This window comes from Bacillus sp. CPT56D-587-MTF (assembly GCF_058792335.1).
Window position 1 is genome coordinate 5035001 of the sequence record NZ_JBYTEF010000001.1, and the last position, 57058, is coordinate 5092058.

Annotated in this window: 72 protein-coding genes, 1 rRNA gene and 2 other annotated features (2 of these 75 cut by a window edge); of the genes, 2 read left to right on the plus strand and 71 right to left on the minus strand. The window is 39.1% G+C overall.

The annotated features are described in order from the left end of the window. Nucleotides 1–489 (minus strand): 16S ribosomal RNA (locus AC3WVZ_RS26120); it reaches 1063 nt to the left of the window's first position. 223 nt (nt 490–712) lie between these two features. Then, nucleotides 713–931: a hypothetical protein gene (locus AC3WVZ_RS26125; protein ID WP_000901147.1), complete on the minus strand. Its 219-nt coding sequence runs from the start codon at nt 929–931 to the stop codon at nt 713–715. Between the two features lie 170 nt (nt 932–1101). Between AC3WVZ_RS26125 and pdaB the strand changes: the two genes are divergently transcribed. Next, nucleotides 1102–1866, plus strand: a complete 765-nt coding sequence (gene pdaB, locus AC3WVZ_RS26130) for a polysaccharide deacetylase family sporulation protein PdaB (protein WP_000464703.1) — start codon at nt 1102–1104, stop codon at nt 1864–1866. 117 nt (nt 1867–1983) lie between these two features. Here pdaB and kbaA read toward each other — a convergent pair whose 3' ends face one another. Further along, nucleotides 1984–2595 (minus strand): KinB signaling pathway activation protein KbaA, encoded by a 612-nt coding sequence (gene kbaA / locus AC3WVZ_RS26135; RefSeq protein ID WP_001088527.1) that lies wholly within the window; start codon nt 2593–2595, stop codon nt 1984–1986. A 139-nt stretch (nt 2596–2734) separates the two neighbouring features. Between kbaA and gerD the strand changes: the two genes are divergently transcribed. After that, nucleotides 2735–3352 (plus strand): spore germination lipoprotein GerD, encoded by a 618-nt coding sequence (gene gerD / locus AC3WVZ_RS26140; RefSeq protein WP_000827295.1) that lies wholly within the window; start codon nt 2735–2737, stop codon nt 3350–3352. A gap of 171 nt (nt 3353–3523) precedes the next feature. Here the strand turns inward: gerD and AC3WVZ_RS26145 are convergent, their stop codons facing one another. The 68 genes from AC3WVZ_RS26145 to mcsB form a co-directional block, all read right to left on the minus strand. Continuing rightward, nucleotides 3524–4591, minus strand: a complete 1068-nt coding sequence (locus AC3WVZ_RS26145; protein ID WP_000256628.1) for an Mrp/NBP35 family ATP-binding protein — start codon at nt 4589–4591, stop codon at nt 3524–3526. 144 nt (nt 4592–4735) lie between these two features. Further along, nucleotides 4736–5449 carry an N-acetylmuramoyl-L-alanine amidase CwlD gene (cwlD, locus tag AC3WVZ_RS26150; RefSeq protein WP_000822439.1) on the minus strand — a complete coding sequence of 238 codons (714 nt, stop codon included), beginning with the start codon at nt 5447–5449 and terminating at the stop codon, nt 4736–4738. A 66-nt stretch (nt 5450–5515) separates the two neighbouring features. Beyond that, the gene (locus AC3WVZ_RS26155) at nt 5516–5944 is read right to left on the minus strand and encodes a DUF2521 family protein (RefSeq protein ID WP_001101005.1); all 429 of its coding nucleotides are present in this window, start codon (nt 5942–5944) and stop codon (nt 5516–5518) included. Nucleotides 5945–6106: 162 nt separating this feature from the next. Further along, entirely contained in the window at nt 6107–6499 is a 393-nt protein-coding gene (gene rpsI / locus AC3WVZ_RS26160; RefSeq protein ID WP_000079986.1) for a 30S ribosomal protein S9, read from the minus strand. Between the two features lie 21 nt (nt 6500–6520). Continuing rightward, a complete protein-coding gene (gene rplM, locus AC3WVZ_RS26165) occupies nt 6521–6958 on the minus strand; it encodes a 50S ribosomal protein L13 (protein WP_001260793.1) in 438 nt (145 codons plus the stop codon). A 152-nt stretch (nt 6959–7110) separates the two neighbouring features. Beyond that, nucleotides 7111–7854: a tRNA pseudouridine(38-40) synthase TruA gene (truA, locus tag AC3WVZ_RS26170; protein ID WP_002164804.1), complete on the minus strand. Its 744-nt coding sequence runs from the start codon at nt 7852–7854 to the stop codon at nt 7111–7113. Nucleotides 7855–7868: 14 nt separating this feature from the next. After that, a complete protein-coding gene (locus AC3WVZ_RS26175) occupies nt 7869–8663 on the minus strand; it encodes an energy-coupling factor transporter transmembrane component T family protein (RefSeq protein ID WP_001186526.1) in 795 nt (264 codons plus the stop codon). Next, nucleotides 8651–9532, minus strand: coding sequence for an energy-coupling factor ABC transporter ATP-binding protein (locus AC3WVZ_RS26180; protein WP_000406535.1), 882 nt, complete (start codon nt 9530–9532; stop codon nt 8651–8653). The genes AC3WVZ_RS26175 and AC3WVZ_RS26180 overlap by 13 nt, the downstream gene beginning before the upstream one ends. Continuing rightward, entirely contained in the window at nt 9508–10350 is an 843-nt protein-coding gene (locus AC3WVZ_RS26185; RefSeq protein ID WP_000711757.1) for an energy-coupling factor ABC transporter ATP-binding protein, read from the minus strand. The genes AC3WVZ_RS26180 and AC3WVZ_RS26185 overlap by 25 nt, the downstream gene beginning before the upstream one ends. A gap of 103 nt (nt 10351–10453) precedes the next feature. Next, the gene (gene rplQ / locus AC3WVZ_RS26190; protein ID WP_000331490.1) at nt 10454–10816 is read right to left on the minus strand and encodes a 50S ribosomal protein L17; all 363 of its coding nucleotides are present in this window, start codon (nt 10814–10816) and stop codon (nt 10454–10456) included. Between the two features lie 35 nt (nt 10817–10851). Continuing rightward, nucleotides 10852–11796 carry a DNA-directed RNA polymerase subunit alpha gene (locus tag AC3WVZ_RS26195; RefSeq protein WP_000569643.1) on the minus strand — a complete coding sequence of 315 codons (945 nt, stop codon included), beginning with the start codon at nt 11794–11796 and terminating at the stop codon, nt 10852–10854. Nucleotides 11797–11976: 180 nt separating this feature from the next. Then, a complete protein-coding gene (gene rpsK / locus AC3WVZ_RS26200; protein ID WP_000101798.1) occupies nt 11977–12366 on the minus strand; it encodes a 30S ribosomal protein S11 in 390 nt (129 codons plus the stop codon). Between the two features lie 24 nt (nt 12367–12390). Further along, nucleotides 12391–12756 carry a 30S ribosomal protein S13 gene (rpsM, locus tag AC3WVZ_RS26205; RefSeq protein WP_000090788.1) on the minus strand — a complete coding sequence of 122 codons (366 nt, stop codon included), beginning with the start codon at nt 12754–12756 and terminating at the stop codon, nt 12391–12393. Nucleotides 12757–12777: 21 nt separating this feature from the next. Then, a complete protein-coding gene (gene rpmJ, locus AC3WVZ_RS26210; RefSeq protein WP_000868344.1) occupies nt 12778–12891 on the minus strand; it encodes a 50S ribosomal protein L36 in 114 nt (37 codons plus the stop codon). Between the two features lie 35 nt (nt 12892–12926). Further along, on the minus strand, nt 12927–13145 hold the full coding sequence (gene infA, locus AC3WVZ_RS26215; RefSeq protein WP_001029884.1) for a translation initiation factor IF-1: 219 nt from the start codon (nt 13143–13145) through the stop codon (nt 12927–12929). A 68-nt stretch (nt 13146–13213) separates the two neighbouring features. After that, a complete protein-coding gene (gene map, locus AC3WVZ_RS26220; RefSeq protein WP_233935643.1) occupies nt 13214–13960 on the minus strand; it encodes a type I methionyl aminopeptidase in 747 nt (248 codons plus the stop codon). Further along, complete coding sequence (locus tag AC3WVZ_RS26225; protein WP_001048989.1) at nt 13960–14610, minus strand: adenylate kinase; 651 nt, start codon at nt 14608–14610, stop codon at nt 13960–13962. Before AC3WVZ_RS26225 ends, map begins: the two co-directional genes overlap by 1 nt. Before the next feature lie 56 nt (nt 14611–14666). Further along, on the minus strand, nt 14667–15968 hold the full coding sequence (secY, locus tag AC3WVZ_RS26230) for a preprotein translocase subunit SecY (RefSeq protein ID WP_233935644.1): 1302 nt from the start codon (nt 15966–15968) through the stop codon (nt 14667–14669). Next, entirely contained in the window at nt 15968–16408 is a 441-nt protein-coding gene (gene rplO / locus AC3WVZ_RS26235) for a 50S ribosomal protein L15 (RefSeq protein ID WP_000766081.1), read from the minus strand. Before rplO ends, secY begins: the two co-directional genes overlap by 1 nt. A 33-nt stretch (nt 16409–16441) precedes the next feature. Further along, entirely contained in the window at nt 16442–16624 is a 183-nt protein-coding gene (gene rpmD, locus AC3WVZ_RS26240; protein WP_001085234.1) for a 50S ribosomal protein L30, read from the minus strand. Nucleotides 16625–16637: 13 nt separating this feature from the next. Next, entirely contained in the window at nt 16638–17138 is a 501-nt protein-coding gene (gene rpsE / locus AC3WVZ_RS26245; RefSeq protein ID WP_000554646.1) for a 30S ribosomal protein S5, read from the minus strand. 21 nt (nt 17139–17159) lie between these two features. Next, nucleotides 17160–17522: a 50S ribosomal protein L18 gene (gene rplR, locus AC3WVZ_RS26250; protein ID WP_000628816.1), complete on the minus strand. Its 363-nt coding sequence runs from the start codon at nt 17520–17522 to the stop codon at nt 17160–17162. A 31-nt stretch (nt 17523–17553) separates the two neighbouring features. Then, on the minus strand, nt 17554–18093 hold the full coding sequence (rplF, locus tag AC3WVZ_RS26255) for a 50S ribosomal protein L6 (RefSeq protein ID WP_000086558.1): 540 nt from the start codon (nt 18091–18093) through the stop codon (nt 17554–17556). Between the two features lie 32 nt (nt 18094–18125). Beyond that, nucleotides 18126–18524 (minus strand): 30S ribosomal protein S8, encoded by a 399-nt coding sequence (rpsH, locus tag AC3WVZ_RS26260; RefSeq protein WP_000245511.1) that lies wholly within the window; start codon nt 18522–18524, stop codon nt 18126–18128. 29 nt (nt 18525–18553) lie between these two features. Then, nucleotides 18554–18739 (minus strand): 30S ribosomal protein S14, encoded by a 186-nt coding sequence (rpsN, locus tag AC3WVZ_RS26265; protein ID WP_001085700.1) that lies wholly within the window; start codon nt 18737–18739, stop codon nt 18554–18556. 33 nt (nt 18740–18772) lie between these two features. Then, nucleotides 18773–19312, minus strand: coding sequence for a 50S ribosomal protein L5 (rplE, locus tag AC3WVZ_RS26270; protein WP_233935646.1), 540 nt, complete (start codon nt 19310–19312; stop codon nt 18773–18775). Between the two features lie 26 nt (nt 19313–19338). After that, a complete protein-coding gene (gene rplX, locus AC3WVZ_RS26275) occupies nt 19339–19650 on the minus strand; it encodes a 50S ribosomal protein L24 (RefSeq protein WP_000558200.1) in 312 nt (103 codons plus the stop codon). Between the two features lie 38 nt (nt 19651–19688). Next, nucleotides 19689–20057 carry a 50S ribosomal protein L14 gene (gene rplN, locus AC3WVZ_RS26280; protein WP_000615912.1) on the minus strand — a complete coding sequence of 123 codons (369 nt, stop codon included), beginning with the start codon at nt 20055–20057 and terminating at the stop codon, nt 19689–19691. A 43-nt stretch (nt 20058–20100) separates the two neighbouring features. Then, on the minus strand, nt 20101–20364 hold the full coding sequence (gene rpsQ / locus AC3WVZ_RS26285) for a 30S ribosomal protein S17 (RefSeq protein ID WP_000004106.1): 264 nt from the start codon (nt 20362–20364) through the stop codon (nt 20101–20103). Nucleotides 20365–20384: 20 nt separating this feature from the next. Then, complete coding sequence (rpmC, locus tag AC3WVZ_RS26290; protein WP_000855718.1) at nt 20385–20585, minus strand: 50S ribosomal protein L29; 201 nt, start codon at nt 20583–20585, stop codon at nt 20385–20387. Next, the gene (gene rplP / locus AC3WVZ_RS26295; RefSeq protein ID WP_000928969.1) at nt 20575–21009 is read right to left on the minus strand and encodes a 50S ribosomal protein L16; all 435 of its coding nucleotides are present in this window, start codon (nt 21007–21009) and stop codon (nt 20575–20577) included. Before rplP ends, rpmC begins: the two co-directional genes overlap by 11 nt. Nucleotide 21010: 1 nt before the next feature. Beyond that, entirely contained in the window at nt 21011–21670 is a 660-nt protein-coding gene (gene rpsC, locus AC3WVZ_RS26300; RefSeq protein WP_000529956.1) for a 30S ribosomal protein S3, read from the minus strand. Nucleotides 21671–21673: 3 nt separating this feature from the next. Next, a complete protein-coding gene (gene rplV, locus AC3WVZ_RS26305) occupies nt 21674–22015 on the minus strand; it encodes a 50S ribosomal protein L22 (protein ID WP_001148024.1) in 342 nt (113 codons plus the stop codon). A gap of 17 nt (nt 22016–22032) precedes the next feature. Next, nucleotides 22033–22311 (minus strand): 30S ribosomal protein S19, encoded by a 279-nt coding sequence (gene rpsS, locus AC3WVZ_RS26310; protein ID WP_000124454.1) that lies wholly within the window; start codon nt 22309–22311, stop codon nt 22033–22035. A gap of 60 nt (nt 22312–22371) precedes the next feature. Continuing rightward, nucleotides 22372–23202, minus strand: a complete 831-nt coding sequence (gene rplB / locus AC3WVZ_RS26315; protein ID WP_000511583.1) for a 50S ribosomal protein L2 — start codon at nt 23200–23202, stop codon at nt 22372–22374. Nucleotides 23203–23230: 28 nt separating this feature from the next. After that, entirely contained in the window at nt 23231–23521 is a 291-nt protein-coding gene (gene rplW, locus AC3WVZ_RS26320; RefSeq protein ID WP_001205558.1) for a 50S ribosomal protein L23, read from the minus strand. After that, nucleotides 23521–24144 (minus strand): 50S ribosomal protein L4, encoded by a 624-nt coding sequence (rplD, locus tag AC3WVZ_RS26325; RefSeq protein WP_233935648.1) that lies wholly within the window; start codon nt 24142–24144, stop codon nt 23521–23523. Before rplD ends, rplW begins: the two co-directional genes overlap by 1 nt. A 25-nt stretch (nt 24145–24169) precedes the next feature. Continuing rightward, entirely contained in the window at nt 24170–24802 is a 633-nt protein-coding gene (gene rplC, locus AC3WVZ_RS26330; protein WP_000160207.1) for a 50S ribosomal protein L3, read from the minus strand. Between the two features lie 34 nt (nt 24803–24836). Then, complete coding sequence (gene rpsJ / locus AC3WVZ_RS26335) at nt 24837–25145, minus strand: 30S ribosomal protein S10 (protein ID WP_001040596.1); 309 nt, start codon at nt 25143–25145, stop codon at nt 24837–24839. A gap of 398 nt (nt 25146–25543) precedes the next feature. After that, a complete protein-coding gene (gene tuf / locus AC3WVZ_RS26340) occupies nt 25544–26731 on the minus strand; it encodes an elongation factor Tu (RefSeq protein WP_001029614.1) in 1188 nt (395 codons plus the stop codon). 117 nt (nt 26732–26848) lie between these two features. Next, on the minus strand, nt 26849–28927 hold the full coding sequence (gene fusA, locus AC3WVZ_RS26345) for an elongation factor G (protein WP_000090370.1): 2079 nt from the start codon (nt 28925–28927) through the stop codon (nt 26849–26851). A gap of 208 nt (nt 28928–29135) precedes the next feature. Next, nucleotides 29136–29606 carry a 30S ribosomal protein S7 gene (gene rpsG / locus AC3WVZ_RS26350; RefSeq protein WP_001137491.1) on the minus strand — a complete coding sequence of 157 codons (471 nt, stop codon included), beginning with the start codon at nt 29604–29606 and terminating at the stop codon, nt 29136–29138. A gap of 29 nt (nt 29607–29635) precedes the next feature. Further along, nucleotides 29636–30058: a 30S ribosomal protein S12 gene (rpsL, locus tag AC3WVZ_RS26355; RefSeq protein ID WP_001142341.1), complete on the minus strand. Its 423-nt coding sequence runs from the start codon at nt 30056–30058 to the stop codon at nt 29636–29638. A 114-nt stretch (nt 30059–30172) separates the two neighbouring features. Further along, nucleotides 30173–30421 (minus strand): 50S ribosomal protein L7ae-like protein, encoded by a 249-nt coding sequence (locus AC3WVZ_RS26360; RefSeq protein ID WP_000121836.1) that lies wholly within the window; start codon nt 30419–30421, stop codon nt 30173–30175. Between the two features lie 113 nt (nt 30422–30534). After that, nucleotides 30535–34146, minus strand: coding sequence for a DNA-directed RNA polymerase subunit beta' (rpoC, locus tag AC3WVZ_RS26365; RefSeq protein WP_233935650.1), 3612 nt, complete (start codon nt 34144–34146; stop codon nt 30535–30537). Between the two features lie 37 nt (nt 34147–34183). Continuing rightward, nucleotides 34184–37717: a DNA-directed RNA polymerase subunit beta gene (gene rpoB / locus AC3WVZ_RS26370; RefSeq protein WP_000147553.1), complete on the minus strand. Its 3534-nt coding sequence runs from the start codon at nt 37715–37717 to the stop codon at nt 34184–34186. 291 nt (nt 37718–38008) lie between these two features. Further along, nucleotides 38009–38608, minus strand: a complete 600-nt coding sequence (locus tag AC3WVZ_RS26375) for a class I SAM-dependent methyltransferase (protein ID WP_000763266.1) — start codon at nt 38606–38608, stop codon at nt 38009–38011. A 76-nt stretch (nt 38609–38684) separates the two neighbouring features. Further along, nucleotides 38685–39044 (minus strand): 50S ribosomal protein L7/L12, encoded by a 360-nt coding sequence (rplL, locus tag AC3WVZ_RS26380; protein ID WP_233935652.1) that lies wholly within the window; start codon nt 39042–39044, stop codon nt 38685–38687. A gap of 67 nt (nt 39045–39111) precedes the next feature. Continuing rightward, a complete protein-coding gene (gene rplJ / locus AC3WVZ_RS26385; RefSeq protein WP_000048716.1) occupies nt 39112–39612 on the minus strand; it encodes a 50S ribosomal protein L10 in 501 nt (166 codons plus the stop codon). A gap of 39 nt (nt 39613–39651) precedes the next feature. Beyond that, nucleotides 39652–39796: a sequence feature (ribosomal protein L10 leader region), on the minus strand. Between the two features lie 49 nt (nt 39797–39845). After that, nucleotides 39846–40538 (minus strand): 50S ribosomal protein L1, encoded by a 693-nt coding sequence (rplA, locus tag AC3WVZ_RS26390; RefSeq protein ID WP_001987630.1) that lies wholly within the window; start codon nt 40536–40538, stop codon nt 39846–39848. A 175-nt stretch (nt 40539–40713) separates the two neighbouring features. Next, nucleotides 40714–41139 carry a 50S ribosomal protein L11 gene (gene rplK, locus AC3WVZ_RS26395; protein WP_001085872.1) on the minus strand — a complete coding sequence of 142 codons (426 nt, stop codon included), beginning with the start codon at nt 41137–41139 and terminating at the stop codon, nt 40714–40716. A gap of 167 nt (nt 41140–41306) precedes the next feature. Then, nucleotides 41307–41840, minus strand: coding sequence for a transcription termination/antitermination protein NusG (gene nusG / locus AC3WVZ_RS26400; protein ID WP_000415794.1), 534 nt, complete (start codon nt 41838–41840; stop codon nt 41307–41309). Between the two features lie 131 nt (nt 41841–41971). Next, complete coding sequence (secE, locus tag AC3WVZ_RS26405) at nt 41972–42151, minus strand: preprotein translocase subunit SecE (RefSeq protein WP_001241323.1); 180 nt, start codon at nt 42149–42151, stop codon at nt 41972–41974. A 32-nt stretch (nt 42152–42183) separates the two neighbouring features. Continuing rightward, nucleotides 42184–42330, minus strand: coding sequence for a 50S ribosomal protein L33 (gene rpmG / locus AC3WVZ_RS26410; protein WP_014481927.1), 147 nt, complete (start codon nt 42328–42330; stop codon nt 42184–42186). A gap of 136 nt (nt 42331–42466) precedes the next feature. Next, nucleotides 42467–43126 (minus strand): RNA polymerase factor sigma-70, encoded by a 660-nt coding sequence (locus AC3WVZ_RS26415; protein ID WP_000387193.1) that lies wholly within the window; start codon nt 43124–43126, stop codon nt 42467–42469. A 67-nt stretch (nt 43127–43193) separates the two neighbouring features. Continuing rightward, complete coding sequence (locus AC3WVZ_RS26420) at nt 43194–43706, minus strand: NYN domain-containing protein (RefSeq protein WP_000997886.1); 513 nt, start codon at nt 43704–43706, stop codon at nt 43194–43196. A 3-nt stretch (nt 43707–43709) separates the two neighbouring features. Continuing rightward, a complete protein-coding gene (gene rlmB / locus AC3WVZ_RS26425; RefSeq protein ID WP_000200237.1) occupies nt 43710–44453 on the minus strand; it encodes a 23S rRNA (guanosine(2251)-2'-O)-methyltransferase RlmB in 744 nt (247 codons plus the stop codon). Beyond that, nucleotides 44450–44857, minus strand: a complete 408-nt coding sequence (locus tag AC3WVZ_RS26430) for a Mini-ribonuclease 3 (protein WP_000564261.1) — start codon at nt 44855–44857, stop codon at nt 44450–44452. Before AC3WVZ_RS26430 ends, rlmB begins: the two co-directional genes overlap by 4 nt. Nucleotides 44858–44859: 2 nt before the next feature. After that, nucleotides 44860–46257, minus strand: a complete 1398-nt coding sequence (cysS, locus tag AC3WVZ_RS26435) for a cysteine--tRNA ligase (RefSeq protein ID WP_000152276.1) — start codon at nt 46255–46257, stop codon at nt 44860–44862. Next, nucleotides 46238–46903 (minus strand): serine O-acetyltransferase, encoded by a 666-nt coding sequence (gene cysE, locus AC3WVZ_RS26440; RefSeq protein WP_000476497.1) that lies wholly within the window; start codon nt 46901–46903, stop codon nt 46238–46240. The genes cysS and cysE overlap by 20 nt, the downstream gene beginning before the upstream one ends. Before the next feature lie 150 nt (nt 46904–47053). Then, nucleotides 47054–47300, minus strand: a binding site (T-box leader). Nucleotides 47301–47347: 47 nt separating this feature from the next. Beyond that, nucleotides 47348–48805 carry a glutamate--tRNA ligase gene (gltX, locus tag AC3WVZ_RS26445; protein WP_000415143.1) on the minus strand — a complete coding sequence of 486 codons (1458 nt, stop codon included), beginning with the start codon at nt 48803–48805 and terminating at the stop codon, nt 47348–47350. A gap of 89 nt (nt 48806–48894) precedes the next feature. Further along, the gene (gene ispF, locus AC3WVZ_RS26450) at nt 48895–49371 is read right to left on the minus strand and encodes a 2-C-methyl-D-erythritol 2,4-cyclodiphosphate synthase (RefSeq protein ID WP_000488386.1); all 477 of its coding nucleotides are present in this window, start codon (nt 49369–49371) and stop codon (nt 48895–48897) included. Between the two features lie 116 nt (nt 49372–49487). Beyond that, a complete protein-coding gene (gene ispD / locus AC3WVZ_RS26455; RefSeq protein ID WP_000288284.1) occupies nt 49488–50168 on the minus strand; it encodes a 2-C-methyl-D-erythritol 4-phosphate cytidylyltransferase in 681 nt (226 codons plus the stop codon). Nucleotides 50169–50184: 16 nt separating this feature from the next. Then, nucleotides 50185–51294: a PIN/TRAM domain-containing protein gene (locus tag AC3WVZ_RS26460; RefSeq protein WP_000919677.1), complete on the minus strand. Its 1110-nt coding sequence runs from the start codon at nt 51292–51294 to the stop codon at nt 50185–50187. Between the two features lie 160 nt (nt 51295–51454). Then, a complete protein-coding gene (disA, locus tag AC3WVZ_RS26465) occupies nt 51455–52528 on the minus strand; it encodes a DNA integrity scanning diadenylate cyclase DisA (RefSeq protein ID WP_000392163.1) in 1074 nt (357 codons plus the stop codon). A gap of 3 nt (nt 52529–52531) precedes the next feature. After that, nucleotides 52532–53908 (minus strand): DNA repair protein RadA, encoded by a 1377-nt coding sequence (gene radA / locus AC3WVZ_RS26470; protein WP_001085202.1) that lies wholly within the window; start codon nt 53906–53908, stop codon nt 52532–52534. A 95-nt stretch (nt 53909–54003) separates the two neighbouring features. Beyond that, nucleotides 54004–56439 (minus strand): ATP-dependent protease ATP-binding subunit ClpC, encoded by a 2436-nt coding sequence (gene clpC, locus AC3WVZ_RS26475; RefSeq protein WP_000971183.1) that lies wholly within the window; start codon nt 56437–56439, stop codon nt 54004–54006. Nucleotides 56440–56461: 22 nt separating this feature from the next. Then, nucleotides 56462–57058 carry the 3' portion of a protein-arginine kinase McsB gene (mcsB, locus tag AC3WVZ_RS26480; RefSeq protein WP_000050842.1) on the minus strand. 468 nt of this gene lie beyond the right edge of the window, so the window shows 597 of its 1065 coding nt (coding positions 469–1065); its start codon lies off the right edge, out of view; it ends in the stop codon at nt 56462–56464.

Here is a 57058-nt window from a genome sequence, read left to right on the forward strand (position 1 = left end):
AAGGTGCCAGCTTATTCAACTAGCACTTGTTCTTCCCTAACAACAGAGTTTTACGACCCGAAAGCCTTCATCACTCACGCGGCGTTGCTCCGTCAGACTTTCGTCCATTGCGGAAGATTCCCTACTGCTGCCTCCCGTAGGAGTCTGGGCCGTGTCTCAGTCCCAGTGTGGCCGATCACCCTCTCAGGTCGGCTACGCATCGTTGCCTTGGTGAGCCGTTACCTCACCAACTAGCTAATGCGACGCGGGTCCATCCATAAGTGACAGCCGAAGCCGCCTTTCAATTTCGAACCATGCGGTTCAAAATGTTATCCGGTATTAGCCCCGGTTTCCCGGAGTTATCCCAGTCTTATGGGCAGGTTACCCACGTGTTACTCACCCGTCCGCCGCTAACTTCATAAGAGCAAGCTCTCAATCCATTCGCTCGACTTGCATGTATTAGGCACGCCGCCAGCGTTCATCCTGAGCCAGGATCAAACTCTCCAATAAAGTTAGTTTGTCTAGCATCTAAAATAAAAATTGACGTTTCACGTTGTTTGTTTCGTTCAGTTTTCAAAGAACTACTTGGTCGCTCATTTGCGACTTCCTTATGTTAACATTTTCGTTTTTCGATGTCAACTAAGTTTTTTAATTTATTTTTGTCGTTTTCTGCGTTTCCACATCAGCGACGGTTATTAATTTAACATATACAAACTATTAACGTCAACACTTTTTAATAAAAAATTCTTTTTCTTACATAACGAATACATTCTTCTGTGTTAGCTACTCTCCGGAATAAACAGAAAATGATTTTATATCTTTCTTCCATAGCTTTTTTTACAACTTCATGAATACGCTCATCTTCAAAATCAAATAAAAGTTCCTCTAATTCTCTCTTCAATATGTATTCCATTTCTTTTCTCTCTTCTTTTGTCAACATCAGCCCAAGCAAACAATCACCTCAATAATTCCTTACGCAACAATAAACGTTCCGCTCATTTTCAATTATCACAATCCTATCATCCATTATATCCACTACTTACGATATTAATCCTTTGTTCTCTTTTTTATATTTCCAGCATATATGTAACTGAAAAGGATTGGACAAAGGGGCGTAATATTATGTTTTTCTTTTTTATTACGAGTAAGAGAAATTTTAAACACATTAGCTTAATAGTGATACTGTCCTTATTTACAGCATGGCTACTCTTTTTAAAAACATATTCACATGAATCTGCTTTTTCAACTGCTACAGGCCCTAAAGTAATTTACAAAGGAGACACCGCTAAAAAGCAAGTTGCATTTACGTTTGATATTAGTTGGGGAGACAAAAAAGCAATTCCAATCCTAGATACTCTTAAAGAAAAAGAAATTAAGAATGCAACCTTCTTCCTTTCTGCTGCATGGGCCGAAAGACACCCCGATATTGTAGAGCGAATCATGAAAGATGGACACGAAATCGGTAGTATGGGGTACAATTACACATCCTATACTTCTCTAGAGACAAATGAAATAAGACGAGACCTTTTACGAGCACAAGATGTTTTTACGAAACTTGGTGTAAAACAAGTCAAGCTGTTACGTCCACCTAGTGGCGAATTTAACAAAGCAACCCTTAAAATCGCAGAATCACTTGGATACACCGTCGTGCATTGGAGTAATAATTCAAACGATTGGAAAAACCCAGGTGTAAATAACATCGTTTCCACTGTCTCTAATAATTTGAAAGGTGGAGATATCGTGTTATTACACGCATCCGATTCTGCCCTTCAAACAAATAGAGCTTTACCGCTGCTCCTGCAAAAAATAAAAAGTGATGGATATGAGCAAATATCCGTTTCACAACTTATTTCCAACACAAGTACGAAAAGTGAAGATGTGAAGTAGCTTCTTCCCTACTACTCTTCACGCATAAAAAGCTCTACTACCTTTCAAGAAGGTAGTAGAGCTTTTTTAATCATACCATTTACAACATTATAACTGATGTTGTATAAAACCTCTCTATTAAGCTGATTTACTTGTTTTTCCGATTAAACGATGTAATACAAGTAATTGATATGCATTACATAACAATAGCGGTATAACCATTAAATATAACCAATCTGTATCATTAATCCGAAGCGCCGGTACCCATTCAAGGATCGTTACAACAACCATAAAGAACAGAGCTGGCACAAATGCTTTTTTATTTGTTTCTTTACTTTTTACATAAGCAACAATTGCTCCAAACACAAATAACATTCCAGCAACAAGTATATTATTCCCTAACGAGACTTCCCCATTTGCAATAAGTACAGATCTTAAATACACAAAATCAAATAATACGAATGCAATAAAGAAGAGCTGGACTGCATTCCATAAAGAAGATGAGCGAAACATCCCTAGTCCAAAACGGTGGATTGTTAAATATGCAAAGAATCCCATTTGACTTATAACACTAAAAATAAATCCTACACCCATCAGCCAGAAAGATACTGCTAAAATCTCCTTACCGTCGAAATTTTGAAAAAATTTATTGTACTTGTCCCACTCCAAAACAAAACCAATAATAACTGTGCTAATCCCACCAAGAAACAACGTCGTTAAAAATAGTCGTACCCACTTGCGGCTATTCACAACACATCCCCCATTATCCTTATATTTCTAATTAAATTGTATCAATGACAATTTCAAAAAGCTAGCCATGTTCATGTATAAATTCCTTAAAGATATTTATATTAAAAAGAGAGAACTGTGCTGAAAGGAGTTCCAACTTATGAAACGGATGCTATTCATTTTCGTTTCTTCTTTTCTACTTATCGCACTTGCAGCATGCGCACAAGGAAAAGAAACGAAATCCGAACTAGATTACGATCAAACAAAGAAAATGATTGTTGATATTTTAAAAACAGATCAAGGTAAGAAAGCTATTCAAGATGTATTAACTGATGAAAAAATGAAACAAGCACTCATACTAGATGAAACAGTAGTAAAGAAAACGATTGAAGATGCCATGGTATCCGATAAAGGGCAACAATTCTGGGAAAAGCTCTTTAAAGATCCTGAGTTCTCATCAAAATTTGCTAAAAGTATGGGGAAAGAACAAACTCAATTAATGAAAACCTTATTAAAAGACCCTGAATACCAAGCAGGCGTTATAGAAATTATGAAAAATCCTGAAGTAGAAAAAATGATGTTACAAACAATGAAGAGTAAAGAATACCGTCAATATCTACAACAAGTACTAACAGAAACTGCTGAAAGTCCACTCTTCCAAGCCAAGATGATTGATATCATTAGTAAAGGTGTGCAAAAAGCTGAAAAAGGCGGATCTGGTAAGAAAGAAGCAGGCGGTGACGGTGGTTCTCAAGGCGAGAAGAAGGAAGAACAGTAAAAAATAATAACTATAATAACGAGTGGACAATTTATATATTGTCCACTCGTTATTACTTTATCTTGCTATTAACAGACAAAATGGACCCCTCTAATTAAACGAAAGGTTTACTAGCAACAAAAGCCTTATTGTTGTCAGTAACAGGTGAACCCCACTGATTAAAGTTTCACTTTATTTTTGTGTAACAGCTGTTTTATCAATTACTGTTTCAGCTATTTTACTATAAATAATGCCCGTTGTATGTGTATCTTCATATACTGAAGGAGCAAAGTCTTCTTTATTCCAATCGGGTTGTTGCAGTGGAATACGACCAAGAACATTCGTTTGTAATTCGGTAGCTAACTTATCTCCCCCGCCTTTTCCAAATACATATTCTTTCTCACCAGTTACCTTACTTTCAAAATATGCCATATTCTCAACAACACCAAGAATACTATGTTCAGTGCGCAATGCCATCGCTCCAGCACGCGCTGCTACAAACGCAGCTGTTGGATGAGGCGTCGTTACAATAATCTCTTTGCAAGATGGCAACATTGAGTGCACATCTAACGCAACATCACCTGTGCCTGGTGGCAAATCTAGTACTAAATAATCTAAATCGCCCCATTCTACTTCTGTGAAGAAGTGGTTTAACATTTTCCCAAGCATAGGTCCTCTCCAAATAACTGGTGCATTATCCTCTACAAAGAAGCCCATTGAGATTACCTTTACACCTAAACGTTCCACCGGAATTATCTTGTCACCTCTTACGATAGGACGTTTTTCTATCCCCATCATGTCTGGCACACTAAAACCGTAAATGTCCGCATCAATAATACCAACTTTTTTTCCTAAACGAGCTAAAGCAACTGCAAGGTTAACGGAAACAGTTGATTTTCCCACGCCACCTTTTCCACTCGCTACTGCTAAGAATGTTGTTTTTGAATTAGGTGACAATAAAGATTCACTTTGCTCTTCTTCTTGTTCCGGTGCAAACTGAGCCAATTCCTCTTCTGTAAATTCTGCAAAACGAAGTCCAACTGTTGCTGCCCCAAGTTCTTTTACTAACTTTACAATTCCAGACTGCAACTGCATTTGTTCCGCTGTACCGGTTTTTACGATTGCAATTTTAACACTCACATGTTCCTTCTCTGGCTTGACTGTTACCTCTTTAATTGCACTTGTTTCTTTTAATGTTTTATGTAAAAACGGATCTACAATCCCTTCTAACGCTTCAACCACTTGCTCTTTCGTTACCATAATTAGCCCAGCCCCCTGTATGAAAAATAACGTAATGTTAATTGAATTTATCTCTGCGTATTCTTGAAATAAATGCGTTTACATTTCCAGTATAACATATTTTCCGAAAACTTCGTTAACGAGAGAAGCTCAAAAAAATCCTCCTTATTCTGGAGGATTTCCTTTTTCCGTGAAATAACGTAATATACCACGGTATATTGCAGCTGCTACCTTTTGCTGATATTTCTCCGAATTTAACATATACCTTTCGTTCACATTCGATAAAAAGCCGGCTTCAATTAAAGCACCTGGTGTTTTAGAATACTTTAATAAATACACATGCGAAATTGTCTTAGCAGAACGATTCGTGTTCTCTAAACTTGTTCTCAATTCAGCCTGTATAAATTTTGCAGCACGTTCATTTTCAATCGAAGAGCGGTAATAGAACGTTTGTGCGCCTTTCGATCCACTACTAGTTAAAGCATTTAAATGAATACTTGCAAAAAAGTCTACATCAGGTTTATTGATGATTTCTACACGTTTTTTTAAATCCTCTGCTTTACGTCTACTATATGACTTTGTATCTTTGTTAGCTAAATCATAATCTCCCTCACGCGTTAAAATAACTAGTGCACCTTGTTCTTGTAAATAGTCTTGTACCTTTTTTGTAATTTCAAGCGTAATATCCTTTTCTATAATATCCTTTCCACCAACAGCCCCTCCATCTGGTCCACCATGCCCAGCATCTAATACAATTACTTTCCCTGATAAGGGTAAATTCCAAGCTCGCCACGATTTTGTAATTTGAAATTCTTGCTTGACTAAAAAAAACAATACAACCGCAGCGAGTGCAAAAGAGATAATTCGAATTCTCTTCATACCTTTCCTCCTCCAGCTAGTCCCTCTAATTACTTATATGGGACAAGAGGAAAGTTTATGCTTGTCTTAATGAAGCTTTAATCGATATCTTCTTTCACCTTTTTCATACCCTTCTTGCCACCACAATCCTATAAACTGCTGACAAGATTCAAAAAGTAATTCCTCATCTTTCAACTTTATTTCTCGCATAGTCATACTCGTTAAAAATTGAAATAGCGTTTCAGTTAATTGTTGTTCTTCTTCTAAAGCTCTATATTTCACATCAAAAAACGATTCACCATAATAACCAAATTTACTGTATCTCGCTCCTAATAAATAAGATTCTATCCCTAATTCAATACAGTAATCTTCATACTGACGATGAAGCTCTTGCATTTGAAAGGCATCACGAATATTTGAACGCAATGTTTTTAATGATAATTCCCGCAACATCTTCCGCTCGTATTTTAACTGCTTTTCTTTTTGTTTTTCTTGTAAGCTGACAATGACATTCATAGTACTTATAAACCTCCCTAATACGTATTAGTCTAAACTTCTAAAGAAGAAGCATACGCGCGGCGGTAGCACTAAAATATTCCAAGCTATAAAAATTGCAAAAGAGGAATGAAACATAAAAAAACCCCAACCAAAATGGTTGGGGTTTGTAGTTCGCAAAAATTAACGTTTTGAGAACTGAGGTGCACGACGTGCGCCTTTAAGACCGTATTTTTTACGCTCTTTCATACGTGCGTCACGAGTTAATAGACCTGCACGTTTTAGTGTTAGACGGTATTCTGGATCAGCTTTTAATAAAGCGCGAGAAATACCGTGACGAATAGCACCAGCTTGACCAGTGTATCCACCACCATTTACGTTTACAAGTACATCGTAGTTACCTAAAGTTTCTGTTGCAACTAGAGGTTGTTTCACTACTTCACGTAATGCAGCAAATGGGATATAGTTTTCAAAATCACGACCGTTAATGATAACGCGTCCTTCGCCTGGAACTAGGCGTACGCGCGCTACTGAACTCTTACGACGTCCAGTGCCATAGTATTGAACCTGTGCCAAAGTAAGCCCTCCTTTAATTAATTATCCGCGAAGTTCGTAAACTTCTGGTTTTTGTGCTTGGTGTGGATGCTCTGCTCCAGCATACACGTTAAGTTTCTTAGAAACTTGACGGCCTAAGCGTCCTTTTGGAAGCATGCCTTTAATTGCAAGCTCTAACATTTGTACAGGGTAGTTTGTACGCATTTCAAGAGCTGTTCTTTGCTTAAGTCCACCTGGGTGGTTAGTGTGACGGTAGTAAATTTTATCGTTTAATTTATTACCTGTTAAATGAATTTTCTCAGCGTTAATAATAATTACATGATCACCCGTGTCAACGTGTGGTGTAAATGTAGGTTTGTTTTTACCACGTAAAATGGATGCTACTTCACTAGCAAGGCGACCTAAAGTTTGACCTTCAGCATCAACCACATACCATTTACGCTCAACTTCGTTAGCTTTTGCCATAAAAGTCGTACGCATGTGTTTCCCTCCTCGTTATCTTTTCCATAGAAAAAATCTATTGTTTATCTTAAACACGATTTCCTTCCGGGGCTAATCGTGGTTTTAGAAACAATACCATATGTTATGATATACTTTTGAGTTTCTAATGTCAAGCAAATGTTACACCAGGATTAGTTGTTATAGTTTACCTCCCATAAGTAAAGCCCATGACCTGGAGCCATCTTTCCAGCAAACTGACGATTTTGTTTCGCTAAAATCTCTGGAATGCTATCAGGATCAAGCTTTCCTTGCCCTACGCTAAGTAACGTACCAACAATAATTCTGACCATATTATATAAAAATCCATTACCTACAAAACGAAAAATTATTTCATCATCTTGTTCAATTAACTCGATTTCATAAATTGTTCGCACTTTATCTTTTTTGTCAGTTTTTGCCGAACAAAAAGAAGTAAAATCATGCGTTCCAATAAAATAAGGAATTGCTTTTCTTATAGAGTTGATTTCGAGCGGGTATGGATATTGATATACGTAATTTCTACGGAATACATCCGCAGTCTTTGATAATAATACACGATAACGATATTCTTTTTTCTCAACACCGTAACGTGCATGAAATTCTTCTGTTTTTTTCTCTACTTGCCTAATAACAATATCATCTGGCAACATTGTGTTTAAAGCATTACTCCATTGCCACTCTTCAAGAGACAAAGGAGTATCAAAGTGTATTACTTGTCCTTTTGCATGAACTGTAGAATCTGTTCTACCAGATGCCTGAACACGAACAAGTTCTCCCTTATGCAATTTCTGCAATGCTTTTTCTATCTCCTGTTGAACAGTACGATGGTTCGGCTGAATTTGATAACCACAAAAATGCATGCCATCATATGCAACCGTACATTTTATTCTATCCATTTCTCTATTCTCCATTACGATCGCACCCATGCCAAAATACAAGCTAAACAAAATAAGCTGACAATCGTTACTGTATCGCTTGTTTTCCAGCGTAGTTGCCTAAATTTAGTACGTCCTTCACCACTTTGATATCCACGAGCTTCCATCGCAATGGCTAAGTCCTCTGCACGCTTAAAAGCACTGATAAACAGAGGAACGAGCAGTGAAATAATAGCTTTCATTCTATCTTTTATCGGTCCCCCGGCAAAATCAATACCACGTGACGCTTGTGCTTTCATTATTTTACTCGTTTCATCCATTAATGTCGGGATAAAACGAAGAGAAATTGACATCATTAATGCGATTTCATGAACAGGAACCTTTATACGCTTCAACGGCTTTAATAACGTCTCCAAACCATCTGTAATTTCAATAGGTGTCGTCGTTAACGTTAATAATGTCGTCATTAAAATAATAACGAAGAATCGTACAGAAATGTATATCCCTTGCTCTAATCCTTTTTCATATATCGAAAACCAACCAAGCTGGAATAGTACATCCCCCTCTTTATTTGTAAAAATATGCAGGAAAAATGTAAAAAGAAAAATCCATAAAATTGGTTTTAAGCCCGAAAGTACATAACGAATCGGCACTTTTGCAAAAAATAAAGCAATGAGTGCATATAAAAATAAAAATCCATATGAAATCGCATTATTTGCTAAGAAAACAACAAATACATATAAAAAGACAATCAGCAGCTTCGTACGTGGATCAAGTTGATGAATAAGTGAATTCCCCGGGATATATCTCCCAATAATCAACTGCTGCATGATTCATGACCACCTTTTCGTAACACCTGCACAACTTCATGAGTAAGATCCTCTAAAGATAAGGTAGCCTTTGGAATTGAAATACCAAACTTCTCTTCAATTGCACGTTTATACTTTAATGACATAGGAAGATCCACACCAATTTTCTCTAGTTCATCAGCATGTGAAAATACTTCCTCTGCACTTCCTTGCAAAAAGACCGTTCCTTTATGCATAACTACAATCTGCTCCGCATACTGAGCAGCATCCTCCATATTATGCGTTACAAGGATGACTGTAAGACCCTTCTCCTTGTGCAGCTTATAAAACATCTCCATAAGTTCGTTCTGCCCTTTTGGATCTAGTCCTGCTGTAGGTTCATCTAATACAAGCACTTCAGGTTCCATTGCCAGTACACCCGCTATAGCAACACGTCTCATTTGTCCACCACTTAATTCGAACGGAGAACGTGTTAACAGTTCTGGTTCTAGCCCTACAAGTTCAATTGCCTTTCTAGCCTTTTGCCTTGCTTCGTCTACAGATACTCCAAAATTAGTAGGGCCGAAACAAATATCTTTCTCCACAGTCTCTTCAAACAACTGATGTTCTGGAAATTGAAAGACAACCCCTACTTTTTTACGTAGTGGCTTTAGCTTTTTTTCTTTCTTTCCTGCCGAAATCAAATGTTCACCAATTTGAACTGTACCATTTGTCGGCTGCAATAAACCATTTAAATGTTGAATCATCGTCGACTTTCCTGAACCAGTATGACCGATAATGGCATAATAGCCCCCACTTGGAAACGACACGTCTACATCATAAAGTGCGCGTCTTTCAAATGGAGTTTTATATTGATAACGATGTTCTACTTTTTGGAATGTAATCTCCAAAGTTCGTTCACCAAGCTTTCCATTGTAAGATGCGTATTTTGCAAGAGAATTTCATTTCTTTTTAATAATTCTGCTATTTTCACCGAAAACGGTACATCTAAGCCAATTTCTTGGAGCATATGAGAGGATTTGAAAATTTTTTCTGGAGTCCCTTCCTCTAATATTTCTCCCTTATTTAAAATAATGACACGATCTGACTGTGCCGCTTCTTCTAAATCGTGCGTAATTGATAACACGGTAATACCTTTTTGAGTAACAAGTTGTCTAACCGTTTCTACTACTTCACGTCTCCCTTGAGGGTCTAACATTGACGTTGCTTCATCTAATATTAAAATAGATGGTTGAAGTGCTAAAACGCCTGCTATTGCCACTCGCTGCTTTTGCCCACCAGATAAGGAATGAGGCTCATCATTAAGAAAATCTTCCATACGGACAAGTTGCAAGGCCTGTTCTAATCTTTCAATCATTTGTTCTCTTGGCATTCCGATATTCTCCAAGCCAAATACAACATCATCTTGCACTGTCGTTCCAACAAATTGATTATCTGGATTTTGAAATACCATTCCAATTTGTTTTCGAACATCCCATACCGTTTCCTCTGATAAAACCATTGTATCATTTACTGTAATAGTCCCTGCTTCTGGCAAAAACAAACCATTCAATAATTTTGCAAGTGTAGACTTTCCTGAACCGTTTTGTCCAATAATAGATACCCATTCTCCCTCATATAAGGAAAATGAAACATCTTTTAATGCATAAGTGGCTGCCCCAGGATATTGAAATGATATATTTTCTATCCGAAGTTTCTCTTTTTTCAATAGAAGGCACCCTTTCCTTCGCCAAGTTAGCCTATTTTTATATTTAAAAAAAAGGGCCATGACCAGTTTCTTGAAAAGAACTGTCCTGCCCTTTTAATTATCATTATACTAACTCGATAATTACCATTGGTGCTGCGTCTCCGCGACGTGGACCAATTTTTGCAATACGAGTGTATCCGCCTTGGCGCTCAGCATAGCGTGGAGCTACATCAGCGAATAGTTTTTGAAGTGCATCTTGACCAGTCTCAGCGTTAGCTACTTCATTGCGAATGAAAGCTGCTGCTTGACGACGAGCATGAAGATCTCCGCGTTTACCTAAAGTGATCATTTTTTCCACTACAGAACGAAGTTCTTTTGCACGAGTTTCTGTCGTTTGGATGCGCTCGTTGATAATTAAATCAGTAGCTAAATCACGTAACATAGCTTTACGTTGCGCACTTGTACGGCCTAATTTTCTGTATGCCATTCGTAGTTCCCTCCTTTGTTGATGGGTTTAAATCCTCAGTCGTCTTTACGTAAACCTAAACCTAATTCCTCAAGTTTATGTTTAACTTCTTCTAAGGATTTACGTCCTAAGTTACGAACTTTCATCATATCTTCTTCTGTTTTGTTCGCAAGCTCTTGTACAGTATTAATTCCTGCACGTTTTAGGCAATTATAAGAACGAACAGAAAGGTCTAGTTCTTCGATAGTCATCTCAAGAACTTTCTCTTTTTGATCTTCTTCCTTCTCGACCATAATCTCAGCATTTTGTGCTTCATCAGTTAAACCAACAAAGATATTTAAATGCTCAGTTAAGATTTTGGCACCTAAAGAGATAGCTTCTTTTGGCCCGATGCTTCCATCCGTCCATACATCAAGCGTAAGCTTATCATAATTAGCCACTTGTCCGACACGTGTCTTTTCCACTTGGTAAGTCACACGTGATACTGGAGTATAAATAGAATCAATAGGAATTACTCCTATTGGTTGATCTTCGCTTTTATTTGCATCAGCTGGCGTATACCCACGGCCACGCTTTGCAGTTAAACGCACGCGGAAATGCGCATCTTTTGCTAACGTTGCAATGTGTAAATCTGGATTTAAGATTTCTACATCACTATCGTGAGTAATATCAGCAGCTGTGACAATACCTTCGCCCTGTACATCAATTTCCAACGTCTTCTCTTCTTCAGAGTAGATTTTAAGAGCTAACTTTTTCAAGTTTAAGATGATCGTCGTAACGTCTTCTACTACGCCCTCAACTGTTGAAAATTCATGTAATACGCCATCGATTTGGATAGCAGTAACAGCGGCACCAGGGAGTGAGGATAAAAGAATACGACGTAAGGAGTTACCCAAAGTAGTACCATATCCACGCTCAAGCGGTTCAATTACGAATTTACCATATTTAGCATCTTCGTTAAGTTCAACCGTTTCGATTTTCGGCTTTTCGATTTCAATCATTAACTAAACCCTCCTTCAAAACGTCGAAACCCCGGTTAAACAAAGGTATAACCCCTGTCTAACCGAAAGTCCCCCTTAGGCAGTTCCCGATTGTGCACAACAAGCGATGTTTCTGTACGAAATTTCTCGATAATGCATCATATCCATTATAGACAAAAGGGAAAATTCTATACAGAAAAATTACACACGACGACGTTTTGGTGGACGACATCCATTATGAGGAACTGGAGTAACATCTCTAATTGCTGTTACTTCTAGACCTGCAGCTTGAAGAGCACGAATTGCAGCTTCACGACCAGCACCAGGACCTTTAACAGTAACCTCTAAAGTTTTTAAACCGTGTTCCATTGCAGCTTTAGCAGCAGTTTCAGCAGCCATTTGCGCAGCGAATGGAGTAGATTTACGAGATCCACGGAAACCAAGTGCACCAGCACTAGACCAAGAAAGTGCGTTACCGTGAGTATCTGTAAGTGTTACGATTGTGTTGTTGAAAGTAGAACGAATATGAGCTATACCAGCTTCAATATTCTTTTTCACACGTTTTTTACGAGTGTTTGTTTTACGTGCCATTGTTAGTTCAACCTCCTTTACTTATTATTTCTTTTTATTTGCTACTGTACGACGTGGACCTTTACGTGTACGAGCATTGTTTTTAGAGTTTTGACCACGAACTGGTAAACCACGACGGTGACGAAGACCACGGTAAGAACCGATCTCCATTAGACGTTTGATGTTAAGAGATACTTCACGACGAAGGTCTCCCTCAACTTTAATACGATCGATGATATCACGGATACGTCCTAATTCGTCTTCCGTTAAATCACGAACTCGTGTTTCTTCAGAAATACCTGCTTCAGCAAGAATTTTTTCAGCAGTTGTGCGACCAATGCCGAATACGTAAGTTAAAGAAATAACAACGCGTTTGTCTCGAGGAATATCTACACCTGCGATACGTGCCATTACGAATGCACCTCCTTCTGATTAACCTTGTTTTTGTTTATGTTTAGGGTTTTCACAAATAACCATTACTTTTCCACGTCTACGAATAACTTTACATTTTTCGCAGATTGGTTTAACTGACGGTCTTACTTTCATGTCTCGAACCTCCTTAAAGATTACGGAGTGCTATATTATTTAAAACGGTACGTAATACGACCACGATTTAAATCGTACGGAGATAATTCTACCGTAACTTTGTCTCCTGGTAAAATACGAATGAAGTTCATACGGATTTTACCAGAAACGTGAGCCAATACGACATGCCCATTCTCTAATTCTACTTTGAACATAGCATTTGGCAACGTTTCAAGAACGGTACCTTCGACTTCAATTACATCATCTTTAGCCATTCAATAGTTCTCCCTTCTTCAAATCAGTAACATTTTACACTGCTCTGAAATCCCGGAGAGCCAGCTACTTATAAAGTGGTAAGGATTTCGTATCCTGCTTCTGTAAGAGCAATCGTGTGCTCAAAATGGGCACACCATTTACCATCTACCGTTACCACTGTCCAGTCATCAGATAGTGTTTTTACATATCGTCTTCCTTGATTCACCATCGGCTCAACACAGATGACCATTCCCGGCTTTAATCTAGGGCCTCTATTTGGTGGACCATAGTGCGGGATTTGAGGGTCCTCATGTAAGTCTTGCCCGATTCCGTGACCAACATACTCCCTAACGATCGAGAATCCATTCTCTTCAGCATGGGTTTGAACCGCATGTGAGATATTTGATAATCTCTCGCCTGGTTTTACTTGTTCTAGACCAAGATACAACGATTTTTCTGTGACATCAAGTAGCTTTTGAACAGATTCAGAAATGTTTCCAACTGGATACGTCCATGCAGAATCTCCATGGTACCCATTGTATTTCGCACTAATATCGATACTGATGATATCGCCCTCTTTGAGCTTGCGCTTCCCTGGAATTCCGTGTACAAGCTCTTCATTTACAGAAGCACATATGCTCCCCGGAAATCCGTTGTATCCTTTAAAAGATGGCGTAGCACCATATTTTTGAATCGTCTTTTCCGCTATTTGATCGAGCTCTTTCGTTGTAATTCCTGGAGTAATGTGCTGTTTCAACTCTTGATGAGTCAAAGCAACGATCCTGCCAGCTTCTCGCATGATTTCTATCTCGCGAGGAGTTTTGCAGATTATCATTACGCTAAGCCTCCGATGAGAACATCGATATCAGCAAATACTTTATTGATATCTTGCTCACCATTAATGCTTTGTAAGTAACCAAGCTCTTCGTAGAAATCAAGCAAAGGTTTTGTTTGCTTAATATTTACATCTAAACGATTTGCTACAGTTTCTTCATTGTCATCAGAGCGTTGATATAATTCGCCACCACATTTATCGCACACATCAGCTTTTGCTGGTGGATTGAATTCTAAGTGGTAAGTCGCACCGCACTCTTTACAAATGCGACGGCCTGTAAGGCGTTTTAATAACAACCCTGAATCCACATTAATGTTTAAAACATAGTCGATTTTTTTGCCAAGATCTTTCATAATTTCTTCAAGAGCTGATGCTTGTGCAACAGTTCGTGGGAAACCGTCTAGTAAGAAACCTCTTACGCAGTCGTCTTGACTTAAACGTTCACGAACGATTCCGATTGTAACTTCATCTGGAACAAGTGCACCTTTATCAATAAAAGATTTTGCTTGTAGACCCATTTCAGTTTCAGCCTTCATAGCTGCACGGAACATGTCTCCTGTTGAAATGTGAGGGATGTTATACTTGGCAACAATCTGTTCGGCTTGTGTACCTTTACCAGCACCAGGAAGCCCCATTAAAATTAAGTTCATCCTTGTTCCCCCTCAGAGTACATGAGCATGTAGGGAAGACAATTCTTCCCACTTACTCACTGCTTGATAAACCCTTTGTAATGGCGTTTTACCAGTTGGCTTTCTAGCTGCTTCATTGTTTCTAAAGCAACGCCGACAACGATTAACATACTCGTTCCACCGATCTGTGCAGATGGAGGAAGATTTCCCAATTTCGTAAAGATAACTGGTAAGATTGCAATCGCTGCTAGGAAAATTGATCCTACAAAGGTCAAACGATACAAGATTTTTGTTAGATATTGTTCCGTATTCTTACCCGGACGAATACCTGGAACATATCCACCTTGCTTGTTTAGATTCTCTGACATTTGCTCTGGATTAACCTGAACAAATGCATAGAAATATGTGAAGGCTACAATGAGCGCAACATATATGATCATTCCCACTGGGTGAGAATAGTTAAAGTTTGCAATAATCCACTGCGATACATCATGTTTCGGGAAGAACTGTGCAATAGTCGGAGGCGTAATTAAGAATGAAACAGCAAAAATTACTGGAATAACACCAGCACTATTTACCTTAAGCGGTAAATGTGTGTTTTGTGCTCCAGCATAACCACCATTTCCTCCTGTTACACGCTTCGCATATTGAATTGGGATCTTTCTAACAGCCTGTTGAATGAAAATAACACCCACAATAACTGCTAGCACAGCTAGTAAAATCAATGCAACTTTAACGATACTCATGAACAATTGATCTCCGATATTTTGAAACTGTTGCTGATACACTTGAGATATAACACTTGGGATCGCTGCGGCAATACCGCCAAAGATAAGGATGGAAATACCATTACCTACACCTTTAGCTGTAATCTGTTCACCTAACCACATTAAAAATGCAGTACCAGCAGTCAGTACCGTAGCAATGTATAAATAAGTGCTCCAACCTGGATTCAAAATTAATTGTCCACCTACCATACCGTTAAAACCGATTGACATACCAAACCCCTGAATAAACGCAAGAACAATTGTAAAGTAACGCGTGAATTGCGTTACTTTACGACGGCCCATTTCACCTTGCTTCGACCATTCCGAAAATTTAGGAACAACATCCATCTGCAATAATTGCACGATGATGGATGCTGTAATATACGGCATGATTCCCATCGCAAAGATGGAGAAGTTTTTCAAGGCTCCACCGCCAAATGTATTTAGAATACCTAAAGCATTTAATTGATCTTGTGCCTTCAGTACGTCTCCATTTGTAAATGGCACGGGGATAAACGTGCCAATCCTGAATACGATTAACATCGCTAAAGTGAATAATATTTTACGTCTTATCTCAGCAACGCGCATAAAGTTGGAGATTGTACGAAACATTAGATCACCTCAACTGATCCGCCAGCTGCTTCAATTGCTTCTTTAGCACTTGAAGAGAACTTGTGCGCTTTAACAGTTAGTTTTTTCTCTACTGCTCCGCTTGCAAGAACTTTAACACCGTCGTTTAACTTGCTGATAACGCCAGTTTCCAGCAATAATTCAGGTGTTACTTCTGTACCATCTTCAAAACGATTTAACGTTGATAAGTTTACAATAGCAAACTCTTTACGGTTAATGTTTGTGAAGCCGCGTTTTGGTAAACGACGGAATAATGGAGTTTGACCACCTTCGAAGCCAAGACGAACACCGCCGCCAGAACGTGCGTTTTGTCCTTTATGACCTTTACCAGCAGTTTTACCGTTACCAGAACCGATACCACGACCGACACGGTTACGTACTTTACGAGAACCTTCTGCAGGTTTTAATTCATGAAGTTTCATTCCCAGGCACCTCCTTATATTAATGAGTTATCCTTAAGCTTCTTTTACAGTTACAAGGTGAGAAACTTTGTTGATCATACCAAGAATAGCAGGAGTTTCTTCCTTAACTACAGTTGAATTCAACTTTTTAAGACCTAAAGCTTCTACCGTCGCACGTTGATCTTGTGGACGACCAATTACACTACGAGTGAGGGTAATTTCTAACTTTTTCGCCATTTGTTTTCCCTCCTTAACCTAGTAGCTCTTCTACAGATTTACCGCGTAATTTTGCAACATCTTCAGCGCGCTTAAGTTCGCTTAATCCGTTCACAGTAGCGCGAATCATGTTGATTGGTGTGTTAGAACCAAGAGATTTCGAAAGAATATCTTGTACACCAGCTAATTCAAGGACCGCACGAACAGGTCCACCAGCAATAACACCAGTACCCTCAGCAGCAGGTTTTAAGAATACTTCACCAGCGCCAAAATGACCGTTGATTGTGTGTGGAATTGTTGTACCAACTAATGGTACAGCGATTAAGTTTTTCTTAGCGTCTTCGATAGCTTTACGGATTGCGTCTGGTACCTCTTGTGCTTTACCAGTACCGAATCCAACATGACCGTTTTTATCGCCAACTACAACTAGTGCAGCAAAGCGGAAACGACGACCACCCTTAACAACTTTCGCGACACGATTTATCGTAACTACACGTTCTTCAAGTTCTAATTTACTTGGGTCAATGCGATGCATCAATTTTCCCTCCTTTGACCATTAAAATTGTAATCCAGCCTCACGAGCAGCTTCAGCTAGAGCTTTAACACGGCCATGGTATAAGTAACCACCGCGATCAAATACTACTTCTTTAACGCCTTTCTCTACAGCACGCTTAGCAACTGATTCTCCAACTTTCGTAGCAGCTTCAATATTGCTAGTACCGTTAAGAGCAAGGTCTTTATCAAGAGTAGATGCACTTACTAACGTTACACCATTCACATCATCAATAACTTGAGCGTAAATATGTTGGTTAGAACGGAACACGTTTAAACGTGGACGCTCTGCAGTACCAGTAAGTTTAGCACGTACACGTGCATGTCTTTTCTTACGAGTCGCATTTTTATCAGCTTTAGTGATCATTCTTGTCACTCCTTTCTCTCACCTAACGGGTTTACTTAGCAGTTTTACCTTCTTTACGACGAACAACTTCGCCTTCGTAACGAATACCTTTACCTTTGTAAGGCTCAGGAGCACGTACAGCACGGATGTTAGCAGCGAATTCGCCAACACGTTGCTTGTCGATACCTTTAATTACGATCTTAGTTGGTGCAGGTACTTCAACTTCAAGACCTGCTTCCGGAGTCATTTCTACTGGATGAGAATAACCTACGCTTAATACAAGTTTATCACCTTGTTTTTGAGCACGGTAACCAACACCGACTAATTCAAGTCCGCGTGCGAAACCTTCAGTTACACCTTCAACCATGTTTCCGATTAAAGCACGAGTTGTACCGTGTAATGCACGGTGTTCCTTCTGTTCAGATGGACGCTCAACTGTTAATGTATTCTCTTCAATTTTGATAAGCATATCAGCATTGAAAGTACGAGTTAATTCACCTTTAGGGCCTTTTACTGTTACAGTATTGTCTTCTGCAACTGTAATAGTAACACCTGCAGGGATTTCAAGAATCTTTTTACCAATACGAGACATGTGGTCACACCTCCGTTCGTTTTAAATATATATTACCAAACGTATGCTACTACTTCTCCACCAGTTTGTAATTGACGAGCGTCTTTGTCTGTCATTACTCCCTTAGATGTAGAAACAAGAGCGATACCTAATCCGTTAAGTACACGTGGTACTTCGTCAGCTTTAGCGTAAACGCGTAAGCCAGGTTTACTGATACGTTTTAATCCAGTGATTACACGTTCATTGTTTGCACCATATTTCAGGAAAATACGAAGGATACCTTGTTTGTTATCCTCGATGTATTCTACATCACGAATGAAACCTTCACGTTTTAAAAGTTCAGCGATCTCTTTTTTGATTTTAGAAGCAGGAACCTCTAATTTCTCATGACGTACCATGTTCGCATTACGGATGCGAGTAAGCATGTCTGCAATTGGATCTGTCATCACCATGTGTTTTACCTCCTTCCCATTTGTGGGTTTTACCAACTAGCTTTTTTAACACCAGGAATTTGACCTTTATATGCAAGTTCACGGAAACAAATACGGCAAAGTTTAAATTTGCGGTATACAGAATGCGGACGACCGCAGCGTTCGCAACGTGTATACTCTTGTACTTTAAACTTAGGAGTACGCTTTTGTTTCGCTATCATAGATTTTTTAGCCACGTTTTCGCCTCCTCTACTTAGCGTTGGCTTCCATTATTTTTGGAATGGCATACCGAATTGTGTTAAAAGTTCACGAGCTTCTTCATCAGTTTTCGCTGTAGTAACGATTATGATGTCCATACCGCGGACTTTGCTTACTTTATCATAATCAATCTCAGGGAAAATAAGTTGCTCTTTAACACCTAATGTATAGTTTCCACGACCATCGAATGATTTCTTAGAAACACCACGGAAATCACGTACACGTGGTAAAGAAACTGATACTAATTTGTCGAAGAACTCATACATTTGCTCGCCGCGTAAAGTTACTTTCGCACCGATTGGCATACCTTCACGAAGACGGAAACCAGCGATTGATTTTTTAGCACGAGTTACAACAGGTTTTTGACCTGTGATTTGTGTTAATTCTTCTACTGCGTTGTCTAACGCTTTTGAGTTAGATACCGCGTCACCAACACCAGTGTTGATTACGATCTTTTCGATTTTTGGTACCTGCATTACAGATTTATAGTTAAACTTGCTCACTAGAGCAGGAGTAATTTCCTTTTGGAACTTCTCTTTAAGGCGATTCAATGAAGTGACCTCCTTTCTTAAGAAAATTATTTATCTAATAATTCACCAGATTTTTTTGCAATACGAACTTTTTTACCATCTTCTACTTTGAAGCCTACGCGAGTAGGTTCACCTGTTTTCGGATCTAAAATCATAACGTTAGAAACGTGAATAGGTGCTTCTTTAGTAATAATTCCACCTTGTGGATTTAATTGAGATGGCTTAGAGTGCTTCTTAACGATATTGACACCCTCAACGATAACACGGTTTTGCTTTGGGAAAGCCACAAGGATAACGCCTTGTTTTCCTTTGTCTTTACCAGTGATTACCTGTACTTTATCACCTTTTTTTACATGCATCTTAATTCTGCACCTCCTTAGCAAGGCAATACCTTAAATTATAGAACTTCTGGAGCTAAAGAAACGATCTTCATGAAGTTGCTATCACGTAATTCACGAGCTACTGGTCCGAAGATACGAGTACCACGTGGGCTCTTATCGTCTTTAATGATAACCGCTGCGTTTTCATCAAATTTGATGTAAGAACCGTCCGGACGACGAGCTCCGCTCTTCGTACGTACTACTACTGCTTTAACAACGTCACCTTTTTTAACAACGCCACCTGGTGTTGCTTGTTTTACCGTAGCAACGATAATGTCACCAATGTTAGCATATTTACGACCAGAGCCGCCTAATACTTTAATTGTTAAAAGTTCACGTGCACCAGAGTTGTCAGCAACTTTCAAACGAGATTCTTGTTGGATCATGTTATGAAACCTCCCTTCGGACTAAAAATTCCGATTCGTCTATTTAGATAATAACCGCTTCTTCAACGATTTCAACTAAACGGAAACGCTTAGTAGCAGAAAGCGGGCGAGTTTCCATGATTTTAACGATATCGCCAAGTTTCGCTTGGTTTTGCTCATCATGGGCTTTGTACTTCTTAGAATACTTAACACGTTTTCCGTACAAGGAATGAGTTTTGTAAGTTTCAACTAAAACTGTAATCGTTTTGTCCATTTTGTCAGACACTACACGACCAGTATAAACTTTGCGTTGGTTACGTTCGCTCACTATGCAAACCTCCCCTCAATTTATCGATTAATTCCGATCTCTCTTTCACGAACTACAGTTTTCATACGAGCAATTGCTTTACGCACTTCACGAATGCGAGTTGGATTCTCTAATTGTCCTGTAGCAAGTTGGAAGCGAAGATTAAACAACTCTTCCTTTAAAGCTTTAACTTTTGTTTCGATTTCGGCAGTGGTTAATTCACGAATATCATTAGTTTTCATTAGATTCACCACCATTTTCTTCACGTTTTACGAATTTACATTTCACAGGTAACTTGTGAGCTGCAAGACGTAATGCTTCGCGTGCTACCTCTTCAGATACACCCGCGATTTCGAACATAATTTTCCCAGGTTTTACTACTGCTACCCAGCCTTCTGGTGCCCCTTTACCGGAACCCATACGTACTTCTAGAGGTTTTGCAGTGTAAGGTTTAGAAGGGAAAATTTTAATCCATACTTTACCGCCACGTTTCATGTAACGAGTCATTGCACGACGAGCAGCTTCGATTTGACGGTTTGTAATCCATGAAGCAGCTTGTGCTTGTAAACCGAATTCACCGAAAGCAATTTCAGTTCCACCTTTAGCACGACCACGCATTTTACCACGATGCTCTCTACGATATTTTACGCGTTTTGGCATTAACATATTATTTTCCTCCTTCCTCAGAAGCTTTCTTTTTTGTAGGAAGGACTTCTCCACGGTAGATCCATACTTTTACGCCTAATTTACCGTATGTTGTATCAGCTTCAACTGCTGCATAGTCAATATCAGCGCGAAGTGTATGAAGTGGAACAGTTCCTTCACTGTAAGATTCTGCACGAGCGATATCAGCTCCGCCAAGACGACCAGAAACCTGTGTTTTAATACCTTTAGCACCTGCACGCATAGCACGTTGAATAACTTGCTTTTGTGCACGACGGAATGATACACGGTTTTCTAATTGACGAGCGATGTTTTCGCCTACTAATTTAGCGTTAAGATCAGCTCTCTTAACTTCTAAAATGTTGATGTGTACACGCTTGCCTGTTAATTGGTTAAGAGCTTTACGAAGTGCTTCAACTTCAGTACCACCTTTACCAATTACCATACCAGGTTTTGCAGTGTGAATTGTAACATTTACACGATTTGCTGCACGTTCGATTTCTACTTTAGCAACAGCAGAATCTTTTAAGCGTACATTAATGTACTCACGGATTTTGATGTCTTCATGTAATAATGTAGCGTAATCTTTCTCAGCGAACCAACGAGATTCCCAGTCACGGATAACGCCGACACGAAGACCAATTGGATTAACCTTTTGACCCATCGATTATCCCTCCTTCTTTTCTGATACCACAACTGTGATGTGGCTTGTGCGTTTGTTAATTTGGCTTGCACGACCCATTGCACGTGGACGGAAACGTTTTAACGTTGGACCTTCGTCAACGAAAACTTTTTCTACAACTAGGTTGTTAATGTCCATCTCATAATTGTGCTCTGCATTTGCGATTGCAGATTTTAAAACTTTTTCTACAACTGGAGAAGCAGTTTTTGGTGTGTGGTTAAGGATAGCAATCGCTTCACCCACTTGCTTACCTCGGATTAAGTCTACTACTAAACGAACTTTACGAGGAGCAATACGAACTGTTCTCGCTACTGCCTTAGCTTGCATTGAAGTGCCTCCTCTCATTATCTTCTAGTTTTCTTATCGTCAGCAAGGTGACCTTTGTACGTACGAGTTGGTGCGAATTCACCTAACTTATGGCCAACCATATCCTCAGTGATGTACACAGGTACGTGTTTACGACCATCATATACAGCGATTGTGTGTCCGATGAACTGAGGGAAGATTGTTGAACGGCGAGACCAAGTTTTAACAACTTGTTTTTGCTCAGATGCAACTAATTTTTCCATTTTGCTCATTAAGTGATCATCGACAAATGGTCCTTTTTTTAAGCTACGAGCCATTTTGGTGCCTCCCTTCGTGATTGGCGTACGGTTCTAGAAATGAACCGTACTACAATCCCATTATTTTTTACGACGACGAACGATAAATTTGTCAGACGCTTTGTTTTTCTTACGAGTCTTGAATCCAAGAGTTGGTTTACCCCATGGAGACATTGGAGACTTACGTCCGATTGGAGAACGTCCTTCACCACCACCGTGTGGGTGATCAACAGGGTTCATTACAGAACCACGAACTGTTGGGCGTTTACCTAACCAGCGAGAGCGACCTGCTTTACCGATTTTGATAAGTTCGTGTTGTTCGTTACCTACTTGACCGATTGAAGCGCGACAAGCAGATAATACAAGACGTACTTCACCAGAAGTTAAACGTACAAGTACGTATTTACCTTCTTTACCAAGTACTTGAGCAGATGTACCAGCAGAACGAACTAATTGTCCGCCACGACCAGGCTTAAGCTCGATGTTATGAACAACAGTACCTACTGGAATGTTGATTAATGGTAATGCGTTACCGATTTTAATGTCAGCTTCTGGGCCAGACATAACTTCCATACCTACTTCTAAAGATTTAGGAGCAAGAATGTAACGTTTTTCACCGTCAACGTAGTTAATTAATGCGATATTCGCAGAGCGGTTTGGATCGTATTCGATCGTAGCAACGCGTCCTGGAATTCCATCTTTGTTACGCTTAAAGTCGATGATACGGTATTGACGCTTATGTCCGCCACCTTGATGACGTACAGTGATTTTACCTTGGTTATTACGACCAGCCTTCTTGCTTAAAGGAGCAAGTAATGACTTTTCGGGTCTATCAGTCGTGATTTCAGCGAAATCATTCGTAGTCATATTACGACGACCGTTAGTAGTTGGATTATACTTTTTGATTCCCATCTCAATTTCCCTCCTTCTTTAGTAAGAATTAAACGCCTTGGAAGATTTCGATTTCTTTGCTGTCAGCAGTTAGCTTAACGATTGCTTTACGACGACGGCTAGTAAAACCAGCGTGACGACCAACGCGTTTTGCTTTCGGCTTGTAGTTCATGATGTTCACTTTTTCTACTTTAACACCAAAGATCGCTTCAAGAGCATCTTTAACTTCTGTTTTATTAGATTTAACGTCCACATCGAACGTGTATTTTTTTTCAGCCATCATTTCCATAGAACGTTCAGTGATAACTGGGCGCTTAATGATATCACGAGGATCTCTCATTATGCAAGCACCTCCTCTACTTTTTCCACTGCCGCTTTTGTCATGATTAGCTTATCATGATGAAGCACGTCTAAAACGTTTACGCCATCAGCAGTGATTACTGTTACTCCAGGGATATTGCGAGCAGATAACTCTACAGATTCGTTTGCATCAGCAGTTACGATAAGAGCTTTCTTCTCAACAGTTAATCCTTTAAGTACTGCTAGCATGTCTTTTGTTTTTGGTGCATTTAACACTAGGTCTTCAAGAACTACAATGTTGTTCTCAACTACTTTAGTAGCTAATGCAGATTTGATTGCTAAACGACGAACTTTCTTAGGAAGTTTGTACGCATAGCTTCTTGGTGTAGGTCCGAATACCGTACCACCACCACGCCATTGAGGAGAGCGGATAGACCCTTGACGAGCACGTCCAGTTCCTTTTTGACGCCATGGTTTACGACCACCACCGCGAACTTCAGAGCGAGTTTTTACTTTGTGTGTACCTTGACGTAAAGATGCACGTTGCATCATTACAGCTTCGAAAAGTACAGCTTCATTTGGTTCGATACCGAAAATAGCTTCAGCTAATTCGATTTCACCAACCTGTGAACCAGTTTGGTTATATACAGTAACTTTTTGCATTGGAATTCCTCCTTCCTATTGTGAATTATTTGCTAACCTTCACAGCGCCTTGAACAACTACAAGAGATTTCTTAGCACCTGGAACGTTACCTTTTACTAGTAATAAGTTGCGCTCAGTGTCAACTTGAACGATTTCTAAGTTTTGGATAGTAACTTGGTCTCCACCCATACGTCCAGCAAGTTTTTTGCCTTTGAATACACGGTTCGGAGCAACTGGGCCCATTGAACCTGGACGACGGTGATAGCGAGAACCATGAGACATAGGTCCGCGAGATTGTCCGTGGCGTTTGATAACACCTTGGAAACCTTTACCTTTAGAAATTCCTGTTACATCAACGATTTCACCTGTAGCGAATACGTCAACTTTTACCTCTTGACCAACCTCTAATCCGTCCACGTCTGCATCGCGGATTTCGCGAATGAAGCGCTTAGGAGTTGTAGATGCTTTAGCAGTGTGGCCTTGTTCAGGTTTGTTAGTTAACTTTTCACGTTTATCTTCAAATCCTAACTGGATTGCATTGTAGCCATCAGTTTCAGTTGTTTTCTTTTGAAGAACAACGTTTGGATTAGCAGCGATAACTGTTACTGGGATTAACTCACCGTTCTCAGCAAATACTTGAGTCATACCGATCTTTCTTCCTAAGATTCCTTTGGTCATGAGTTACACCTCCTACATTTTTAAGTTATATAAATTATAGTTTGATTTCGATATCTACACCAGATGGTAAGTCTAAACGCATTAATGAATCTACTGTTTGTGGAGTAGGACTCACGATGTCGATTAGACGTTTGTGCGTGCGCATTTCGAATTGCTCACGAGAATCTTTGTACTTATGAACAGCACGAAGAATTGTGTAAACAGTTTTTTCAGTTGGTAATGGGATCGGACCAGAAACTGTTGCCCCAGAACGCTTAGCTGTTTCTACAATTTTCTCAGCTGACTGATCAAGAATACGGTGATCGTAAGCTTTTAAACGGATACGAATTTTTTCTTTTGCCATTATTTTCCCTCCTTCGTTCGCCTATTTCTAAAATAGACCTTCTCCATGGAAATTTCCCCACACCATGCCATGGCAAAGCGGCCGGGTGTGTCAGCAACCTTCCACTTCATCGCAGTCAAAGACCAACATTGTCTATTATACAATGTTATTCGTCTAGATGCAAGCATCTTTTTGTTTGCATCTGCTTTTCTCTACTTTTGCTATTATACATGGCACTTTAAAGAATTTCAAGTTTTCATCTAACAGAATTCATTTTACAGTTTCTGGATTATCTTTTGTCGTTTTTATAATACTATAGAAGAAACTCGTCAAAACAAAAAACACCCTCTTCTTCCTTATATAAACGCAAACAAAAAACCTAAGGGAAAATCCCTTAGGTTTTTTTATATCAGTTAAGATTACTCAACGATAGTAGCAACTACACCGTAACCTACTGTACGTCCACCTTCACGAATAGAGAATTTAGTTCCCTCTTCGATAGCGATTGGAGCGATAAGTTCGATAGTCATTTCAATGTTGTCACCAGGCATTACCATTTCAGTACCTTCTGGTAATTGGATGATACCAGTTACGTCAGTTGTACGGAAGTAGAACTGAGGACGGTAGTTAGCGAAGAATGGAGTGTGACGTCCACCTTCTTCTTTAGATAATACGAAAACTTCAGCTTTGAATTTAGCGTGAGCTTTTACAGAACCGCTTTTTGCAAGTACTTGTCCACGTTGGATGTCTTCACGAGCAACCCCACGAAGTAAAGCACCGATGTTGTCTCCAGCTTGAGCTTGGTCAAGAAGTTTACGGAACATCTCTACACCAGTTACAGTTGTAGAAGCATTTTCTTCAGCAAGACCGATGATTTCTACTACGTCACCAACTTTAACGATACCGCGCTCAACACGACCAGTAGCAACTGTACCACGACCTGTGATAGAGAATACGTCCTCTACAGGCATTAAGAATGGTTTGTCAGTTTCACGTTCTGGAGTTGGGATGTAAGCATCAACTTCAGCCATTAATTCAATGATTTTTGCTTCCCAATCAGCTTCTCCTTGAAGAGCTTTAAGAGCAGAACCTTTGATTACAGGAATGTCGTCGCCTGGGAATCCGTATTCAGATAATAGGTCGCGAACTTCCATTTCTACTAATTCTAATAATTCTTCGTCATCTACCATGTCGCATTTGTTTAAGAATACAACGATGTAAGGAACACCTACTTGACGAGAAAGAAGGATGTGCTCACGTGTTTGAGGCATTGGGCCATCAGCAGCAGATACTACTAAGATACCGCCGTCCATTTGAGCAGCACCAGTGATCATGTTTTTAACATAGTCAGCGTGACCTGGGCAGTCAACGTGTGCATAGTGACGAGTTTCAGTTTCGTACTCAACGTGTGCAGTTGAGATTGTGATACCGCGCTCTCTTTCTTCTGGAGCAGCATCGATTTGATCGTATCCGCGTGCTTCAGCACCACCAGCTTTTGCAAGAACTGTAGTGATCGCAGCAGTTAATGTAGTTTTACCATGGTCAACGTGGCCGATTGTACCGATGTTAACATGGGGTTTAGAACGTTCGAATTTAGCTTTAGCCATTCTAAATTCCTCCTTAGTTTATATAGGTTATTTTATATTTAGACTAGAAAGTGAAACTTACGTCCCACTTTCTAAGCTTACATAAGTAGTTATACTTGAACAATCGATAAAAATCAATTATTCACCTTTATTTTTTTTGATAATTTCTTCAGAAACAGACTTTGGTACTTCTTCATAGTGGTCAAACACCATAGAGAATGTTCCGCGTCCTTGAGTGTTAGAACGTAATGACGTTGCATAACCGAACATTTCAGAAAGTGGAACCATAGCGCGAACAACTTGTGCGTTACCGCGAGCTTCCATACCTTCTACACGTCCACGACGAGATGTTACGTCACCCATAATGTCACCCATGTACTCTTCAGGAATTACAACTTCAACTTTCATCATTGGCTCAAGAATTACTGGGCTACATTTAGAAACCGCAGCTTTAAGTGCCATAGATGCAGCGATTTTGAACGCCATCTCAGATGAATCGACATCATGGTAAGATCCGTCAACTAATGCAGCTTTAATGTCAACTAGTGGATAACCAGCTAGTACACCATTTTTAAGTGCATCTTCAAGACCTGCTCCAACAGCTGGGATGTATTCACGAGGAACTACACCACCGACGATTTTGTTTTCGAATTCGAATCCTTTACCTTCTTCGTTAGGTTCAAACTCAATCCAAACGTGACCGAATTGTCCACGACCACCAGATTGACGAGCGAACTTACCTTCAACTTTCGCAGCAGCGCGGAAAGTCTCACGGTATGCTACCTGAGGAGCACCAACGTTTGCTTCCACTTTGAATTCACGGCGCATACGGTCAACGATGATATCAAGGTGAAGTTCACCCATACCAGCGATGATAGTTTGGCCAGTTTCTTGGTCAGTGTGAGCACGGAATGTTGGATCTTCTTCAGAAAGCTTAGATAATGCTGTACCCATTTTATCTTGGTCAGCTTTAGATTTTGGTTCGATAGCTACAGAGATAACTGGCTCTGGGAATTCCATAGACTCAAGGATAACAAGGCTCTTCTCGTCACAAAGAGTATCACCAGTAGTAGTATCTTTTAAACCTACAGCAGCAGCGATATCACCAGCGTAAACTGTTGAAATCTCTTCACGGCTGTTAGCGTGCATTTGTAGGATACGACCTACACGCTCACGCTTACCTTTAGTTGAGTTTTTCACGTATGATCCAGAGTTTAACACACCAGAGTACACACGGAAGAACGTTAACTTACCAACATAAGGGTCAGTCATGATTTTGAATGCTAAAGCTGCGAATGGTTCTTCATCGCTAGACTTACGTTCTACTTCTTCATCTGTATCCGGTAGAGTACCTTTGATAGCAGGTACATCTAGTGGAGATGGAAGGTAGTCGATAACTGCGTCTAACAGAATTTGAACACCTTTGTTTTTGAATGCAGAACCACAGATTACTGGGAAGAATTCTACAGAAGTTGTAGCCTTACGGATACCAGCTTTAAGCTCTTCTACAGTGATTTCTTCACCTTCTAGGTACTTCATCATCATTTCTTCATCAAGCTCAGCTACCGCTTCAATAAGTTTTCCACGGTATTCTTCAGCTAATTCTTTGTGCTCTTCAGGAATTTCAACACGTTGAATGTCTGTTCCTAAATCGTTACCGTACATGTAAGCACACTCTTCAACAAGGTCAATGATACCATTGAACTCATCTTCAGCACCAATTGGTAACTGAATTGGATGTGCGTTTGCTTGTAAACGATCGTGGATTGTTCCTACAGAGTATAAGAAATCTGCACCGATCTTATCCATTTTGTTAACGAATACGATACGAGGTACGCCGTAAGTAGTAGCCTGACGCCAAACAGTTTCTGTTTGTGGTTCTACACCAGATTGCGCATCAAGTACTGCTACAGCGCCATCAAGTACGCGTAAAGAACGTTCTACTTCTACTGTGAAATCTACGTGTCCTGGAGTATCAATGATGTTTACACGATGACCTTTCCATTGTGCTGTAGTTGCAGCAGAAGTAATTGTGATACCACGCTCTTGCTCTTGCTCCATCCAGTCCATCTGAGATGCACCTTCGTGAGTTTCACCGATTTTATGAATACGTCCTGTGTAGTACAGAATACGCTCAGTTGCTGTTGTTTTACCAGCATCGATGTGAGCCATGATACCAATATTACGAGTGTTTTCTAAAGAGAACTCTCTTGCCATTTGGTGTCTTGCTCCTTCCATATATGGATTGGATTTTTTTATTTTAAGTAGCAAAAAAGCCACTTTATATTGTTACACATGTCAGTATGTCCAGTACTCTCATTATGTAAAACGAGCGCCCGATGAAAGGGAGAGGCATTCTCCCTCTCCACACTTCCATAAGCGACAAATAAAGCGGTTTATGCTTACATTTATTTTACGTTGAATCCTACCAACGGTAATGAGCAAATGCTTTGTTAGCTTCTGCCATTTTATGAGTGTCTTCACGTTTCTTAACAGATGCACCAGCGTTGTTAGCTGCATCTAAGATTTCGTTAGCAAGACGCTCTTCCATAGTTTTTTCACCACGAAGACGAGCGTAGTTTACTAACCAACGAAGACCTAAAGTTGTACGGCGTTCTGGACGAACCTCAACTGGAACTTGGTAGTTAGCACCACCAACACGACGAGCGCGTACTTCAAGAACAGGCATGATGTTCTTAAGAGCTTGCTCGAATACTTCCATTGGCTCTTTACCAGTACGTTCGTTTACGATATCGAACGCATTATAAAGAATTGTTTGAGATTTACCTTTTTTACCGTCAACCATCATTTTGTTGATAAGGCGTGTTACTAGCTTCGAATTGTACATTGGATCTGGTAACACGTCACGTTTCGCAACAGGTCCTTTACGAGGCATATTGAGTTCCTCCTTTCATTTTAAAGTTATTATTTTTTAGCAGGTTTTGGTCTCTTAGTACCATATTTAGAACGTCCTTGCATACGTTTGTCAACACCAGCTGTGTCAAGCGCACCACGAACGATGTGGTAACGTACCCCCGGTAAATCCTTTACACGACCACCGCGAATTAATACTACGCTATGCTCTTGTAGGTTATGACCGATACCTGGGATGTAAGCTGTAACCTCGATACCGTTTGTTAAACGTACACGAGCGTATTTACGTAACGCTGAGTTAGGTTTCTTTGGAGTCATTGTACCAACACGAGTACATACACCACGTTTTTGAGGTGCAGAGATATCAGTTGATTTTTTCTTTAAAGAGTTAAAACCTTTGTTTAACGCAGGTGATTTAGATTTCCATACTTTATCAGTACGACCATTTCTCACTAATTGGTTAATAGTAGGCATTTGATTATCCTCCCTTCGCATGTTTGTATGACCACATATCCAGGTGGTTCATTATTAGTTGAAAACAAAGTTTTTGCAAGGAAGAGCAAATGCTCTCTCCTCACAAAAACAGTTTTAACTTATTATTCCTATTGCTGAAGCTCCCACTTGAATCCCCGAAGCTTTACCAAGCTTACGAACTGATTCAACTTTTGTTATGGGCACGTTATATTGCATTGCAATACGAATGATAGCATGGGTTAACCGCATGTCAGCATCCTCTGCGATGACAACTTCTTTAACTGTACCATTTTTGATTGCCTCCAATGTACGTTTATGACCAACGACTACATTTTCAGCAGTTGATACTTTTTGATAAGACATATAAATATCCTCCAAAGCATCGTTCAGGAGCAACCTTGATTATAGTAACATTTTGACTCATACAATGTCAACTAAGATTAATTGTTTTTATACAAAATTTATGCCGGAAAATTTTACTGTTCCACATAAACCTCATCGTTTTCTACATTCATGTCATCTTGTGTTGTTTTTACAAGATCCACTTTGCGATAACGATTCATACCTGTTCCAGCAGGAACAAGTTTACCGATAATAACATTTTCTTTTAATCCTAGAAGTTCATCGCGTTTACCCTTAATTGCTGCATCAGTTAAGACACGAGTTGTTTCTTGGAACGATGCTGCAGATAAGAATGAATCTGTTTCAAGTGAAGCTTTTGTAATACCAAGTAGAACAGGTCTAGCTGTTGCTGGTTGCTTACCTTGCAGTAAGACCTTAGCATTCGCATCAGTGAACTGATGGATATCTAGTAATGTTCCTGGTAATACATCTGTTTCACCTGCATCACTTACACGAACTTTACGTAACATTTGACGTACCATTACTTCTACGTGTTTGTCACCAATTTCTACCCCTTGCATACGGTATACTTTTTGAACTTCACGTAATAAGTATTCTTGAACCGCCGTAATGTCCGTTACTTTTAGTAATTCTTTCGGATCAATAGAACCTTCTGTTAACTCTTTACCGTGGCTAATTGGCTGTCCTGGAGTTACTTTCAGACGAGCACCGTAAGGAATAGCATACGTACGAGCTTCAACTTCACCCTGTACAACTACTTCTTGGCGATCTTTAACGTCGTTGATCGCTGCGATAACACCGTCGATTTCACTGATAACTGCCTGACCTTTCGGATTACGAGCTTCGAAGATCTCTTGGATACGAGGTAAACCTTGAGTAATATCATCTCCGGCAACCCCACCTGTATGGAATGTACGCATCGTTAACTGTGTACCTGGCTCACCGATAGATTGAGCTGCGATAATACCTACCGCTTCTCCTACTTCTACGTCTGTTCCAGTTGCTAAGTTACGACCGTAACACTTCTTACATACACCGTGGCGAGTGTTACACGTAAACGCTGAACGAATGTTTACAGTTTCAACACCCGAATTTTCAACGATATGAGCGATATCTTCAGTAATTAATTGATTTTCAGCAACTAATACTTCACCTGTTTCAGGATGTTTTACAGTTTTTCTTGCAAAACGTCCAACAAGACGATCATATAATGACTCGATAACTTCATTACCCTCTTTAATCGCACCAATTAATAAACCGCGATCTGTTCCACAATCATCTTCACGAACGATTACATCTTGTGCAACGTCAACAAGACGACGTGTTAAGTAACCAGAATCGGCAGTTTTAAGTGCTGTATCGGCAAGACCTTTACGCGCACCATGCGTAGAGATGAAGTACTCAAGTACTGTTAAACCTTCACGGAAACTCGATTTGATTGGAAGTTCGATGATACGACCAGATGGATTGGCCATAAGACCACGCATACCAGCAAGCTGAGTAAAGTTAGATGCGTTACCACGGGCACCTGAGTCACTCATCATGAAGATTGGGTTGCGTTTATTCAAGGATTTCATCAGTTTTCCTTGGATAACATCTTTTGCATTACTCCAAATAGAGATAACGCGATCGTAACGTTCTTCTTCCGTGATTAAACCGCGACGGAATTGTTTAATTACATTATCTACTTTTGCTTGTGCTTCGTGGAGAATTTCATCTTTTTCGCCTAATACAAGAATGTCAGATACCCCAACTGTAATACCAGCTTTTGTAGAGTACTTGAATCCTAAGTTTTTCATACGGTCAAGCATGCGAGACGTTTCTGTAATTTGGAAACGTTTGAACACTTCCGCAATGATGTTACCAAGGATCTTCTTGCTAAATGGCGCCACTTCTTCGCGACTAGCAATAATTTCTTTAATGTTCGCACCTTTTTCAACGAAATATTTCGCTGGTGTTTCTTTTTCAAGGTTTGAATTTGTTGGTTCATTAATATAAGGGAACGACTCTGGTAAGATTTCGTTAAATATTAATTTACCAACTGTTGTTAATAGAAGCATATTCTTTTGCTCTTCAGTAAATGTTGCGTTGTTTACTGCACTTGCAGCTACTGCAACACGTGTATGAAGATGAACATATCCATTTTGATATGCAAGCAATGCTTCATTTGCATCTTTGAAGACCATACCTTCACCGATTGCACCTTCACGCTCAAGTGTTAAGTAATAGTTACCTAATACCATATCCTGAGATGGAGTAACAACTGGTTTACCGTCTTTCGGGTTCAAGATGTTTTGTGCCGCTAACATAAGAAGACGAGCTTCAGCTTGAGCTTCTGATGATAAAGGTACGTGAACGGCCATTTGGTCACCGTCAAAGTCCGCGTTGTATGCAGTACATACAAGTGGGTGAAGACGGATTGCGCGACCTTCTACTAATGTAGGTTCAAACGCCTGGATACCAAGACGGTGAAGTGTTGGTGCGCGGTTTAGAAGTACTGGATGTTCTTTAATCACAGACTCTAAAACGTCCCAAACTTCAGGTTGTACACGCTCGATTTTACGTTTCGCACTCTTAATGTTATGTGCTAATCCTTTTTCAACTAACTCTTTCATTACGAAAGGTTTGAACAGTTCAAGCGCCATTTCTTTTGGTAATCCACATTGATACATCTTTAAGTTCGGTCCTACAACGATTACAGAACGACCAGAGTAGTCAACACGTTTACCTAATAAGTTTTGACGGAAACGTCCTTGTTTACCTTTAAGCATGTGAGATAGTGATTTTAATGGACGGTTACCTGGCCCAGTAACTGGACGGCCACGACGACCATTATCGATTAATGCGTCTACAGCTTCTTGTAACATACGTTTTTCGTTTTGAACGATGATGCTTGGTGCACCTAAGTCCAATAGACGTTTTAAACGGTTGTTACGGTTAATTACACGACGGTATAAGTCGTTTAAGTCAGAAGTAGCAAAACGTCCACCGTCTAACTGTACCATTGGGCGTAGTTCTGGTGGGATTACTGGTAGAACATCTAAGATCATCCAAGACGGTTCATTTCCAGAGTTACGGAATGCTTCTAATACTTCTAGACGTTTAATAGCACGAGTACGGCGTTGTCCTTGTGCTGTTTTTAATTCTTCTTTTAAGAAGTCTACTTCTTTATCTAAATCGATGTCTTGTAGTAGCTTTTTAATTGCTTCTGCACCCATAGCAGCTTGGAATGTGCTACCATATCGATCACGATATGCACGGTATTCTTTTTCAGAAAGTAATTGCTTCTTATCAAGTGGTGTATCTCCACTTTCTGTTACAACATAAGAAGCGAAATAAATTACTTCTTCAAGCGCGCGAGGGGACATGTCTAAGACAAGTCCCATGCGGCTCGGGATACCTTTGAAATACCAAATATGAGATACAGGAGCAGCTAATTCGATATGACCCATACGTTCACGACGTACTTTTGCACGCGTTACTTCAACGCCACATCGATCACAAACTACACCTTTATAACGTACACGTTTGTATTTTCCGCAATGACATTCCCAGTCCTTTTGTGGTCCGAAAATACGCTCACAGAACAAGCCATCTTTTTCAGGCTTTAACGTACGATAGTTAATAGTTTCTGGTTTCTTAACTTCACCGTATGACCAAGAACGAATCTTGTCAGGTGAAGCAAGTCCAATCTTCATATATTCAAAGTTATTTACATCTATCAAGGGGCCTACCTCCCTTTTAGTCTACAGGTTATCCCAATTATTCCTTAGTTGTCTCAACTTCGACATTCAATTTATCTGCTGATTGATGATCATCGTCATCTTCTGTATCACGCATTTCAATTTCTGTATCGTCGCTAGACATCATTTTAACGTCCATACCTAAACTTTGCAGCTCTTTAATCAATACTTTGAATGATTCAGGAACGCCTGGTTCTGGAACATTTTCGCCTTTAACAATTGCTTCATAAGTCTTAACACGTCCAACAACATCATCAGACTTCACTGTTAAGATTTCTTGAAGAGTATAAGCAGCACCGTAAGCTTCAAGTGCCCAAACCTCCATCTCACCGAAACGCTGTCCACCGAACTGAGCTTTACCTCCAAGAGGTTGCTGCGTTACAAGTGAGTATGGTCCAGTAGAACGAGCATGAAGTTTATCGTCAACCATGTGCGCAAGTTTGATCATATACATGACACCAACAGATACGCGGTTATCGAATGGTTCACCAGTACGTCCGTCATACAGGATTGTTTTCGCGTCATTTGCCATACCAGCTTCTTCAATTGTGCCCCAAACATCTTCCTCACGAGCACCATCGAATACTGGTGTTGCAATGTGAATGCCAAGGTATCTTGCTGCCATACCAAGATGAAGCTCTAATACCTGACCGATATTCATACGAGATGGTACCCCTAATGGGTTTAACATGATATCGATTGGCGTACCGTCTGGTAGGTAAGGCATATCTTCTTCTGGTAAAATACGAGAAATAACACCTTTGTTACCGTGACGTCCGGCCATCTTGTCACCTTCAGAAATTTTACGTTTTTGAACGATATATGCACGTACAAGTTGATTCACGCCTGGTGGCAATTCATCGCCATCTTCACGGTTGAATACTTTTACGTCTAAGATAATACCGCCACCACCGTGTGGTACACGTAGTGATGTATCACGTACTTCACGCGCTTTTTCTCCAAAGATAGCATGTAATAGACGTTCTTCAGCTGTTAATTCTGTTACACCTTTAGGTGTTACTTTACCAACAAGTAAATCTCCATCTTTTACTTCAGCACCAACGCGAATGATACCGCGCTCGTCAAGGTTACGTAATGCGTCTTCCCCAACGTTTGGAATGTCACGTGTAATTTCTTCTGGTCCAAGCTTCGTATCACGAGCTTCTGATTCATATTCTTCAATATGAATAGAAGTGTACACATCATCTTTTACAAGGCGCTCACTCATGATGATCGCATCCTCGTAGTTATAACCGTCCCAAGTCATGAAGCCAACAAGCACGTTACGTCCAAGTGCTAGTTCACCTAATTCCATAGAAGGACCATCCGCAAGGATTTCACCTTTTACAACTTCATTTCCAACACTTACGATTGGACGTTGGTTGTAACAAGTTCCTTGGTTAGAACGAATGAATTTTTGCATTTTGTAGCGATCTAAGTCGCCTTTTACTGTTTGACCGTCAACTTCTACATAGCGACGTACCCAAACTTCACGTGCTTCTACGCGCTCAACAACACCAGGATGTTTACAGATTACTGCAGCACCTGAGTCTTTTGCTGATACGTACTCCATACCTGTACCTACAATCGGAGATTCCGGATTCATTAACGGAACCGCCTGACGTTGCATGTTCGCTCCCATAAGTGCGCGGTTAGAGTCATCGTTTTCTAAGAACGGAATACAAGCTGTCGCTGCCGACACTACTTGTTTTGGAGATACATCCATGTAGTCGATGCGTTCTCTATTTGTGACAATGTTTTCACCACGGAAACGAGCTACGATATCTTCACTTAGGAATTCACCTTCGTCAGATAATTTCATATTCGCTTGGGCTACAACATAGTTATCTTCTTCATCTGCTGTTAAGTAATCAACATGCCCTGTTACAAGACCAGTTTCTGGGTCAACACGACGGTATGGTGTTTCAATGAAACCAAACTCATTTACTTTCGCGAACGAAGATAATGAGTTAATCAAACCGATGTTTGGTCCCTCTGGTGTTTCAATCGGACACATACGACCGTAGTGAGAGTAATGAACGTCACGCACTTCAAAGCCTGCGCGCTCACGCGTTAAACCACCAGGTCCTAATGCAGATAGTCTTCGTTTGTGAGTTAACTCTGCTAATGGGTTTGTTTGGTCCATAAACTGAGATAACTGAGAACTTCCGAAGAACTCTTTAATAGATGCAATAACAGGACGAATATTAATTAGTGCCTGTGGTGTAATTGCATTTGTATCTTGGATCGACATTCTCTCACGAACAACACGTTCCATACGAGAAAGACCGATACGGAATTGATTTTGTAACAGTTCTCCAACAGAACGCAGACGACGGTTTCCTAAATGGTCAATATCATCTGTATCCCCTACTTTGTATAGTAGGTTGAAGAAGTAACTGATAGAAGCAAGGATATCACCTGGTGTGATGTGTTTCACATCACGAGTAATGTTTGCATTACCAATTACATTAATTACGCGTTCGCCTTCCGACTCAGGAGCATAAATCTTAATAGATTGCAGCTCAACATCGCCTTCTACCACTCCACCCATTGGTTTCGCTGTTTTGAATCCAATGTTCTTCTCTAAGTAAGGTAAAATGCGATCAAGTGTACGACGATCTAAGATTGTTCCTTCTGCCGCTAAAATTTCACCAGTTTCTGGATCCACTAATGTTTCAGCTAAACGTTGATTAAACAATCTGTTTTTAATGTGTAACTTCTTGTTAATCTTATAGCGACCTACATTTGCTAAATCGTAGCGCTTTGGATCAAAGAAACGAGACACAAGTAAGCTCTTAGCATTTTCTACTGTTGGTGGTTCACCAGGACGTAGACGCTCATAAATTTCAAGCAATGCTTTTTCTGTGCTATCTGTGTTGTCTTTTTCTAATGTGTTGCTTAAGTATTCGTTATCACCTAAAAGCTCGGTGATTTCTTGATCAGAGCCAAACCCTAATGCGCGTAACAAAACAGTTACAGGAAGTTTACGCGTACGGTCAATACGCACATATACAACATCCTTAGCATCTGTCTCATACTCTAACCAAGCTCCGCGGTTTGGAATTACAGTAGCAGTAAAACCACGTTTTCCGTTTTTATCCACTTTGCCACTATAGTATACGCTTGGAGAGCGAACTAACTGGGAAACGATAACACGTTCTGCACCGTTAATTACGAATGTTCCAGTCTCTGTCATGAGTGGGAAATCTCCCATGAACACATCTTGTTCTTTTACTTCACCAGTTTCCTTGTTGATTAGACGCACTTTTACACGAAGTGGTGCTGCATACGTCACATCACGCTCTTTGCATTCGTCTACAGAGTATTTAGGTTCACCTAAGCTGTAGTCGATAAATTCAAGCGATAGATTTCCCGTAAAGTCTTCAATCGGAGAAATGTCTTGGAACATTTCTCGCAAACCCTCATCAAGAAACCACTGATAAGAAGAGGTTTGAATTTCGATAAGATTTGGTAACTCTAATACTTCACTAATACGGGCATAACTTCTTCGTTGGCGGTGGCGTCCGTATTGAACTAGTTGACCTGTCAACTGCTTCACCCCTCAAATCATGAGTATTATAAATGCACAAAAAAATTTGTGCAAAATCACAAATAAATACAACTACTGCTATTAGCGTAGTCTCTTTCTCTTAAAGATAAATACGTTGAGTCTTTCTACCTGCTCAAAAAAGAAAAATGGCTTCTATAAGAAAACCATCATTCTGTTTCATAATCTGCTGATTTTACTATCTTTTCCAAGAGAAACAAAAATATACATCTTTCTCAACGCAGAAAATCATATATTGGCATTGTATAATGTTAACATAGCCAAAAATAACCGTCAACGTTTTTTTGATTTTATGATATAATATCCTTTTTTCTTTTCTACAACCTCAACCTCAGAAAATACTTCTTCTAGTTTTTTTAGCGCAGACGGTGCACCTTGTTTCTTTTGAATAACAATCCAAAGTTCTCCACCTGGAACTAAATACTCCACAGCTTTTTCTAAAATCTCATGTACGATATCTTTACCCGCACGAATTGGAGGGTTAGATAGAATAGCAGCATACTTACCATCTACATTTTCATAGACGCTACTTTGAAAAATACGTATATTCTCGATTTTGTTATTAGCGGCGTTTTCTTTCGCAAGCCCAAGTGCCCTCTCATTCACATCCACCATGTGAACTTCACGACCTTGAAACTCTTTCGCTAACGACAAACCAATAGGACCGTATCCGCAACCTACGTCTAATATATTACCTTTAATATCTGGCATTTGAAACGCTTCAATTAAAAGACGGGAACCAAAGTCCACTTCGTTTTTCGAGAACACCCCATGGTCAGATAAGAAAGTAAATCGAGATCCACGAAGGGCAAACTCCCATCGCTTACGATCACTTTTACTAGAAGGGTCGTTAGAAAAATAATGGTCTGCCATATGGCCACCTCTTTTCTTTACAGTTAAAAAAAAAGCTCGCATGAGAGCGAGCTTTTTTTAAAGCATCAAAAGTTAATTACTTAACTTCTACAGCAGCGCCAACTTCTTCAAGTTTAGCTTTGATTTCTTCAGCTTCTTCTTTAGCAGCAGCTTCTTTGATTACTTTTGGAGTGTTGTCAACTAATTCTTTAGCTTCTTTTAAGCCAAGACCAGTGATTTCACGAACAACTTTGATAACTTTGATTTTTTGTGCACCAGCGCTAGTTAGTTCCACATCAAATTCAGTTTTCTCAGCAGCAGCTTCTCCAGCGCCACCAGCAACAGCTACAGGAGCAGCAGCAGCTACGCCGAATTCTTCCTCGATAGCTTTTACTAAGTCGTTAAGTTCTAATACAGTCATAGATTTAACCGCTTCAATGATTTGTTCTTTAGTCATTGTAAATATCCTCCCTTAAATAGGTTTGTATTGTTTTATCGATAATACGTAATTATCTTTTAAAAAATTAAGCGCCTTGCTCTTCCTTTTGGTCTGCAACTGCTTTAGTAGCAAGTGCAAGGTTACGGATTGGAGCTTGAAGAACGCTAAGAAGCATAGAAAGTAAGCCTTCACGTGATGGAAGAGTAGCGATTGCTTTAACCTCATCAAGTGTTACAAGTTTACCTTCGATTACGCCCGCTTTAATTTCTAAAGCTTCATGATCTTTAGCGAAGTCGTTTAATACTTTCGCAGGAGCAACTACATCCTCGTTACTGAACGCGATTGCGTTTGGTCCTGTTAAGAATTCATTTAACTCAGCCATTTCAGCAGATTCTGCAGCACGACGAGTTAGAGAGTTTTTGTAAACTTTGAACTCAACGCCAGCTTCACGTAATTGCTTACGTAATTCTGTTGCTTCAGAAACTGTTAAACCACGGTAGTCAACAACGATTGTAGATTTACTAGCGCGAAGTTTGTCCGCGATTTCAGTTACAACTTGTTGTTTAGTTTCGATTACTTTGCTCATGTTATTACACCTCCTGTAGATTATATAGAAGATGTACCGAAAGTGCACTAAAAACCTCCATGCCCAACTTGTAGACATGGAGGCATATAATCACAGAAAAAAGATTCCGCTTCGTATATTAACACCTAGGTAGGAAATTAAGTCTATTGACACCTACTGTCTACGGTACACTAATTAAATTCACAACATAAATGATTATATTAAAACTTCTTTATGAAGTCAACTTCCAAAATTTACGCTAATGTAGAAACGTCTACACGTACGCCAGGTCCCATTGTAGAAGCAACTGTTACGTTCTTCATGTAAGTACCTTTTGCAGCAGCTGGCTTAACTTTTTGTAAAGTGTCAGCAATTGTTTTGAAGTTTTCTACTAATTTAGCATCTTCGAAAGATACTTTACCGATTGGAACGTGGATGTTACCAGCTTTATCAACGCGGTATTCAACTTTACCAGCTTTGATTTCGTTAACAGCTTTAGTTACATCGAAAGTAACTGTTCCAGTTTTAGGGTTTGGCATTAAACCTTTAGGTCCTAATACGCGACCAAGTTTACCAACTTCACCCATCATGTCAGGAGTTGCTACTACTACATCGAAATCGAACCAACCTTGTTGGATTTTACCGATGTAATCAGTATCGCCTACGAAGTCAGCTCCAGCAGCTTCAGCTTCTTTAGCTTTTTCACCTTTAGCAAATACTAATACACGTTGTACTTTACCAGTACCGTGTGGAAGAACAACTGCGCCACGGATTTGTTGGTCAGCTTTCTTAGGGTCAACACCTAAACGGAATGCAGCTTCTACAGTTGCATCAAATTTAGCTGTGTTTGTTTTCTTTACTAATTCTACTGCTTCTGTTGCAGAGTAAGCAGCTGCACGATCAACAAGCTTTGCAGCTTCTACGTACTTTTTACCTCTTTTAGCCATTTTTATTTCCTCCTCGAATGTGGTTTTAGCGGAATAACCTCCCACGTTTACGCCTGTTTTCAGGTATAACCTGAGGATGAGCGCCATCCATTTATTTAAAAACGATAATCATTTACGATAATAAAGGTTGCGAATTGGAATTCCAGACCCGCAACCTTTTTTAAAACAAATCGAATTAGTCTTCGATAACGATGCCCATACTGCGTGCAGTACCTTCAACCATACGCATTGCAGCTTCTACGCTAGCAGCGTTTAGGTCAGGCATTTTAGTTTCAGCGATTTCGCGTACTTTATCACGCTTAACAGTTGCCACTTTATTACGGTTTGGTTCACCAGAACCAGACTCAATACCAGCTACTTTCTTAAGAAGAACAGCAGCAGGAGGAGTTTTAGTAATGAAAGTGAATGAACGGTCCTCAAATACCGTAATTTCAACAGGGATGATAAGACCAGCTTGATCTGCTGTACGAGCGTTAAACTCTTTACAGAAGCCCATGATGTTAACACCTGCTTGTCCTAATGCTGGACCAACTGGTGGAGCTGGGTTAGCTTTACCTGCAGGAATTTGAAGCTTTACCATTTTAATTACCTTTTTAGCCACGAGACACACCTCCTTAAGTCCGTGATGTGGTCAATTGGACAGTGATTTGCCCTCCCACGTCATATTTTATCTGTAAGGATAAAATCTTTCAAAAAACGTCTCCGATAACGAAGACGTACTGACTTAAAAGATATTATCACTTTTTACAATTCATTTCAAGTTTCATTTTATAATTTTTCAATTTGATGGAAGTCAAGTTCAACTGGAGTCTCGCGACCAAACATGTCCACAAGCACGCTAACCTTTTTCTTCTCCACATCAATTTCTTCAATAGCACCTGTATAATCTGCGAATGGCCCCTCATTTACACGTACTGTCTCATGAAGTTCAAAGTCGAAATCAACCACTTCGTTGTCCATTCCCATATGTTTCATAATGGTAACAACTTCCTCTTCTAATAGAGGTGATGGTTTAGATCCAGAACCAGAAGAACCAACGAACCCAGTTACACCCGGCGTGTTACGTACAACATACCAAGAGTCATCAGTCATGATTAATTCTACTAATACATAACCTGGGAACACTTTTCTTTTCATTAATTTTTCTTTTCCGTTTTTCATTTCTACTTCTACTTCTTCCGGGACAACAACACGGAAAATTTTATCTTGCATACCCATTGATTCTACACGTTTCTCTAGGTTTGCTTTTACTTTATTTTCATATCCAGAATAAGTATGGACAACATACCAACTTTTTTCCATTCATTTAGGACGAGCGTCCTTCCCTCCCTGACGTACATTTTTTTGCGCAAATGAAAAAACCCGTTCACCGGGCTTTTACACAGTTCTTATAAATAACATTATATCATGGATAAGTGCTTCTTATTCAAGAATTAACCAAGAATTAACCGAATTAAAGAAGAAATGCCCATATCAACTACTGCGAAGAAAATCGCAAAGAACACAACTGTAGCAACAACAGTCGCTGTTGAGCGGAGTAATTCATCTTTTTTAGGCCAACTTACTTTTTTCATTTCGCGACCTACATCGCCGAAAAAGTTCGTTAAACGCATCTGCGGGACCTCCAGTGTATTATTTCAATTATTTATTTTGTTTCCTTGTGAACTGTATGCTGATTGCATGTTTTACAAAACTTTTTTATTTCAAGTCGCTCTATTGAGCTCGTATCTTTCATAGTAGAGTAGTTTCGATTTTTACACTCTTCACATGAGAGTACAACTTTTTTCCTCATTAGTTACACCAACCTTGTAACATTATGTCCCTAAAAATGTATCATACAATAAAAGACAATGTCAATGACATGCATTTTGTACTCTCTACAAAAGAAAACAGGTGATTTATTTTACACCTGTAGCACTTGTTACTTCTTATGAATTTAAAGTTGTACTTTCTCTCATTTCCATATATCGTTCCAATTTTCTCTTTACTCTTTGTAAAGCGTTATCAATAGATTTCACATGCCTGTTTAACTGTTCTGAAATCTCTTGATAAGAACGACCATCTAAATATAAAGAAAGCACTTTCCTTTCTAAATCGCTTAATAATTCAGATATTTTTGATTCTATGTCTGTATATTCTTCCTGGCTAATGATCATCTCTTCAGGATCAGTCACCTTCGCTTCAGAAATAACATCCAATAACGTTCGATCAGATTCCTCATCGTAAATCGGCTTATCTAAAGACACATACGAATTTAAAGGAATATGTTTTTGTCTTGTTGCCGTTTTAATAGCGGTAATAATTTGTCGAGTGATACATAGTTCAGCAAATGCTTTGAATGAAGACAGCTTGTCCTCTTTATAATCACGAATTGCTTTAAACAACCCTATCATACCTTCTTGAACAATGTCTTCTCGATCGGCACCCACTAAAAAGTAAGATCTTGATTTCGCACGAACAAAGTTCTTATACTTGTGAATTAAATATTCTAGAGCGTCAGTATTACCTTTTCGAACTAACTCAACGATTGCCTCATCCTCTAAATCACGAAATGTAACGTCGCCTATACTTACGAAGCCTGCTTCCACCTTGATCCCTCCGACCGCTATTTATTTAGCAATATTATACAGTAAAAAGATAAAGAGCGTCAATGCTTCAACGCTCTCCTCTTCTTAATTTTTCTAATTTTTCTGTAATATCTTTACTAAATATCTTTCGCATGGCGGGCTGCTGTTCTTTCGTGTCTTTTGTGCGCCTTCTTACTTGTTGTTCCATCGCTTGTACTTCCAACTCTAATTCACGCGCAGATTTTCGAAGGGCACCTTGCCCAAATATAACCCATTGTTCTGTATAATCAGAAGTCGCAACATATATTTGTGTATTTATATTTCTAAGCTCTATCGCAAGTTGCTCTATCTTTTCGTCTGCAGTTTGATTCTTTCGTGTGAATATTACTTCTACACGAGATTGTTTCATCTTTTTTTCAATACCATGGACTGTATAGGCATCAAAGACTATCATCACTTTTGTACCTGTATAACCTTGATAATCCGCCATCTTATCAATAAGCGCATCTCTTGATGATTGTAAATCTACATCCCGCAGTTTCTTCAAATCTCCCCAAGCTCCGATAATGTTGTAACCGTCAACGATTAAAATATCGTTCATTTTTTATTTACCAATTTCGTGACGTTTACGATATACCTCATACATTAACAAACTTGCGGCTACTGAAGCATTTAAGGATGTAACTTTACCAACCATCGGTAAAGTGATTAAGAAATCACACTTTTCACCAATAATACGACTCATACCTTTTCCTTCACTACCAATTACTAACCCAATCGGCATTGTACCATCTAAATTACGGTAATCCGTTTTCCCTTTAGCATCTGTACCAGCAATCCAAAGTCCACGCTCTTTTAATTCATCAATTGTACGAGATAAGTTTGTTACGCGCGCAACAGGAATGTATTCAATCGCTCCTGTTGATGCTTTCGCAACTGATGCTGTAAGTCCCACAGCTCTTCTCTTCGGAATAATAATTCCATGAGCTCCTGTTGCATCAGCAGTACGCATAATAGAACCTAGGTTATGCGGATCTTCAATCTCATCTAAAATCAAGAAGAATGGATCTTCATTACGTTTTTCTGCCACTTTGAATAAATCTTCTAACTCTGCATACTGATATGCAGCTACTTGAGCAATTACACCTTGATGATTACCCTCAACTAATTGATCTAACTTTTTCTTTGGTGCATGTTGTAAAATAATCTTATTTTCTTTCGCTAACGCTAGTACAATTTGTACTTGTCCTTTGGCAGCACCTTCTGCGATCCAAATTTTATTAATATCTCTCCCTGATCTTAACGCTTCAATTACAGGGTTACGTCCGATAATATATTCACTAGTCATGATGATGTGCCCCCTTCCTTTTCTTCTAAAACTGCAATTGCCTTATATACAATTTCGTCTAATCTTTCACGATTATTTAATAAATGATGATAACCAATTAGCGCTTCAAAGGCTGTACTATGTCGATATGTTTGTACATCCGTATTTTTCGGAACTGTACCTGAATTTGCATTACGCCCTCTTCTTAATACCGCCTCTTCTTCCTCTGTCAAAAATGCCGTCTCTAATAAATGATAAACAACTTTCGCCTGTGCTTTTGCTGAAACAAAGCTCGTCCCTAAGCGGTGTAATTGATTAGGGCGAACTTTTCCTTTTTGAAGGAGGTGATAGCGGATATATTGTTCATATACCGCATCACCCATATACGCTAACGCCAAGCTGTTTAATTGCTTTGCATCGATCATCCTTATCCTCTTTTCCATCTTGTACCTTGAGCGGTATCTTCTAAAATAATATTACGTTCTTTTAAATCGTCACGAATTTGATCAGACAATGCAAAATCACGATTTTTACGAGCTTCAATGCGCTTTTGGATAAGCTCTTCAATTTCTTCATCCAGTAATTCTTCTTTTGATAATTCTAATCCTAAAATATCAAATAACGTTTCCAGTTGTTTTACGTATGCTTCAATCACAACTTTAGATGTATGCTCTTCAAGTAAATATTGATTTGCATGATTTGCTACGTTGTATAATTCGGTAATTGCATTTGCAGTGTTAAAGTCATCATTCATTGCCTCTTCAAATGCAGTCTGGAATTTCTCTATTTCAGCTAACCATTTCTCATTATGATCCGTTAAATCCGTACTACTCTCCATACGATGCTTTAAGTTTCCATAAGCTGTTTTAATTCTTTCCAGTCCATTATTCGTACTTTGTAATAACTCTTCACTAAAGTTAATCGGGTGACGATAGTGTACTGATAACATAAAGAATCTAATTAACTGCGGGTCGTATTGCTTAATAATATCGTGAACTAAAATAAAGTTACCAAGCGATTTAGACATCTTCTCATTGTTAATATTAATATATCCATTATGCATCCAGTAACGTGCAAACGTTTTTCCAGTCAATGCCTCTGACTGCGCAATTTCATTTTCATGATGTGGGAAAGCCAAGTCTTGACCACCAGCATGAATGTCAATTGTATCCCCTAAGTACTTACGCGCCATTGCTGAGCATTCAATATGCCATCCTGGACGTCCTTGCCCCCAAGGGCTTTCCCAGAAGATTTCTCCTTCTTTCGCAGCTTTCCATAAAGCAAAATCAAGAGGGTCTTGTTTCTTTTCCCCTACCTCAATACGAGCACCGTGACGTAAATCTGCGATTGGTTGATGTGATAATTTACCGTAACCTTCGAATTCCTTCGTCTTAAAGTACACATCACCCTCTGATTCATATGCATACCCTTTATTCACAAGTTCTTGAATAAATTCAATAATGATATCCATATTTTCTGTTACACGAGGATGAACTGTTGCGTGTTTGCAACCTAGTGCTGTTACATCTTCAAAGTACGCTTCAACAAAACGATCAGCAATTGTCGGTACATCTTCACCTAATTCATTTGCCGCTTTAATTAATTTATCATCTACATCCGTAAAGTTAGATACATATTGCACATCGTATCCTTTGTATTCTAAATAACGACGCACTGTATCGAATACCATAGGAGGCCTTGCATTCCCAATATGAATGTAGTTATAAACTGTAGGTCCGCATACATACATCTTTACCTTATTTTCTTCTAATGGAACAAACTCTTCTTTTTGACGTGTTAACGTATTATAAATGTGAATAGTCATTTTTATCCTTCCTTTCTACCTTTAATTCCAATTGTTTCTTCAATTTATCAAGTTCTACTTCCATAGCCTTTAATTTATCAAAAATCGGATCCGGAAGGTCAGAGTGATTTAATTCTTGACCAATCTTTACTCCATTTTGAATAACGACACGGCCAGGTATACCTACAACTGTAGAATGTGCAGGAACTTCTTTTAATACGACAGACCCTGCTCCGATTTTAGAATTCTCTCCCACAGTAATAGAACCAAGAACTTTAGCACCCGTCGCAATTAATACATTATCCTGAATTGTTGGATGCCTCTTTCCTTTTTCTTTTCCTGTACCACCTAATGTAACCCCTTGATAAATCGTTACATTATCACCAATTTCACAAGTTTCTCCGATTACAACTCCCATTCCATGATCTATGAAAAAACGCCGACCAATTGTTGCTCCTGGATGGATCTCAATGCCAGTAAAAAAGCGGCTCACTTGTGAAACAAAACGTGCAAGAAAGAAAAAATTTCTTTTATAAAAAGCATGTGCAATTCGATGGGCCCAAACTGCATGTAATCCAGAGTAAGTTAAAATGACTTCGAAATAACCTCTTGCCGCTGGATCCTGTTCAAAAACGACTTCAATATCTTCCCGAAGCCTCTTAAACATCGGTGTTCCCTCCCCTTTATGGGCTGCTTTTTTGTCGAGCGAACTAACTCCCCTAACTCATCACTTCTCCCCTAATTCTTTATATAAGGAGATAAATTCTATATTCATACCTATTTACACGGTATAAAAAAAAGGCGTCTCTGTCATATTGACAGAGACGCCTTTTAAGCGCGGTTCCACTCTGTTTAGGCTTAAAAAAGCCTCAAACTCATCCATGATAACGGTGTAAACCGCTTCTGCTTACTTTGCGGCCTAAGACATCCCACGAAGCAATTCGCTGTTCAGCAGAAGACTCGAAGGGGCATTTCAAAAATCCGCTTATAAACCACTCCCAGCCTAAAGGTGGTTCTCTCTGTAAAAAGCCTGATTTTCTACTTCTCCTTCTCGTCGCTTTTCCTTATTAGGTTTTAGGTATACTTATTATATTTCTAAACCTAGAAAATGTTAACCAATTACTTTTTGAAGACGATTTAAAACTTTTTCTTTTCCAAGAAGTGCAATAGCATTCGGAAGCTCTGGACCATGCGTTTGTCCTGTAGTTGCAACACGGATTGGCATAAATAAATTTTTACCTTTATGTCCTGTTTCCTTTTGAACTGCTTTAATCGCTGCCTTAATTGCTGCTGGCTCCATTGCTTCTAGAGCTTCTATTTGACCAGCAAATGCACGAAGTACTTCAGGTACTTGTTCACCATTTAATACTTCTTGTCCTTCTTCTTCATAATCAACATGATCTTTAAAGAACATTTCAGAAAGCTCTACAATTTCAGCTCCAAAACTCATTTGTTCATGGTATAAAGCAATTACATCACGAATCCAAGCTTGGTCTTGTTCGCTTAAAGTTTCTCCCACACGTCCAGCTTTCACTAAATGCGGTAAGCTTAACTCTACAACCGTATCTAAATCTTGCTTTTTCATATACTGGTTGTTCATCCATTTTAGTTTTTGAGAATCAAATAATGCAGGTGATTTTGATAAACGAGCTGCATCGAACATTTTGATAAACTCATCTTTAGAGAAGATTTCTTCTTCTCCTACCGGAGACCAACCTAGTAGTGCAATAAAGTTAAAGATTGCTTCTGGAAGATACCCAAGCTCTTTATATTGCTCAATAAATTGAATAATAGATTCATCACGCTTACTTAACTTTTTACGACTTTCATTAACAATTAGAGTCATATGACCGAATTGTGGAATATCCCAGCCGAAAGCTTCATAAATCATCATTTGTTTCGGTGTATTTGAAATATGATCATCACCACGAAGTACATGTGTAATTTCCATTAGATGATCATCTACTGCTACTGCAAAGTTATAAGTTGGAATTCCATCCTTTTTCACAATAACAAAATCACCGAAATCATTTGAATGGAACGCAACTTCATCTTTTACAATATCTTTGAATGTGTAGTCACGATCAGCTGGTACACGGAAACGAATACTTGGAATACGTCCCTCAGCTTCAAATTCTTTCACTTGTTCTTCAGTTAATTCACGGTGGTTACCTGCGTAACGAGGTGTTTCACCGCGAGCGATTTGTCCTTCACGCTCTGCTTCTAGCTCTTCTTCTGTCATATAACATTTATAAGCTAGACCACGCTCTAATAAATCTTCATATAATTTTTTATAAATATCTAAACGCTCTGTTTGGCGATATGGTCCAAATTCACCACCAACATCAACACCTTCATCCCAGTCCATACCGAGCCATTTCAAGTATTTTAATTGGCTTTCTTCTCCACCAGCCACGTTACGTTTTACATCAGTATCTTCAATACGAATAATAAATTTGCCATCTAAATGACGAGCAAATAAATAATTAAATAATGCCGTACGCGCATTTCCGATATGTAAGTGTCCTGTTGGACTTGGCGCGTAGCGCACTCTCACTTGCTTTTCCATAATTGGTACACCTTCCATTCTTAATGTCAACACATTCTATAATTGTACACCAAAAAAATGTGATTATCCATCTTACGAATTAAAAACCATTATTTTTTCTGTAATAAAACAACCGCTTGAGAAGCAATCCCTTCTTCTCTACCTGTAAATCCTAATTTTTCTGTTGTTGTTGCCTTTACATTAATGTTATCGATAGACGTTTCTAACAGTTCACTAATGCGCTTACGCATACTCTCAATATGTGGTGCCATTTTTGGTTTTTGAGCAATAATTGTACAATCTAAATTTCCTAACTCGTAACCTTGTTCACGCACAAATTCCCAAACTTTTTGTAACAATACAGCTGAATCTGCATCTTTAAAAGCTGGGTCTGTATCAGGAAAATGCTTTCCGATATCTCCTGCTGCAATCGCACCTAAACATGCATCAGCAATCGTATGTAACAATACATCTGCATCTGAATGGCCGATTAATCCTTTCTCGTGTGGAATTGTAATTCCACCGATAATCAACGGGCGCCCTTCCGCAAATTCATGTACATCAAAACCTTGTCCAATTCGAAACATCCTTACTTCCTCCTTAAGCTAAACTACTGAGCTTTATGACTCTATATTATATCGCTATCCTTATAAAGAAAAGCCCGGCTGTTGCCGAGCTTTTCTTTATTAACACGTCATCAATGTTATTTCTTTTGAACACGTAGGAAACTTTCAGCAATTAATAGATCTTCCGGAGTCGTCACTTTAATATTATAGTAACTCCCCTCTACTACACCTACTTGCTTCCCAACACGTTCTACAAGACTTGCATCATCTGTGCCAAGAAAACAACTTTGCTTTGCGCTTCTATGAGCTTCTAGCAAAAGAGAAACAGAGAATCCTTGTGGTGTTTGTACAGCGTTGAGTTGAGATCGCTCTACCGTTTCTACAACAACACCCTGCTCTACTTTCTTAACAGTATCTTTTACTGGCACTGCACAAATGGAAGCTCCATATTTTTCTGCTGCAGTTAATACATCGCGAATCACTTTATTCGTTACGAACGGGCGCGCCCCGTCATGCACAAGAACATATTCGACACCACTCGCATACTGAAGTGCGTTATAGACGCTATCTTGTCTTTCGGCTCCACCCTGAATGAATTGTACGTGCTTTTCAATCTGGTACTTCTGCATTAACTCTTCAAAATACGGGCGTTCTTCTTCGTTAATTGCCATAATAATACTTTTGCACGCTTTATCTTTTTCAAAAGCACGCAATGTGTGCACAATAATTGGTACTTCATCTATAAGTAAAAATAACTTATTTTTACCAGCACCCATTCGTTTTCCTTGGCCCGCTGCCGGAATAATTAATGTATACATATTAATAATCCTCTACTTATAATGCTTTTTCTAACAATTTACGTTTTGCGAAAATCATACGACCAGCCGATGTTTGTAATACGCTAGTAACAAGTACGTCAAGTTGTGAACCCACATACTCTCTACCATCTTCTACTACAATCATCGTACCATCATCTAAGTATGCAACACCTTGATTTTGTTCTTTACCATCTTTCACAACATAAACACTTAATTCTTCACCAGGGAGTACGACTGGTTTAATCGCATTAGCTAAATCATTAATGTTTAACACCGTAACCCCTTGTAATTCTGAAACTTTGTTTAAATTGAAATCGTTTGTTACTACAGTTCCACCAGTGATTTTTGCCAACTTTACAAGCTTGCTATCTACTTCTTGGATATCATCGAAATCGCCTTCATAAATTTCTACAGGAATTGGCATCTCCTTTTGAATACGATTTAAAATGTCTAGCCCTCTGCGGCCACGATTACGCTTTAAAGCATCTGAAGAATCGGCAATATGCTGAAGCTCTTCTAATACGAATTGCGGAATGACAATTGTTCCTTCTAAAAACTTTGTTTGGCAAATATCTGCAATACGTCCGTCAATAATTACACTCGTATCGAGAATTTTCCAATGAGTCGTAGATTTTTCTGCTTCGACCTCTACCTCTTCATTCTCACTATTGTTTTTCTTCTTACCTCCGCGTTGGGGTAATGTAAATAATCCTAGCAATTCATTCCTCTTTTTAAATCCTACTTGGAATCCTAAATATCCAAGTAAAAGGGTGAAGAACACTTGCAACACCGTACTAATAACTGGAATTGTAAATTCACGAATTGGTATCAAAATTAAATATGCAACAATAAGACCAGAGATTAATCCTAATGTACCAAATAAAACATCTGCTACAGGCGCCTTTACAAGAGCCTCTTCAATATGCTTAATAAGTTGAACAATATAATCTACAAGCCAAAATGTTGTTAAAAATAAAATAATTGCACCAATAATTGCACGAACATACGATCCTTCCAACAAAGGAACCGCACCGATATCTAATACATTAATAATTTTGGGGATTAAGTAAATCCCTAACGCTCCCCCGATCACTAAAAAGAAGAGCTGTACAATCCGTTTTAACATCCAACCACCTCCTACTCATTATTAACCATTGTTTCGCTAATCAAAACGCCGAATGCAAAAGCGGACGTGTTTTTTTGTAAATAGTTTTATTTACCAATATATCATATCATATACCAAAAATGTTCTAGTGTCGTTATATTATAGAATCAATGTAATATTCTTAATTGTGTCTACTCATATAGAGATGCTCTTGAATTCTTTTTAGACCTTCTCGTATTTTCTTCGCTCTCACTTCTCCAATTCCTTCCACATCATCCAATTCATTAATAGTTGCTCGGCAAACACCTTGCAATGTTTTAAATCGATTAATTAAATTCTCGATAATAAGTGGCGGAACACGAGAAATCTTGCTTGTGATTCGGTACCCTCTAGGTGTCACACTTTCTTCTAAACTTGTTTGTCCTGGATAGCCAAGCAATTTAACTAAATCACTATCCTCTAAAAGTTGTGTATTTGCAAGATCTTGTAACTTTTTCAAGATTTGATGATGGTCTTGTGTTTTCTCCTGGTGATAATCTTTAATTAACAATGCTGCCTCTGCCTCTAAATCAGCTAGTAATTCTGTAAGCTGTAAACGAATTAACCTACCTTCTGTTCCTAACTCATGAATATAGCTCAATATTTCATTTTTAATACGCAGCACCATTTCAACACTATGTAAAACGTGAACCACCTCGGACATTGTAACGACCTCTTCAAATTCTAGAATACCCAAATTCGTAATGCCGTCATTCCATACAGCCTTATATTTTTCTAGCGTTTGAATTGCTTGATTTGCCTTCGTTAAAATGACACCTATATCTTTTAATGTATAACGTAAGTTCCCTTGATATAGCGTAATTACATTACGTCTTTGTGAAATGGCCACAACAAGGCTGCCCGTCTGCTTTGCTACACGCTCTGCTGTTCGGTGACGCATACCTGTTTCAATAGAATCAATAGATGAATCTGGAACTAACTGTGCGTTTGCAATTAAAATTTTACTTCCAGTTTCATTTAAAATAAGTGCTCCATCCATTTTTGCTAATTCATATAAACTAGCAGGAGAGAATGCGCAATTAATATGAAAACCACCATCAACAATGCTTTTAATCTGCTCATTATACCCAAGAACAATTAGTCCCCCCGTTTGTGCGCGAAGTACATTATCTATCCCTTCGCGCAGTGGTGTTCCTGGGGCCACGAGCTGTAAAATGTTAATCATACTTTTGACACGTTGCTTATTTTCTTCCATAGCCTAGCCTCCTAATGTCAAACGAAGCGCTTCTCCCAAATTAGAAACACCTACAACCTCAATCCCCTCTGGAATTGTCCATCCCCCTAAATTTTTTCTAGGAATGATAGCACGTTGAAATCCTAATTTAGCTGCTTCTTGTACACGTTGTTCAATTCTTGATACTCTTCTTATTTCTCCAGTTAATCCAACTTCTCCTATTACCGCATCAGTTGGTGCCGTAGATTTATCTCTAAAACTTGAAGCTATACTTAAGGCGACAGCTAAATCAATTGCCGGTTCGTCTAATTTCAAACCACCAGCTACTTTTAAATACGCATCTTGATTTTGTAATAGTAAACCTGTTCTTTTCTCTAGTACCGCCATAATAAGCGAGACACGATTATGATCAATTCCTGTCGCCATTCTTCGAGGATTTCCAAAACTAGTAGGGGAAATTAATGCCTGTATTTCTACTAAAACTGGTCTTGTTCCTTCCATTGAGGCAACTACTGTTGAACCTGCAACTCCAACTGGTCTTTCCTCAAGGAAAATTTCAGAAGGATTTAAGACTTCTGCAAGGCCAAGTTCTTTCATTTCAAAGATACCCATTTCATTCGTAGAACCAAAACGATTCTTTACAGCTCGTAAAATACGATATGTATGGTGTCGATCTCCTTCAAAGTAAAGAACTGCATCGACCATATGTTCTAGCATACGCGGTCCCGCAATTGCACCTTCTTTTGTCACATGTCCTACGATGAAAATTGGGATTCCCTTTGTTTTTGCAAGTTTCATTAATTCTGCTGTACATTCACGTACTTGCGCCACACTACCAGGAGCTGATGTCACCTCAGGTAAATGTATCGTTTGAATAGAATCAATAACAACAAAAGCAGGATTCATCTCTTCAATATGTGCTGCAATACGCTGTAAATCTGTCTCTGATACAACAAATAGATTACTACCATTTACATGTAAACGATCTGCACGAAGTTTAATCTGCTTTGCTGACTCCTCACCTGATATATACAATACATCATATGAAGCATCTGCTAATTGCGAGGAAATCTGTAATAATAACGTTGATTTTCCAATCCCAGGGTCCCCACCAATAAGTACTAAAGATCCATCTACAATTCCGCCACCTAGTACACGGTTAAACTCTTGAAATTTTGTTTCAATACGTGCCTCAGACTTTGTTTCTACTTCTGTAAGACGTCTTGGTTTTGTTACTTCTGTTTGAATTGCATTTGCATAATTTAGGCGTCTGGATGATACAACGGGTTCCATCTCTTCAACAAGCGAATTCCATTGACCACACCCTGGACATTTACCCATATATTTTGGTGATTGATAACCACACTCTTGACATGTGAATTTTGTTTTCTTTTTAGCCATATCTTTTTATATTTCACTTCGCTTTCATCTATAAACATTTGACCTTCTCGTACAAGAAAGAGGGCTATCTCGTAGCCCTCTTAGTTTGTCTATACTTATTTTACCTTTTCAGCACTATGAATGACAAATGTTTCCCCTTCTACATCAAAGATAACTTTTTGACCTTTCTCAATAGCACCTTTTAAAAGTTCTTCCGATAGTCTATCTTCTACATGCTTCTGAATTGCTCTACGTAGTGGACGAGCACCATATTCACGATCAAACCCTTTATCAGCAATAGCTGCAATCGCTCCTTCTGTTAAGTGCAATTCAATTTCTTGTTCTTTTAAGCGATTCACTAACTGATTTACCATAAGAGTCACAATTTCTTGAATATGTTTTTTCTCAAGCATATGGAATACGATAATTTCATCAATACGGTTTAAGAATTCTGGACGAAATGCCTTTTTCAGCTCATCCATTACTTTACCTTTCATATCCGAATAATCACGGCTTTCATCTTGTACGTTAAATCCAAGATGTTTGTTACGTTTTAACGCCTCAGCACCAACGTTAGACGTCATAATAACAATCGTATTACGGAAATCAACTGTACGTCCTTTAGAATCAGTTAAACGACCATCTTCCAATACCTGTAGTAGAATATTAAATACATCAGGATGTGCCTTCTCTACTTCATCTAATAGGACAACTGAATAAGGCTTACGACGAACCTTCTCTGTTAATTGTCCGCCTTCTTCATACCCAACATATCCTGGAGGAGAACCAACTAAGCGAGAAGTTGAATGTTTCTCCATATACTCAGACATATCAATGCGAATCATTGCATCCTCATCACCGAACATAGATTCTGCCAATGCTCTTGCTAATTCTGTTTTACCTACACCTGTTGGCCCTAAGAAAATAAATGAACCAATTGGACGTTTCGGATCTTTCAATCCTGCTCTTGCACGACGAACAGCTTTCGCTACAGCCACTACAGCTTCATCCTGACCGATGACACGATCATGAAGAATGGATTCTAAGTTTAATAATTTATCAGTCTCTGTTTGTGCAAGTTTAGAAACAGGGATACGTGTCCATGTAGAAACGACATTTGCAATATCTTCTACCGTAACCTCTGAATTTTCTTTTCCTTGTTGCTCTTTCCACTGACGTTTTGTATCTTCCAATTTCTCACGTAAGCGTTGTTCCATATCACGTAAGGAAGCAGCCTTTTCAAACTCTTGACTTTGTACAGCCGCATCTTTTTCTTTTCGAATTTCCTCAAGCTTCACTTCAAGCTCTTTTAAGTTTGGTGGTGTTGTATAAGAACGCAAGCGAACTTTTGAAGCAGCTTCATCAATTAAATCAATTGCTTTATCCGGTAAGAAACGATCCGTAATATAACGATCAGAAAGTTTTACAGCTGCATCAATTGCATCATCTGTAATAGACACACGGTGATGCGCCTCATAACGATCGCGTAACCCTTTCAAGATTTGAGTTGATTCTTCTAGACTCGGCTCATCAACATGAATTGGCTGGAAACGTCTCTCTAAAGCTGCATCCTTTTCAATATATTTACGATACTCATCTAAAGTTGTCGCACCAATACATTGTAATTCTCCGCGTGCTAAAGATGGTTTTAAAATATTCGATGCATCGATTGCACCTTCTGCTCCACCTGCACCGATTAATGTATGAAGTTCATCAATAAATAGAATAATATTCCCTGCTTGACGTATTTCATCCATTACTTTCTTTAAACGATCTTCAAACTCACCACGATATTTCGTCCCAGCTACCACTGTCCCCATATCTAGTGTCATAACACGCTTATCTCTTAACGTTTCAGGAACTTCATTATTTACGATTTGCTGTGCTAACCCTTCAGCAATTGCTGTTTTACCTACACCAGGCTCTCCAATTAACACTGGATTGTTTTTTGTTCTACGGCTTAACACTTCAATTACACGTTGAATTTCTTTACTACGTCCAATAACAGGATCCAAACGATTCTCACGTGCAACAACTGTTAAGTCGCGCGCTAAACTGTCTAGTGTCGGTGTATTTGCATTTGTCGATGAACCACCTTGGTGACCTGAACTTGCTTCGTTACTTCCAAGAAGTTGTAACACTTGTTGTCTTGCTTTGTTGAGGCTTACACCTAAATTATTTAATACACGTGCCGCTACACCTTCACCTTCACGGATTAAGCCAAGTAAAATATGTTCTGTTCCAACGTAAGAATGTCCTAGCTTACGCGCTTCATCCATAGACAATTCAATAACTTTTTTAGCACGAGGTGTATAATGTACAGTTTGAGAAGCTTCTGTTCCACGTCCAATTAACGCTTCTACCTCTTTTTGCACTTTCTCCGGGCTCAATCCAAGAGCAATTAACGCTTTTGCTGCAATTCCTTCACCTTCGCGTACAAGCCCAAGTAAAATATGTTCTGTTCCAATGTTATTATGCCCAATGCGAATTGCTTCCTCTTGAGATAAAGCTAATACTTTCTGTGCTCTTTCTGTAAATCTTCCAAACATCATAGAAATCGCCTCCTACTTGCGCTTAGTTTTTTTCAATACGTAATCGCTCACGGATTAAGGTTGCTCTTCGATAATCTCTTTCTTCTGGTCCTAAAGGTCCTCCTGCATATTGTTGTAAAATACCAGGTTGCGTAAGAACCATTAGCTCAGTCAAAATATTTCTCGATATACCTTTTATATATCCTAGATCAATACCGAGTCGTACATCCGATAAGCAAGTTGCCGCTTCTGCAGATTGAATTAAACGACTGTTTGCTAGTATACCGTAAGAACGATAAACCTTATCTTCAAGCTCAATGCTCGAATTTTGTACAATTAATTCTCTGGCCAATTTTTCTTGTTGTATAATTTGCTGCATGACACTCTTTAAATCTGCAATAATATCTTCTTCGGATTTCCCTAACGTCATTTGATTTGATACTTGAAATATATTACCTAACGCTTCGCTACCTTCACCGTATATTCCTCTTACTACTAAACCTAATTTTTGAATTACTTGTATAATACGGCTAATTCTTTTTGTTAAAACCAGCCCTGGTAAATGAATCATTACAGAAGCTCTTAATCCTGTACCAACGTTAGTAGGACAACTCGTAATATATCCAAGTGATTCATCAAA

Bases quoted from the DNA above. Each gene is read 5' to 3' on its own strand.
- AC3WVZ_RS26460 (WP_000919677.1), bottom strand. From the start codon at position 51,294: ATGTTAAAACGGATTGTACAGCTCTTCTTTTTAGTGATCGGGGGAGCG.
- rplF (WP_000086558.1), bottom strand. From the start codon at position 18,093: ATGTCTCGTATTGGTAAAAAGATTCTTGAAATCCCTGCAGGTGTTACT.
- secY (WP_233935644.1), bottom strand. From the start codon at position 15,968: ATGTTTCGTACAATCTCCAACTTTATGCGCGTTGCTGAGATAAGACGT.
- rpsC (WP_000529956.1), bottom strand. From the start codon at position 21,670: ATGGGTCAAAAGGTTAATCCAATTGGTCTTCGTGTCGGCGTTATCCGT.
- rpmG (WP_014481927.1), bottom strand. From the start codon at position 42,330: ATGAGGAAAAAAGTTGTACTCTCATGTGAAGAGTGTAAAAATCGAAAC.
- cysS (WP_000152276.1), bottom strand. From the start codon at position 46,257: ATGACTATTCACATTTATAATACGTTAACACGTCAAAAAGAAGAGTTT.
- disA (WP_000392163.1), bottom strand. From the start codon at position 52,528: ATGGAAGAAAATAAGCAACGTGTCAAAAGTATGATTAACATTTTACAG.
- AC3WVZ_RS26225 (WP_001048989.1), bottom strand. From the start codon at position 14,610: ATGAACTTAATTTTAATGGGGCTTCCTGGTGCTGGTAAAGGTACACAA.
- rplB (WP_000511583.1), bottom strand. From the start codon at position 23,202: ATGGGAATCAAAAAGTATAATCCAACTACTAACGGTCGTCGTAATATG.
- rpsL (WP_001142341.1), bottom strand. From the start codon at position 30,058: ATGCCTACTATTAACCAATTAGTGAGAAATGGTCGTACTGATAAAGTA.
- rplA (WP_001987630.1), bottom strand. From the start codon at position 40,538: ATGGCTAAAAGAGGTAAAAAGTACGTAGAAGCTGCAAAGCTTGTTGAT.
- fusA (WP_000090370.1), bottom strand. From the start codon at position 28,927: ATGGCAAGAGAGTTCTCTTTAGAAAACACTCGTAATATTGGTATCATG.
- rplQ (WP_000331490.1), bottom strand. From the start codon at position 10,816: ATGGCATACAGAAAATTAGGCCGTACAAGTGCGCAACGTAAAGCTATG.
- AC3WVZ_RS26175 (WP_001186526.1), bottom strand. From the start codon at position 8,663: ATGCAGCAGTTGATTATTGGGAGATATATCCCGGGGAATTCACTTATT.
- rpsE (WP_000554646.1), bottom strand. From the start codon at position 17,138: ATGCATCGCATTGACCCAAGTAAATTAGAACTTGAAGAACGTGTAGTT.
- truA (WP_002164804.1), bottom strand. From the start codon at position 7,854: ATGGATAGAATAAAATGTACGGTTGCATATGATGGCATGCATTTTTGT.
- ispF (WP_000488386.1), bottom strand. From the start codon at position 49,371: ATGTTTCGAATTGGACAAGGTTTTGATGTACATGAATTTGCGGAAGGG.
- secE (WP_001241323.1), bottom strand. From the start codon at position 42,151: ATGCGTTTAACGAACTTTTTCGGCGATGTAGGTCGCGAAATGAAAAAA.
- radA (WP_001085202.1), bottom strand. From the start codon at position 53,908: ATGGCTAAAAAGAAAACAAAATTCACATGTCAAGAGTGTGGTTATCAA.
- rpmD (WP_001085234.1), bottom strand. From the start codon at position 16,624: ATGGCGAAAAAGTTAGAAATTACCCTCACTCGTAGTGTAATTGGTCGT.
- rplR (WP_000628816.1), bottom strand. From the start codon at position 17,522: ATGATCACTAAAGCTGATAAAAATGCGACTCGTAAGAAAAGACATGCA.
- AC3WVZ_RS26145 (WP_000256628.1), bottom strand. From the start codon at position 4,591: ATGGTAACGAAAGAGCAAGTGGTTGAAGCGTTAGAAGGGATTGTAGAT.
- infA (WP_001029884.1), bottom strand. From the start codon at position 13,145: ATGGCTAAAGATGATGTAATTGAAGTCGAAGGTACCGTTCTTGAAACG.
- rpsM (WP_000090788.1), bottom strand. From the start codon at position 12,756: ATGGCACGTATCGCAGGTGTAGATATTCCTCGAGACAAACGCGTTGTT.
- map (WP_233935643.1), bottom strand. From the start codon at position 13,960: ATGATAATCTGCAAAACTCCTCGCGAGATAGAAATCATGCGAGAAGCT.
- rplD (WP_233935648.1), bottom strand. From the start codon at position 24,144: ATGCAAAAAGTTACTGTATATAACCAAACTGGTTCACAGGTTGGTGAA.
- rplM (WP_001260793.1), bottom strand. From the start codon at position 6,958: ATGCGTACGACTTTTATGGCAAAAGCTAACGAAGTTGAGCGTAAATGG.
- rplJ (WP_000048716.1), bottom strand. From the start codon at position 39,612: ATGAGCAAAGTAATCGAAACTAAACAACAAGTTGTAACTGAAATCGCG.
- rpsJ (WP_001040596.1), bottom strand. From the start codon at position 25,145: ATGGCAAAAGAAAAAATTCGTATCCGTTTAAAAGCTTACGATCACCGT.
- AC3WVZ_RS26195 (WP_000569643.1), bottom strand. From the start codon at position 11,796: ATGATTGAAATCGAAAAGCCGAAAATCGAAACGGTTGAACTTAACGAA.
- tuf (WP_001029614.1), bottom strand. From the start codon at position 26,731: ATGGCTAAAGCTAAATTCGAACGTTCTAAACCCCATGTTAACATCGGT.
- rplO (WP_000766081.1), bottom strand. From the start codon at position 16,408: ATGAAACTTCATGAATTAAAACCTGCAGAAGGTTCTCGTAAAGTACGT.
- cysE (WP_000476497.1), bottom strand. From the start codon at position 46,903: ATGTTTAAGAGGCTTCGGGAAGATATTGAAGTCGTTTTTGAACAGGAT.
- gerD (WP_000827295.1), top strand. From the start codon at position 2,735: ATGAAACGGATGCTATTCATTTTCGTTTCTTCTTTTCTACTTATCGCA.
- rpsK (WP_000101798.1), bottom strand. From the start codon at position 12,366: ATGGCACGTAAAACAAACACTCGTAAAAAACGTGTGAAAAAGAATATT.
- rplN (WP_000615912.1), bottom strand. From the start codon at position 20,057: ATGATCCAACAAGAATCTCGTTTGAAAGTTGCTGACAACTCTGGTGCA.
- rlmB (WP_000200237.1), bottom strand. From the start codon at position 44,453: ATGACTAGTGAATATATTATCGGACGTAACCCTGTAATTGAAGCGTTA.
- rpsH (WP_000245511.1), bottom strand. From the start codon at position 18,524: ATGGTGATGACAGATCCAATTGCAGACATGCTTACTCGCATCCGTAAT.
- AC3WVZ_RS26360 (WP_000121836.1), bottom strand. From the start codon at position 30,421: ATGTCTTATCAAAAAGTATCAACTGCTGAAAATGTAGTCGTTGGTCAT.
- rpsG (WP_001137491.1), bottom strand. From the start codon at position 29,606: ATGCCTCGTAAAGGACCTGTTGCGAAACGTGACGTGTTACCAGATCCA.
- rplL (WP_233935652.1), bottom strand. From the start codon at position 39,044: ATGACTAAAGAACAAATCATTGAAGCGGTTAAATCTATGACTGTATTA.
- AC3WVZ_RS26430 (WP_000564261.1), bottom strand. From the start codon at position 44,857: ATGATCGATGCAAAGCAATTAAACAGCTTGGCGTTAGCGTATATGGGT.
- cwlD (WP_000822439.1), bottom strand. From the start codon at position 5,449: ATGAAGAGAATTCGAATTATCTCTTTTGCACTCGCTGCGGTTGTATTG.
- AC3WVZ_RS26375 (WP_000763266.1), bottom strand. From the start codon at position 38,608: ATGGCAGACCATTATTTTTCTAACGACCCTTCTAGTAAAAGTGATCGT.
- pdaB (WP_000464703.1), top strand. From the start codon at position 1,102: ATGTTTTTCTTTTTTATTACGAGTAAGAGAAATTTTAAACACATTAGC.
- AC3WVZ_RS26155 (WP_001101005.1), bottom strand. From the start codon at position 5,944: ATGAATGTCATTGTCAGCTTACAAGAAAAACAAAAAGAAAAGCAGTTA.
- rplP (WP_000928969.1), bottom strand. From the start codon at position 21,009: ATGTTAATGCCAAAACGCGTAAAATATCGTAGAGAGCATCGTGGTAAA.
- nusG (WP_000415794.1), bottom strand. From the start codon at position 41,840: ATGGAAAAAAGTTGGTATGTTGTCCATACTTATTCTGGATATGAAAAT.
- AC3WVZ_RS26420 (WP_000997886.1), bottom strand. From the start codon at position 43,706: ATGAACGATATTTTAATCGTTGACGGTTACAACATTATCGGAGCTTGG.
- rplW (WP_001205558.1), bottom strand. From the start codon at position 23,521: ATGAGAGATCCTCGTGATATCATTAAGCGCCCAGTTATCACTGAACGT.
- clpC (WP_000971183.1), bottom strand. From the start codon at position 56,439: ATGATGTTTGGAAGATTTACAGAAAGAGCACAGAAAGTATTAGCTTTA.
- gltX (WP_000415143.1), bottom strand. From the start codon at position 48,805: ATGGAAAAGCAAGTGAGAGTGCGCTACGCGCCAAGTCCAACAGGACAC.
- rpsS (WP_000124454.1), bottom strand. From the start codon at position 22,311: ATGGCTCGTAGCTTAAAAAAAGGACCATTTGTCGATGATCACTTAATG.
- ispD (WP_000288284.1), bottom strand. From the start codon at position 50,168: ATGTATACATTAATTATTCCGGCAGCGGGCCAAGGAAAACGAATGGGT.
- rplV (WP_001148024.1), bottom strand. From the start codon at position 22,015: ATGCAAGCTAAGGCAGTAGCGAGAACAGTTCGTATTGCTCCTCGTAAA.
- rpmC (WP_000855718.1), bottom strand. From the start codon at position 20,585: ATGAAAACTAATGATATTCGTGAATTAACCACTGCCGAAATCGAAACA.
- rpmJ (WP_000868344.1), bottom strand. From the start codon at position 12,891: ATGAAAGTAAGACCGTCAGTTAAACCAATCTGCGAAAAATGTAAAGTT.
- rplX (WP_000558200.1), bottom strand. From the start codon at position 19,650: ATGCATGTAAAAAAAGGTGATAAAGTACAGGTAATCACTGGTAAAGAC.
- rplC (WP_000160207.1), bottom strand. From the start codon at position 24,802: ATGACCAAAGGAATCTTAGGAAGAAAGATCGGTATGACTCAAGTATTT.